Source organism: Winogradskyella ouciana, assembly GCF_009709615.1.
Classification (GTDB): Bacteria; Bacteroidota; Bacteroidia; order Flavobacteriales; family Flavobacteriaceae; genus Winogradskyella; species Winogradskyella ouciana.
The window spans coordinates 1-57671 of the sequence record NZ_WJYA01000002.1; the positions used below are offsets into that span (position 1 = coordinate 1).

Sequence of the window (57671 nt, forward strand, 5' to 3'; positions counted from 1 at the left end):
CAGAGTCTGGCAGGTATCAACAGTGCGACATCGGGAACTTTTGCAATAGCATTGCAAGGCGGTAATGCTACTGAAGAGTCCAGTATTTCAATAGGACCAAATTCATCATCAGAAGCTCAAGAGGGCATCGCTATAGGAAGCTCAAGCACAGTATCGTCATCGGCAACCAATGGTTTGGCATTAGGTTCATCCAACTCGGTCACTGCTGCCAACGGAACGGCTATTGGCTACAATAATACAGCCTCAGGTGATGGAAGCTTCGCCTTTGGTCAGTTTGCGACAGCATCTGGCTCAGGTTCGGTTTCATTTTCTGGCAGCAACGCAGCAGGCAGCCAGAGTTTGGCAGGTATCAACAGTGCGACATCGGGAGATTTTGCAATAGCATTGCAAGGTGGCACAGCTTCTGCATCCTCAAGTGTTGCTATCGGAAATGGTTCTCAATCATCAGGAAATAATAGTGTAGCTATTGGTTTATCAACAATTGCTTCTGGTGATCGTAGTGTTGCCATAGGCAACGATGTAAGAGCCTATTCATTTTCCGAAACGGTTTTTGGATTTAATGAAGAGGTTTATACTCCTGCAAGTATTACAATTAGCGATGAAGATGACAGATTGTTTGTAGTTGCTAATGGAGATGCTACTCCTTCAATTCCAAATAACAATAATGCATTCACAATACTTAAAGATGGAAGAACAGGTATAATGCGTATCCCAACAACCAATATCTTAGAAGTCAACGGAAATGCTTCAAAAACTACAGCAGGTGATTGGTTGGCAAATAGTGATAGACGTTTAAAGAAAAACATCAATACGTTTAGAGAGACGGACGCATTGCAGAAATTATTGCAAATGCGAGGTGTTACTTATGAGTGGGACGATAACCAAACAGGAAACAACAGACCGGAAGGGCAACAATATGGATTTGTAGCTCAGGAATTGAAAGAGGTGTTTCCTGAAAATGTGAGTATGGATAACCAAGGGTTTTATCAAACGGCTTATGGTACTTATGATGCGCTATATGTGCAATCCATAAAAGCTCTAAACTCTAAGATTGAAAATTTAGAACAAGAGAATATGGAACTTAAAGCTAAGCTTGATGAGTTATATGAGATGGTGAAAGCGCAGTATGAACGTGAATAAAACTAGGTGCGCTTAATGAAAACATAAATGTCATATTGAGCCGAAGTCAAAATATTAAAACACTTATAACACGAGGTTTTTGACTGCGCTCAAACTGACACAGGCGGTTACTTTATCGGAATATAAAACTCAGTTTTTAATTTCTCTTCGGCTGCACGTCTGGCATCACTTATATATTTTTCTCTGCAAGGAGCATCTCTTAACTCATAGTCCGTTTGGAGCAACCATTCATTAAACATATAATCATAAACTTTAGCAAAGTGTTTGTAACTCCCTTGGTATAGAAATGTAGCAAACTTACCTCCTTTGAGTGTTTTAACACCAACATCTCCATTGGGTTTAGCATCTTTATGAATAATTAAACATGCATCGTAACGGATTTTGTTAGGTTCCGTAATCTTTGGATCATCGTGAGGCAAGCCATTATGCCGAATACCTTTGGTAAACAATTGCTGTGCTTTTACCTCTGCCCATAGTTTTTCCCATGCCAAGCCATAGTCTAGATCTTGATAAGCGCCATACATAGTATAGTACAAACATTGTTGATCTTCTAGCTCTTGAATTTTTGGTTTTTTAATGTTGAGTTCTGTTTTCATAATGTTCTGTTTTTTGATACTTCGACTGCGCTCAGCACAAGTTATTTCTTTTTTGTTACGATGTTGGCTTGGAGTAATGCCAAAATGATTTTTAAACGCTTTAGATAGGGAAGAGGGAGTTTCAAAACCTACACTATACGCAATGTCTTCAATGGAATTATCCGAATAGCGAATTAGTTTTGCTGCAGCCTCAACACGGGCTCGTGTAATATAAGCACCCAAAGGCTCACCCAACAAAGCACGAGTGATACGATGAAAATGATATTTTGAAAAATGGGACAACTCTGCCAAATGTGCAATATCAATTTTAGAATCTAAATGGTTATGTATATAATCCAATACACAGTTTAGGTTTTCCTGATAACGCTGTTTTGCTTTTGGTCGCTCTGCCATTGGTCTATCGTTTATGGATAACAAAACTAAAGGTATTGTTTGTGTTTTACTTTTCCAATCTTGCGCAATTGTCTATAAAATAAAAACACTTTAGGTGTGAATCATTAGAATAAACTCATTATCAAAAAGTTAGAGTTAATTATATAGTGTGGTTGTCGATTAATTAACCTACCTTTAAAGCAATCAATCAACTTCCTCATGCTAAAGTTCTTTCAATATCGAAGCAGAATTTTGTTCATACAAAATCAGAGGTCTGGTAGACCTTTGATTGAGATAGCCGTTTGCGGACTCACTTAATAGTAAAATAAAAGCTATGATTAAGTTTTTTAGAACTATTAGAAAAGAACTACTTACAAAGAACAAAATAGGGAAGTACTTACTCTATGCCTTAGGTGAAATCATACTTGTAATTGTTGGTATTCTCATTGCTTTAAATCTTAACCAACGTAGCGAACAAAAAAAAGCAGAAGCTAAAATCGATGCCATTTTTGAAGACGTACTTAAAGATTTAGAAACAGATATAAGTAGAAGCACAGCGTATATTGACATCTATCAAAGAAAGGACTCTTTACTAAGCTTAGTGCTAAACACAGACTTAACTTATAAAGACTATGCTAAAGAAGATAGTGATCCTATATGGCGAGCAGCCTTAACAATGGGTTTTTACACCCCATCCGATAATGCTCATAAAGTTTTAATGAGTAACATTGATGCCATTCCAGAAAAATATAGTCAATCCGTTTCTTTTTTGAATGAGTTGCATGGTACCAGAAGGCAATCAGTAGAACGTTTTAATAAACGACTGAACGACCATGTTATTGAATCTAATGATATTCTTGCAGAAAAGCCTTGGTATACCGAACCAGATCATAAAAAAAGTACAGAAGCCATAATGTATAGACTTAATGATTATCGCTATAAAAATAGAGTTAAAAAATATCATGGTATAGTTATTAGAAATCATAGAAGAACAATTTTGTTTTATAGAGCACATGCAGTTAGGTGTTATGAGGAAATAGCATCTGTCTTAAACAAAATGACAGACTCACTTGATTTTATTACTGATGAGGAAGTGCTAAACCGTTATGTTGGTAGCTATGTTAGAAGCACAAACCATGAATCTAAAGCAGAGATAACAATCAACAATGATGGCTTTTTAATAGTAAATAGAGAACATCCATTGCAAGAAGATGGATTAATTCATGTTAGTTCTGAAAGTAAGTTTTCAAGTGCTAATCCTATTGGTGGTGTGTTTATCTTTAATAAAAGTAATTTAGGAGATTATATCACCATGACTATTCACGAAGGTCATATTCCAGTCACCTATACCAAACTAAATCCTTAGAGTTATGATAAAATTCTTTAGGAAAATCCGCCAAAACTTACTGAACAAAAACAAAGTTGGGAAGTATTTACTATATGCTATTGGAGAGGTTTTATTAGTTGTAATTGGCATTTTAATAGCTCTCCAATTAAATAATCAAAAAGAATTAAGAAAGCAAAGAATTGTTGAAATCGATATTTTAGAAGGTATTAGAAAAGACATTTTAAGGGACACCATCGATTTAAATACCAATATTCGTGGAACTAGAAATGGTATAGAAACAGTTAGTTTTTTGATCGACCATATATTAAACAAAAAAGAACTAAATAAAAATTTTGTATCCGAACTACATTACATCACAGTTGCAAAATCGTTCATTATTTTACATGATTCTCATTTTCAAGAAGCTAAACAAAAAGGCCTATCCATTATCTCTAATGAGACCTTAAGAGATGATATTAATAATCTCTATGAGTTTGATTATGAGTTCTTATCCTTATTAGTAAACAATACTGAAAATATTGATTATAGCAACATTTTAAGTCGTGAAATTGGACCCTATTTTGGATATGATGGAACAGATTTGACAGTGACTAGCTTATCTTATAAAAAGTTTTTAGAGCATAGTGATAAAATACTTTATCATATTAATAGTAGTAGAGGAGGTAAATATCAACTTTTATATATACATAGGAAAACATTAGAAGCTGCTTTAAAAGTTGCTGATGATATTAAAATTGAAATTGATGCACTAAAAACAAATTAACAAACGCAGCTAACTAATGCTAAAATCCTTTCGTAAAATCCGTCAAAACTTACTCAACACAAACAAAGTTGGGAAGTACTTGCTCTACGCTGTTGGTGAAATCATTTTGGTTGTCATAGGTATATTAATAGCGCTTTCCATTAACAATAAGAATGAAGAACGTAAAGCTGCAGATTATACAAATCTATTATTTAAAAAGACACTTAAGGAACTTAAATTTAATATAGAAAAGGCAAATGCTAAGGTCGCTTATTTTAGATTTCAGAACTATTGCTACTATAGAATAATTAATAAAAAAGCGACTAAAGATAATTACAAACTTGATGGTTATGCATACTTATTATTTAGTGGCAATGCAGTAGAACTTTCTGATGATACATTTCAAAAATTATTGAATTCCGACGAAAAATTGTCCCAAGAGCAAGATGACTTGCTCTCTAAATTAAAGCTCGTCTACAGTAATTTTAAAGGAGAGGTGGACTTTTTAGATACGGAAATTTATGAATTCATCTTTGATTTGCATAAAAAATACAAAGACGAACAGCCATGGTACCCTAACTTTATTAGTTACCAGTCAATAAGTGACGATATGGTTGACTATTTCCTCACTGATCCTGAATATATAAATGATGCTACATACTTTTATACAATTGGTCCTGCTCAGCAAAATAATGGTGTAAAAAAATTCAGAGAAAGCGCCATAATAACCTACGCTCAATTAAGTCATCATTTAAATATCCCTCCTGATACAGCGATAGTAAAAGATTTGATTGGCTATAGACATAATTTGGGAACATATACTAGTGATAATTCTACGTTGCACATTAAAGAGGAGGGTAATCATTTCATACAAACTGTAATTGAAAATAACGATTCTACTAAGGTTGAAAAATATCCACTATATCTTGATACTAAAACCCTTTTTACGAATAAGCAATACTATGGCAATTTAACCTATGATAATGATAACAAAGTCAAAGGAATGAATTTCTATAGAGGTGGTCGAAAGATAATTTGGAAAAAAATTAAATAAAGTCTTATGGTAAAATTCTTTAGACGAATTAGATACAAGCTCATGGAACAAAACAAAACTTCCAAATACTTTAAATACGCCATAGGCGAAATTGTACTTGTGGTGATTGGGATTTTAATTGCACTCTCCATTAATAATTGGAATGAGAAGCAGAAAGAAAAAAATCAAATTAGAAATATATATGCACGTATTGTTAAAGATTTTGAAAATTCTTCTAAAGAAATTGAACGCGACGTTGTAGTCATGGAAGCTAGGTTTTCTTTAATGGATCGGATTATTAGAGAAGAGGTTAATCGAGACTCCCTATTAACAAACACTGATTATTTTCAAAAATATTTTTTTTCAACAACTGGTTTCCCAGACATTAAGATTATTGACACAGGAGTACGTGTGCTCGAATCTAAAATAGAGCTTAATTACGAGCTTAATAATGAGTTATCTGAAGCCTTGTCATTGTTATATGGTCAACTTCTATTTGAAATCGAAATAGATGAGAAATTTCTAACTAATAAGTTTAGTGAATTAACGAGTCATATCCAATATAAAGGAATACGAGTAGATTATAGGATAAACAATAATAGATCCACCTTTGTAGATATGATTTTTGAAGATGACTTATTTAAGAGTCATTTTTTTGCATATTCTAGATCGCACAGAGCCTATAGTAGATTGTTGAATAAATTTAAAACTCGAGGCACCATTTTAATGGATAAAATTAAAACAGAATACCATATAGAATAGTCAATATCACAACATAATTAAAGCAATGGATAATGATAAAGTTTTTTCGCCGAATTAGATACAATCTCATGGCACAAAGTAAAACATCAAAGTACTTTAAATACGCTGTAGGAGAAATTGTACTTGTGGTGATTGGTATTTTAATTGCGCTCTCAATTAATAATTGGAACGAGGATAGAAAAGCTGCCGAAAAATCCAAAACCTTATTGCAACAGATTCATAAAGAACTAGCTTTTAATATAGGAAAGGCAAATAATGTCATTGAGCAATATAGAAGTAAAGACAAACTAGTTTTTGATGTAGTTAATAGAAATGTTAATTATGAATACTACACAAATAAAGGCATGTCTGCATTTATTATATTGAGTCAAGAAGCTGTTGAAATAGCAGATGATGCCTTTAAAAATTTAATGGATAAACAAGATGATTTTACCAAAGAGCAAGATTCAATTATTTCTAAACTAAAAGAAATTTACGGTACCAACAAAAAACGAGTTGATCTTACGGATGACATTACAACAAATTTAGTTTTAGAGTATTTTAAGAACTATAAGAACGAAAAAAAATGGTATTACAATATGATTATGAACAATCAATTAAATGATGAAGCCATAAACTATTTACTCACAGATTCTACTTACTTAAACCTGGTAGCAAATTTTCAAATTATAAATCTAAATAATCACAAAAGATATACTAATATATTTAGACGAAATGCCTTAGATACTTATGAAGAATTATCAAATTATCTCAAAATAGTAAAGGATACCACGATAATAAAAAACTCGAAAGCTTACGACCATTACTTAGGTACATATACTAATGGTATTCGTACGCATGAGATTATAAGAGCGAATAACAAATTGCTAAGCATAAGTTATAGTAATAGTAATCCCGAAAATCAATTTGTGTTTAATTTTTATCCAGATTCAAAACACACATTTATGATGAGGACTCATCTTTTTGGTGAATTATCATATAACTCAAAAAACGAAGTTATTGGGTTTACTGTATCTAATGGTAGCCAAAGACGGGAATTTAAAAAAATCAAATAAGAGTTATGATAAAATTCTTCCGAAAAATAAGATACAACCTTATGAATCAGGGTAAAGCCACCAAGTACTTTAAATATGCTATTGGCGAAATCATTTTAGTGGTTATCGGAATTTTAATTGCCTTACAGATCAATACCCAGAATGAATATAGAAAAGATAGGGTCTATGAAAACCAGGCGCTTACAGAAATATATACTTCATTAAAACGAGATGCTCAAAATAATGACAACATAATGACCAACGTAAAAAGAAGAGATAACGCCATCAACTATATACTCTCTTTTTTAAACAGCGGAAATATTGAAACGGATTCAATTTTTATGTATAACTTAAATCAATCCTGTTTAGATAATAAAATAAATTATGACAAAGGAGCCTATGAGACTTTAAAATCAAAAGGTCTAGAATACATTAAGAATGATTCTTTACGAAGTTTAATTGTTAAAACTTATGAGCTTTCTTTCCCAAGAACCGAATTCTTTGGAGATGAAAAGAGAAGTGATTTAGTATTTGAAAAGAAAGGTATGTTATTGGAAAAACTATTGGATTTAGACATTGTAGCCCAAGATAAAACCTTTTTTATATTAGAATCAGTAACCTTAAATACAACTGAAAAGAGAACTGCTCTAAAGCGTTTGATGTATCAGCAAATCCAATTATCAAGACGTTATAAAGAACTACTTAACAGGCAATTAATTTATATTAATAGACTATTAATACCATTAGGCAAAGAGCTTCGAAAATCAGAAACTTGAAGAATTTCAATTATTTCATGATAGTTCAATATAAAAATTAGAAAAACTAAAAACATAATTATGAAAGTTTTTACAAAATGTCTCATAGGGTTTTTAATTCTCGCTGTTCTTGGATGTGACAAGGAAATAGAAGAAGGCGTAAAACAAAGCGACTTATCAAAAGATGTTGAGATGATAACCGACTTTGGTACAATTATTTTGCGTTTATCTGATGAAACACCAAAGCATCGCAACAACTTTATAAAATTGGTGAATCAAAAATTTTATGATGGTATTACTTTTCATCGGGTAATAAATGATTATGTCATTCAGGCTGGGAACCCAACGAGTAAAATGTCACAAACCTATAATCCTAAAGGTGATCCAGAATTATCATATACAATTGAGCCTGACTTTGATAACAATCTTTTTCATAAACGTGGTGCTTTGGGCGCGGCGAGAAATCGAGATCTTATGAATCCAACTCGTTTATCCAGTGGTTTTCAGTTTTACATTATCCAAACAGGAAAACAAACGGATAGCACTATAGATAATCACACAGAAAAGATTAATTTTTTAACGGCTAAGAACAGTGTTTTTAATCAACCAGAATTTAAACAAGAATTTGCCAAATATCATAAACTAATCGCATTACCAGACGAAGAAGCAAGCGAAGATGATATTACAGAATTTCTTGCGCTTCGTAAAAAAATAGATTCTTTAACTACTGTAGAACTTGAGAAAATGCAAAAATATAAAGTGCCAGACGCACATAGAGACGTTTACAAAACCATTGGTGGTGTACCGCGTTTAGATCAAAACTACACCGTTTTTGGTGAAGTTGTCCAGGGGATGAATGTTGTTGATAGTATTGCACAGGTTGAAACCAATAAACAGAAGTATCCCATAAATGATATTCGTATAATTTCAGCTAGGATGATTAAAAGAAAATTGTATGACTAAAACACGTTCTTCAGCTTTGTGTATAGTGTAACTTGTCAACGTAAATAGTTTGTAACAAAACATCAACTTCTACGACACATAAGTAAAACACCTGTCTGCCGACAGGTAGAAGTTCAACAGTTTAAAAAAAGAAAAATTATGATACAGTATAAAGGAGCGCTCGTTTTAGGAGCACTAATCGGAGCAGCAGCAGTTGTACTTTTAGCGCCAGAAAAAGGAAGTGTTACCAGAGACAAACTTAAAAAAGAAGGTAAGGAGATTAAAGACCAGTTGGTAGATGATTTTACAGAAGTTAAAGAAGATCTATCTAAAGCCGCTAAGTCTGGTAAGGATAAATTTACGGAAGACCTAAAGGATTTTGCCTCTAAAGCAAGTTATAAAACCGAAGAAGCCATTACCTTTTTAGAAAAGCAATTGGCCATTCTTAAGGAAAAAAATAAAAACCTTCAGCAAACAAGCTAACACTATGTCATTGCCTGCCTGTCTGCTGACAGGCGAGCGAAGACAATTGTTTTTCCATACAAGATTTTTTAAGAACTATAACTTCAGATAAACTCATATCAGTTCTAAAATCACGTATTTAGGTTAAAATTATAGTGTTATAAAACCTAACTTTATAACTTGAAAGCTAACACTATAATTTTACGTATACATTGAAAATTAAACGCATCATCATCGTAACGCTTCTTATCATTGTTACGGTTTTTATATTTCTATTATATTCGTCGGTCGGTAGTACGGACAAGATATACACTAAGGCCATTATCCAAAACATTGAGGATTTAGAAACCACCAACTTTAGGGATTACGATTCCGTGGAATTGGTGCCAAGCGATTTGTATAAAGCCGATGACATTAAAAGATTATTTCAAGGAGAACAATACAGAGCGGCTTGGTCGGCCAAGGTAAAAGTACCCATTGTGTTTTTAGATACCCTAAAAGGTGGCATGACCATCTTAAAAGAAGGTGGAGGCAAACAGACGCATTCCCTAAAACTAAAAGGTGCTGATAGTGTCACCTACACCTTACGTAGCGTCAATAAGGATGCAGAAAAATTAATCCCAGAATTTTTAAAAACATTAAACTTAGAAAATATTGTTGTAGATGGTATCTCTGCACAACATCCTTTTGCCGCAATTTTAGTGGCTGAGTTGGCTGAAAAAGCCAATGTGTTGCATACGAGTCCGCAAATGGTTTTTGTTCCAAAACAACCCAAATTAAAACAATTTAATGAGGATTATGGCAATCGTCTGTATTTATTGGAATATGAAACCGAAAGTGACATCAATTATACTAAGTATAACGATATTGTTGAGATTGTAGAGACTGATGATTTACAGGAAATGAAATTAGAACTCAAGGACAGCCTCCATGTAGATATTCCAGCATTGGTAAGAAGCCGATTGTTTGACATGTTAATTGGCGATTGGGACAGACACACCAAACAATGGGGTTGGGCAGTTCAAAAAAAGGATTCCATCTATAAAGCGATACCGATTGCTGGTGATAGGGACAATGCCTTTTTTCATTTAGAAGGTATTATTCCATTGATATTATCACGAAAAGAAGTGGTAACAGAACTGCGTCCTTTTGATGAGGATATCGATTATATGGAAGGGTATGTGTATCCGTTTGATCGTTATTTTCTGCTGAATACTCCAAAAGATTTCTTTATACAAGAAGCTAATGCATTACAAGAATTGCTTACTGATGCTGCCTTAGAGGAGTCTCTAAACGTTTGGCCTCAACATATAAGGGATTTGGATGCTGATGACATATTGGGAAAAATAAAGAGTCGCAGAAATGATCTAAAGGCATATGCACTTAAATTTCATAACATTATACAAGACCAAGGCAAGGTAACAGAACCTTTAAATGGATCTGATGATATTAGCTTACCCAAAGAATTATTGAGCTGCTTTGAATGTTACCAATAATTTAGATTAGGAGCTGTAGGTTTTCTTTAATGGTGTTCCATTCTTCTTTTAAAATGCCATAACAACAAGTACTACGCCTAAAACCATCATTCATCACAGTATCCTTTCTAAAGATACCTTCAAGTGTTGCACCCAACTTTTCCACAGCTCTACGAGACTTTTTGTTGCGCTCATCAATCCTGAATTCCACTTTTTCGAATTCCAAAGTTTCAAAAGCATATTCTAGCATTAAAAGCTTCATGTTAATATTAAGTCCTGTACCTTGAAAACGGTGTCCTATCCATGTCCAGCCGATATGCAACACTTTGTTCTTCCAGTTGATGAGTCCAAAACGCGTAGAACCAGCATAAGCTTGCTTTTCTTTATCATAAACTAAAAACGGAATTGTGGTTTTATGGTAATAGCCATCCACAGCCACTTGTACATAGTCCCTCAATTTTTCTGGTGAAGAAATATCTGATGGAGAATAGAAAATGAGATCTTTTTCTTGGGCAATGGATTCTAAATGTTTGTAGTTGCTCAGGTCTAAGAGACTAAGTTTTACTCTACTGTTTTCTAGGGTTGGTATATTCATAAATCAAAACTAATATATTCTTATTGACTTGAAATTCCGACAACGTCGGAAGCAACGATTTTCAGAAATAATGAGCCCAAAAGACTATTAAAACTATATTCAAGGATTGAAAGGTAAAATATAAATTGAAAATAAACCATGATATATTGGCGAATGGTGCTTTGCAATTTCCTAACAAATCGTTTTGATTTTTTGATTCGTTTTGTATCAAGACAAAATGAATGAAAGAAAAAGTTCTTAAATACAATAGCACTTCGACTGTTCTTACGCTAAAGCTTTAGAGAAACGCGTGTGTTCACATTTAAACACAATCGAAATTGCTCAATGATATGTTGTATTATAATATAATTAGATTCCTGCCTGCGCAGGAATGACAGACTCAAACCAAATCATTTATATAATCCACATTAACCACATGTTTCCCTTCAAAAGGAAGAATCGTAACACGATCTCCAAAAAGGTTAATAGCTCTAGCAGATTCTTCCTCAATGCGAGCTGTATCCAAATACTCATCTTCAGTACCGTAAATCAATTTTACTTTAGTGTCTTCTTCTAAGTACGCAAAATCTTCCACTTTTAACTCTTTAGGAATACCACCAGAATGCAACACCAGTTGATGACATTGCAACTGTCGTCTAGCCATATAACGCATAGCAACGCTTACACCTTGAGAATAGCCAAAAACAATAAAGTTGACATCTTCAGGGATTTCCTCAGCTTCAAAAATGGCGTCAAAATAACTAATAATATTTTTGGTTCCCGCTTCTGTGTTGTCTCGTGTTAACCAATTAGCGCCAACATGCATTTTCGGCTGAATATAGTATTTGCTTGGAGCTTGTGGAGCGATGATGTAGTTTTCTTTAGCATTTAATTCTTTAAAATATTTGAGAAAATAGCGACTCAAATAACCCATGCCATGACATACAAACCACACGTTGTTAGTACGTTCTGTAAGTTGGTTTAAAGTAGAGTAGGAGTTGCTGGTTTGGTAGGTGATTTCTTTTTCTTCGGAATTCATTATTCTTGGTAGTTTCAGTATTTTTGTAAACGACTTTAAAAATACTGCTTTCTATGCAAATATCTAAAGAAGACTTCTTGGCAAAAGTTAATGCTGCGAGTAAAAACACATTAATGGAAACCCTTGAAATTGAAATAGTGGATTATGGAGATGATTTCCTGGTGGCGAGAATGCCTGTAACACCAAAAGTGCACCAACCCGATGGTGTTTTGCATGGTGGCGCAACAGCAGCATTAGCCGAAAGTGTCGGTAGTTTTGCTTCCCATATTTTTACGGATAGAGAAAAGTACTTTATCAGAGGGTTAGAAATTACGGCCAATCACCTTAAAAGTATCAGTGAAGGCTATGTCTTTGCCAGAGCGACTTTTTTACATAAGGGACGTACAACGCAACTTTTGGATATTAGAGTGACTGACGAGGAAGATAACTTAATATCCATTTGTCGATTGTCAACCATTTCACTGCCAAAAAAGAAATAGTTGATGACGGTAGATTCATTTTTTGAAACTCTAGAAAATCAGTATAAAAATCAGTTACCATTTGCGGTTTATAGCAGACCAATCAATTCAGTTATAAAATGTTGGTTGCAACATGATGATAAGCTGCACAAGACGTCAAATTTTACAGAAAGTGGCTTTGTCTTTGCACCATTTGATTTGAATAATGACAGTATTCTTCTACCTCAGGAACATTGCCAACATTACATACTTGAAGCTTCTCATCTCGACTTACAAACAGAAATCAACATCACTTCTATTGATGCTCAAAGTAAAGACAAACACTTAGCATTAGTTTTAAAAGGTATAGAGACTATTAAAAAAGGTGATTTAGAAAAGGTGGTTTTATCTAGAAGAGTAAAAAAAGCCACGCAAACCAATAATCCTTTAGCCATTTTTAAACGATTGTTCAATACCTATAAAAATGCAATGGTCTATTGCTGGTATCATCCTAAAGTTGGTTTATGGCTTGGTGCCACGCCAGAATTATTGTTTAAGTTAGAAGGTAAGCAATTAACAACCATAGCATTGGCAGGTACACAAGCAGCGCAAACTGGAAAAGAAGTTTCCTGGAATGCTAAGGAAATAGAAGAACAGCAAATCGTAGTAGATTATATTAAGAAACAAATAGAACCATACTCAAACAGAATTAAAGTAACGGAAGCAGAAACGGTTAATGCAGGAAGTTTACTTCATCTAAAATCAAGAGTTACAAGTCGTATTAATGACACAACAGATTTAAAATCTATTATCGAAGCTTTACACCCAACACCTGCTGTTTGTGGTTATCCAAAGGAAGCATCAAAAGAATTTATTCTTCATCATGAAAATTACAATCGTGAGTATTATACAGGGTTTTTGGGTGAGCTGAATTTGAAACATTCCAAAACCAGAAATACCAATAGACGGAATGTTGAGAATAACGCCTATGCCGTTGTTAAAACACAGTCTAACTTCTATGTTAATTTACGCTGTATGCAATTAAAACAAGACGAAGCTTTAATATATGTTGGAGGAGGCATTACCAAGGATTCCGATTCTGAAAATGAATGGGAAGAAACGGTAAATAAGACCAAAACGATCAATAATGTACTGGAATAAAGCCATTGATATTTCTTACCTTTGCAGATAGATGAAGCACTCTAAAATTCCCTTATCCCAGACAGTTGTCACCTTATGCAAAACGCATAATATAAAGCACATTGTTATATCTCCAGGAAGTAGAAATGCACCTTTAACCATTGGGTTTACTCACGATGATTTTTTTGAATGCTATAGCATAGTTGATGAGCGATGTGCCGCTTTTTTCGCATTGGGAATTGCTCAACAACTGCAAGAACCTGTTGCTGTTGTTTGCACTTCGGGAAGTGCTTTACTGAATTATTACCCTGCAGTTTCAGAAGCATATTACAGTCGTATTCCGTTGGTGGTACTTTCTGCTGATAGACCAAAACACCTCATTGGTATTGGTGATGGGCAAACCATAAAGCAGACAAATGTTTATGGTGAGCATAGTTTATACAATGCGAACCTAAAATTAGACTTACTAGGAAAGAAGCGTAGAAATAAAGATGATGAGTTGCCGATTCTTAAAAGTATAGAAAACAAACTCGAGTACTTTTTAGGTCTACAGAAAGATATACAGACCTATAACGAATCCGAAATCCATGATGCTTTAACTGTAGCGAAATTGGAATCTGCTCCAGTACATATCAACATACCTTTTGACGAACCATTGTATGATACTGTTGAGGAGTTAACAATTAAGCCAAAGCCTTTTAATTTAAAAAGCAGAATAGAGAAGATTGATGAGTTTGAAATTGATAGTTTATTGGATCTATGGCACAGTGCTAAACGTAAAATGATTTTGGTAGGTGTGCTTCAACCCAATTCTATTGAAGAACAATGGATTCAGCAGATAGCGGACGATGACAGTATTTTGGTTTTTACAGAAACGACTTCTAATCTAAGTCATCCAGATTTTTTCCCAAGTATAGATAAAATCATTGCACCATTAGAGGCCGAAGAATTTAAAGCATTACAACCAGATATTCTTTTAACCTTTGGAGGTTTGGTCGTTTCAAAAAAGATTAAGGCATTTCTAAGACAGTATAAGCCAGAGCATCACTGGCATGTGGATATGTTAAGGGCTAATGATACTTTTTTTAGCTTGAGTAAACATGTTCAGCTGACTCCAAATACTTTTTTAGAAACATTTTTTTCTAAAGTAACACACCATACAAAGAGCACCTATAAATCGTCTTGGTTATCTGTACGAGAGAAGCGACGAAAACGTCATCAATCCTATTTAAAAACCATTTCCTTTTCAGACTTCAAGGCTTTTGATTCGATATTAAAAAGTATTCCTAAAGATAGTCAGTTACAGGTTGGTAATAGTTCAGCCATTCGATATACCCAGTTATTTCAATTACGAAAAGACATTAGTGTTTTCTGTAATAGAGGTACTAGTGGTATTGATGGTAGTACAAGTACAGCCGTTGGGTCAGCAGTTGTGAGTAACCAACGTGTTACCTTTATAACGGGAGATTTGAGCTTCTTTTATGATAGTAATGCACTGTGGAACAATTACATACCTAACAGTTTTAGAATTATAGTTATAAATAACGGAGGTGGTGGCATCTTTAGAATCTTACCAGGTCATAAAAACACGGAAAATTTTGATACTTATTTTGAAACCAAACATCATTTAACAGCAAATCAACTTTGTGAAATGTATGGTTTTGAATATCATTATGTATCAAATGAAGCGGCATTAAATGAAAGCTTGGATTCTTTTTATTCAGTATCTAGTCAACCTAAATTGTTAGAAGTTTTTACTCCTTCAACTGTTAATGATGAAATTCTTCTAGATTACTTTAAATTCATTAAGTAAACTTAAAGTTAAATCTGCCTAAGATGTGACTTGTCTGTTTTTAATGTGTCTAAAAAATACTTACCTTTAGTGAGACAATTTATTTAAACTAAAACAATTATTACAATGAGTAAAAGAGACGAGTTAATTGCAAAATATGCAGCAGATTTAAAGGAAAAATGTGGTGTAAATCCAGATATGGATTTATTGACCAAAGTAACTGTAGGTTTAGGTCCTTCAATTTATAATGCTGATTCATCTACAGTATCAGGTTCTGATGAGAGTGAGTTGGCAACGGTTAAGAATAACTATTTAATCAAAAAATTAGGCTTAAAGGATAGCGCTGATTTAGATAAAGCTATTGCGTCTGTCATGGATACTTACGGTCAATCTAACAGAAACAAATATAGAGCTGTGGTATATTACTTATTATGTAAGCATTTTAATAAAGCGTCTGTTTACTAATAGATAGATTTTTAAATATAAGAGAAGCGTTATAATTTTAATTATAGCGCTTTTTCTTTGTACTAATATCAATACCTTTGCATCATGATACATTTAGGCGAATACAATACATTAGAAATACTTAGGGATACAGAACCGGGTTTGTTTTTGGGTGATGGTGAGGATGGTGAGGTACTCTTGCCTAATCGTTATGTGCCAGAAGAATTTGAAATAGGCGATAAGATTGAGGTATTTGTGTATTTAGATAATGAAGAGCGACCAGTAGCTACAACCGACAAGCCTTATGTAAAAAAAGGTGATTTTGCTTTATTGCGCTGTAACCAGGTCACTAATTTCGGAGCTTTTTTAGATTGGGGTTTGGTAAAGGAATTGTTCTGCCCATTTAAGGAGCAAGCCTTTAAAATGAAAGCAGGTGGCTGGTATTTGGTACATTGTTATTTAGATGAAGAAACGGAGCGTTTGGTAGCTTCGAGTAAAACCAATCATTTTTTAGACAACAAGGAATTAACGGTTTCCCAATTTGATGAGGTGGATTTAATCGTATCGCACCCTTCAGAAATAGGAATGAATGTCATCGTGAACAAAAAACATCTTGGCCTAGTATTCAACGACGATATTTATAAAGACATTAGTGTTGGTGATCGACTAAAAGGTATAGTGAAGAAAGTACGCCACGATAATAAGCTGGATATTTCCTTAAGCCAAATAGGCTATAGAAATATAGAGCCAAATGCAGAACATATATTAAATGAGTTGCAAGACAACAGTGGCTTTTTGCCATTACATGATAAATCGAGTCCAGAAGACATAAAGGAGCACTTACAAATGAGTAAAAAGAGCTTTAAAAAAGCCATAGGGTCGTTATACAAAGAACGTCAGATTACTATTGAAGCAGATGGAATACGGTTGGTTGATTAAACTAAGCACTTTTTCTTATAACTCTTTTGTGAATGGTGTCTAGACCTTCGTATAAGTTGTTAAAGCAAATGTCTTTCCACTCACAAAAACTACTTTCAATTTCTGCATTCATTCTTGTGGCACTATTATAGCTAACGATACCATACGCAGTTAAGTTTGGTAGAGTAGCTCTAGCATCTTTTATATCTAGTAAAGAAATAGAGTAAGAGTTGACTCTATTTGCTATAATTCCGAAAGGCTTAGAATACCCAAAATGATTCAGAACATCATCAAGTGTTTGTCTCACTGATTTTAGATCTATGTGCGTCCCTTCATTAAATTCTACAACAGCCAAATGGTCAAAAAAGTGCACAGTACCTACATCCGATTGTATTTGTTTATTAATTTGAGATGCAACGTTAGAGTTTGCAATTGTCATTACTATATGTCTTTAATTAACAACTAAATTTTCAGCACTTTAAATAAGCGCCTATTATGTGACACATTAACTTAAAAAAGGTCACTTAAAATATTGAAAACTGTAACACTATAAGAATTGTACTACACAATAATTTTAGTTGTTAAGACAGGATTTCCTCAACCCATGCAATAGCATCAATAATATTCTTGAACGCTTGTCGGTTTGAGGTGAAAAAATGATTTTCAATTTCAAATACTCTTTCAGTTAAAGTATTGTAAGTAACAATAGCATACGCTTTTAAGTTAGGAAAGGCTTTGTTGAAAATTGTAACATCATGTAGGTTTATGGAATAGGAATTATTTCTGTTGGCAATATAGCCAAACGGCTTATCCATAAAGTGATTCCTTATTTCGAGGCCAGCTTCATAGAAGTTAGCATAATTAAGATCTACACCTTCGTTGAAGTTAGTGATAACATAATTGTCAAAGAGGTATAAATCGCCTATTTCAGATTTGTAAACACGATATTTTTTGCTCTTCAGGTTAAGTTCATTAATCATTATTGATTAAGGTTAGGGTTAATAATAAGGGTATGTAAATATATTATTGCACCTTAAAAAATCAAATAAAAATTACCTTTAATTCATTATTATTAATTCCTTACTTTTGTTGTCAAAATATTGAAAAATATGAGTCATATAGATTGGAAAGTTGCCAAGTCTTATGAAGATATAACATATCATAAAAGTAATGGAGTAGCCAGAATTGCTTTTAATCGCCCAGACGTACGAAATGCCTTTCGCCCAAAGACAACTTCAGAACTTTACGACGCATTTTATGATGCCAATGAAGATGTAAATATTGGAGTCGTTTTGTTAAGTGCAGAAGGTCCGTCATCAAAGGATGGTATCTGGAGTTTCTGCTCTGGTGGTGACCAAAAAGCAAGAGGGCACCAAGGTTATGTAGGTGAGGATGGTTATCATCGTTTAAATATATTAGAAGTTCAACGTCTTATCCGTTTTATGCCAAAGGCAGTTATAGCTGTTGTACCAGGTTGGGCCGTTGGTGGAGGTCACAGTTTACATGTGGTATGCGATCTAACCCTTGCCAGTAAAGAACACGCTATTTTTAAACAAACTGACGCAGACGTCACCAGTTTTGATGGTGGCTATGGTTCGGCATACTTAGCCAAAATGGTAGGTCAGAAAAAAGCACGTGAAATATTTTTCCTCGGAAGAAACTATTCAGCCCAAGAAGCTTATGAAATGGGAATGGTCAATGCGGTTATTCCACATGCTGATTTGGAAACGACTGCTTATGAATGGGCACAAGAAATATTAGCTAAATCGCCAACTTCAATTAAGATGCTAAAGTTTGCTATGAACCTTACGGACGACGGCATGGTTGGGCAACAGGTGTTTGCTGGTGAAGCTACAAGGTTAGCCTATATGACAGATGAGGCAAAAGAAGGAAGAGATGCCTTTTTAGAGAAAAGGAAACCCAACTTCGATAAGAAATGGATTCCATAATCTAACACATTTTGAATGAAAGAAATTAAACCATGGCTTTCTGCCATGCGACTAAGAACCTTACCGCTTTCTGTTTCAGGAATTATTGTCGGCACTTGTTTCGCCAGTTACAATGGTCGTTTTAACTGGTGGGTTTTAGTATTGGCTATTTTAACAACCATAAGCCTACAAATACTTTCTAATTTAGCCAATGACTACGGAGATAGTGTTAACGGAGCGGATAATGATGATCGTGTTGGGCCACGTCGCGCTGTACAAAGTGGTAAAATCACTCCAAATGAAATGCTCGATGCCATTAAGTTTAATATTGTAGTGGTCATTATTTTAACGCTGTCCCTAATTTTAGCTGCTTTTGGCCCCACTAATTTTTTGTTTTTATTATTATTTGTTTTTTTGGGTGGTATTTCAGTATATGCCGCATTAAATTACACCATGGGAGATTCACCTTATGGTTACAGGGCATTGGGAGATATTTTTGTGTTTGTTTTCTTTGGACTTGTGAGTACTATGGGCAGTTACTTACTTTACATGCAAACTATAGACCATGTGGTTATACTACCTGCAATTGCCTTGGGTCTGTTGAGTGTTGGTGTTTTAAACCTCAATAATATGCGAGATCTTAATGCAGATGCCAATGTTGGTAAAATTACCTTAGCTGTTAAGTTGGGTATTCACCGTGCCAAGCAATACCATTTTCTTCTCATTATAGGTGCTATGGTCATTACGGTAATATTCTCAATTCTATATTACGTAGCGCCATACAATTTTTTGTATCTACTCGCTTTTATACCATTGATCTTTCACATTAAAAAGATAAAAGCCGCTAAGCAACCTAATGACTTTGACAGTCAATTAAAGGTCTTGGCATTATCCACATTTCTCTTTTCGCTCTTGTTAGGTATTGGTTATATTTTATATTAAATTTAAGGACGTATTACTCCTTAAAATTTAAAACAGATGAAAATTACATTTTACGGTCACGCCTGTTTAGGTTTACAAATTAAAGATGTACATATTCTGGTTGATCCGTTTATTTCAGGCAACGAGAAAGCTTCAGAGATTGATATAGAAAGTCTTAAAGCAGATTATATTCTGGTGACACATGCGCATCAAGATCATATTTTAGATGTTGAAGCCATTGCCAAACGTACAGGAGCTGTTATTGTTTCTAACTACGAAATTGTAACGCATTATCAAAACCTAGATTTAGAAGGACATCCTATGAACCATGGTGGCTCTTGGGATTTTGAATTCGGAAATGTAAAATACGTTAATGCCATACATACGTCGTCGTTTCCAGATGGTAGCTATGGAGGCCAACCTGGTGGTTTTATAATTGAAGGAGAACATAAAAACATTTATATCGCTGGTGATACGGCTTTAACGATGGATATGAAACTCATCCCAATGCAGACCAAACTCGATTTAGCCATTTTGCCAATTGGAGATAATTTTACCATGGGAGTAGAAGACGCTATCATAGCCAGTGATTTTGTACAATGCGATAAAATTTTGGGTTGCCATTTTGACACCTTTGGCTATATTGAAATAGACCACGAAGACGCCAAACGTAAATTCTTTGATAAGGATAAGGATTTGATGTTATTGGATATTGGTGAGAGTTTTGAGCTTTGATCTTGTCAAATATTCTTAATAACTAACTCTTTGATAATCTTTATTTTACTTGAAATTTAATTTTTAAAGTATAACTTCGTTTAACGTTAGGTATAGATTATTAAAAAAGTCAATATCTAATCACAAGCGATAATACAATCAAGATTACTTAAATTCAAAAACTAATGAAATATTTTTTCTTTTTTCTTTTTGTGACAAGTCAAATATTTTCCCATGCGCAACAGCAACAAGATTATATTGCTAATTGGGAATGTGAGACTTCGAAAGAAGAATTGATTGAAAAAAAGTTATATGAAAAAAAATATTATGGTAAATTAATTCAAATTAAGAATGTCGTTACACTCGATAAAAGCTTTAATGTTTATTTTGAAAACTTTGATAATGATTCAATTGTAAACTTTCATATTAATATTGACCATACGATTGAAGGTAACATTACTAATAAAAAAGTAAAGTCGTTTTATTCAAATTCAATGAAGGAAGTCTATGAAATACTAACAGATTTACAACAAGTAATTTATAATAAAGATGACGAATGTTATTTCAGTCTCTACTACTTCGAAATTGATTATATAGATGAAATAAATGAAAAAGTATATAGATATTTATATTGGCTTGAGAAAAAGCAATTGGAGAACTTTCTACTTAATAAAAATAAAAAAAAGCTTTATCAGATATTAAAAGTTCAGACAGATGAATAATATACTACTGCTAACAATGAGTATAATTCATTCCTAGTTAAAGCTTACTTGCGAAAATTCCAACAAAAATTTTCTATCAGTGATTATTTGCTAACTTTTTGCTTCACGCAACGAGCCATATACAAGACGTTTGCTAAACCACTATTTAAAACTGTTCTCTTTAACTGAGGACTGCACACTGCCAACTGATTCCAACCACTCATTCCGCAAATCATCAGAAACCTTACCAGTACCATCATGCTTCCAACCTGGTGGCTTAATTAAGTATTTAATTCTGTTTTTTACAGATTTTCTGCCTGTAAAGGCATCCTTAAACATGCACCACCACTCAATAAAAGCGATTTTAATTGGGTTATAAGTTTTTATATTCTTTACCAAACCGTAGGTTACTTTTTCGTCTTCCAACTCTGGTTGAAAAGTCCCAAAGAGTTTATCCCAAATAATTAAAATACCAGCATGGTTTCTATCTAAGTAAATAGGATTGCTACCATGATGTACTCTGTGATGCGAAGGTGTGTTAAAAATAGCTTCAAACCGCTTAGGCATTTTATTGATGGCTTCGGTGTGGATCCAAAATTGATACAACAAACTAATGGACATTTGCAACAATATCATAGCAGGATGAAAGCCCAACAATGGCAACCATAACCAAAAAATAAAGGTATAAAAACCACCAGACCACGTTTGTCGTAATGCTGTACTTAGATTGTAGTGCTGCGAGGAATGATGCACAACATGCGATGCCCAAAACAAGCGACACTCATGCGAAATACGATGAAACCAATAATACGAGAAATCATCAGCAAAAAACAATAAGGCAAAGGACCACCAAGCTACAGGGATATCAAACAGTCTAAAATTGTCATAAATAAAAAAGAAAACCAATAAGACCAGAGCTTTACTGGCAAAACCAAGCATCACATTACCCAATCCCATAGCAATGGATGAAAACGCATCCTTAGTCTCGTAAGATTTAATATGCTGCTTAGCAGTAACATACAATTCTAGCAGCATGGCCAAAATAAAAAACGGAATGGCGTACAGGATTATGTTCGGAAAATCTGGCATTGATTTTTCTTTAAAAATAGAAAATTTTTAAAACAATCGCTCGTCTAAAAAAAGGGAGTTGCGTATTTTTAACCTTTGATTTTTTGAAATTATTATTTATGAAATTTAAACTATTAATTTTAGTATTCTTTTTAGCCTTAAACAGTACCTTTTCACAAGTTGACGAATCGCAAACCGGAGCATGGTACATGTACTTTTTCAGTCATCAGTTTAAAGATAGTCAATGGGGATTTCAAGGGGATTTTCAATATAGAGATTGGCAAGGTCTCGGTGATATGGAGCAGTTGCTGTTACGTTCTGGGATTACCTTTTCTCCTAAAGATGCTGGAGTAAAATTCACGTTGGGTTATGGTAACGTCACCACAGGTCAATTCGGAGAAAGCGATGAAACCTCTGGAGAGAGCAGAATCTACCAAGAAGCATTGATTCCTCAAAAGTTGGGCAATAGATTTTACTTAACGCATCGTTTTAGATACGAACAGCGATTTGTTGAAAATCAGGATTTTAGAACACGTTATCGTTATAACTTGTTTTTGAATGTGCCTTTAAATTCTAAGGAATTGAGTCCTAAAGCCGTTTATTTGGCATTATATAACGAATTATTTATCAATGGTCAAATGGATATTGGAGACGGAAGGGAAGTGCAGCTATTTGATAGAAACAGAACCTATTTAGGTGTTGGCTATGTGTTGAACCCAAAAATTCGTTTTCAGTTCGGTTGGATGAACCAAAAGACCAATGCTTGGGGAAAAGGGCAATTGCAATTTAGCATGCACCACAATATTTAAAATGATTAAAGCCACCTATCATAAATATATTCTAAACTTTAAAAGGCCAAGTGGCACCTCAAGAGGTGTTATGACTACAAAGGAAACTTGGTTTATTATTCTGGAGGAAAACGGAAAAAGAGGTATAGGTGAGTGCGGTATTTTAAGAGGCTTAAGTATTGACGACAGACCAGACTACCAAGAGCGACTAAAATGGGTTTGTGAAAACATCAATTTAGGTAAAGAAAACTTGGTCAGTGAGCTTGTTGAATTTCCAAGTATTCAATTTGGTTTAGAAACCGCTTTTAAATCTTTGGAAAGCGCAGATGAATTCACCTTATTTCCATCAGCTTTTACGAAAGGGTTTGATAGTATTCCCATTAATGGTTTAGTATGGATGGGCGACGAGAGTTTTATGCGCCAACAAATCAAGGACAAAATTGCATCTGGTTTTGATTGCATTAAACTGAAGATTGGTGCTATTGATTTTCAAACGGAATTAAATATCCTTAAATCCATTAGGAAAGAATTTTCGGTTTCTGATATAGAACTACGTGTGGATGCCAATGGAGCATTTTCAAAAGATGAGGCTTTAGAGAAATTGAAACGTCTTTCAGAATATAAAATTCATTCAATAGAGCAACCCATAAAACCCAAGCAATTTGAAGCCATGGCAAAACTTTGTGAAGTCACGCCTTTACCTATAGCTTTAGACGAAGAGTTGATTGGTGTGTTTGCTAAAGAAGACAAAAATGATTTGCTTCAAACCATAAAACCGCAATATATCATCTTAAAACCGAGTTTGGTTGGTGGTTTTGGCGGAAGTAAGCAATGGGTTAACTTAGCTGAACAACTAAATATTAAATGGTGGATAACAAGCGCTCTTGAAAGTAATGTAGGGTTGAATGCCATTTCCCAATGGACCTATACGCTTAAAAATAGTTTGCCACAAGGTTTAGGCACTGGAAGTTTATTTACCAACAACTTTGATTCGCCATTAACCGTAAAAAATGGTACTTTGCAATACGATAATCAACAACCTTGGAATTTTAATTTATAGCTATGAATTATATACAACAAGCCTACAAAGGCCAGCTTTATTTATGGATGTTCTTTCTAACAACGGTTATTGTTGGAGGTGTTTTCTTTGTTAACTTCATCATCTACTTAACATATGATCAGGCAGATCTAGAGGCGGCTTACGATCTTTTTGCGAACATCCCTTCAAGCTTAAATTTGGCCATAAACTTAGCACCATTTGCTATATTATTAGGGCTATTGTTTCTATTAGTGAAATTTGTGCATCAACGTAGTATATTATCACTAACCACAGCAAGAAATAAAGTAGATTTCGGCAGGGTTTTCTTTTCGTTTATGATGATAGCTGTATTTACTTTAGTAAGCTTTTTCGTAGCGTATTCCATAGATTCCTCCGAGATTGTCTTTCAATTTGATGCCAGCAAGTTTGCCATACTATTTTTGGTAAGTATTATTTTATTCCCTTTTCAGATCGGTTTAGAAGAGTACTTGTTTAGAGGCTACCTAATGCAACATCTTGGTGTGTTGGCTAGGAACAAATGGTTTCCATTGATATTTACCTCAATACTATTTGGTATTGCACATAGTGCCAACCCAGAAGTTGGCGCCATAGGATTCTGGAAAATGATGATTTTCTATATTGGTACAGGATTGTTACTGGGTATAATGACCTTGATGGATGATGGACTGGAACTCGCATTAGGATTTCATTTAGGTAACAATTTATTGGCATCGCTATTGGTAACTGCAGACTGGACGGCATTACAAACGGATGCCATTTTTAGAAGCACCGCAGAACCATCAATGAGTATTATTGGTGAAATATTAGTTCCTGTTTTGGTAGTATATCCAATAATGTTGTTGATTCTATCTAAACGCTACGGATGGAACAATTGGAAAGAGCGTTTATTCGGACAAGTAGTTCCTCCACAAAAAGAAGATTATAAAATTATTAAATAATGACACCTACTTTCAATAAAGTTCATAACCGATTTAAGTTTAATGGAATTCATTTTAACCATGAAGATTTAAATGAAGTTGCCTATAGCGTTATAAAAGAAGGTGATCCTTACGAAAAAGAAATAGGTAATTTTTTAATCGATTGGTTAAACAATGATGATTACTTGGTCGTTATGACTTCAGGTTCCACCGGCCAACCTAAAAAGATAAAGCTACAAAAGCAGGCTATGGTAAACTCTGCCATTGCTACTGGTGATTTTTTTGGATTGCAACCTGGCGATAAAGCATTGCATTGTTTGCCTAGCCATTATATAGCTGGTAAAATGATGTTAGTGAGAGCTATGGTATTGGGATTGGAAATAGACTTTGTAGAGCCAAGTTCAAAACCGATATTTAATTACGAAAAGCACTATGACTTTTGTGCTATGGTGCCGCTTCAGTTAAAGCATACTATAGATTATGTCAACAATATAAAAACCATAATTGTAGGTGGTTCTATGGTAACCAAGCCATTGCTGAAAAAAGTTAAAGAAGCACCTTCAAAGTTTTTCGAAACTTATGGTATGACTGAAACCGTGACGCATGTGGCTGTTAGACAACTGCAATCAAAAGCAGGTGACGGAGAACCATATTTTAAGGCGTTGCCTAATGTTGAATTTACCACAGATGATAGAAGCTGTTTGATTGTTCATGCACCTAACCTGGTTAAAGAGCCATTGGTGACCAATGATATTGTGGATTTACAATCTAAAACCAATTTTAAATTACTGGGACGTTACGATAATGTCATTAATTCGGGCGGAGTAAAACTGTTTCCTGAGCAAATAGAGGAAAAATTGCAACCTATAATCAATGAGCGTTATATTATCGCTGGAGAAGATGACACTGATCTAGGTGAAAAGTTGGTTCTCATTGTTGAAAATTCAAAAGAATCCACAGACCATATTCTTAAGAATATTAAGGAATTAAAAACATTGGATAAGTTTGAAATCCCAAAGAAAATCTATGTCATTGATAAATTTTCTGAAACCACAACAGGAAAAATACAGCGTAAAAAAACCATAAAAGCGGTTTTGAGTAGTTAACTCATTCATACGCATACTTCACTCATTTCCAGTTTTATTTTCTAGGTAAGGTGCATAGTTTTATATCAACTATAAACACCAAACCAATGAAACGACTATTCACATTATTACTTGCTTTGATGATGACATCGGCAAGTTTTGCACAGGAAAAAAACATTGAAACAGAATCAGTTACACTTGATAATCTGATTACATTTATTGTAGAACATTATAGTGTTCAAACCGACTCGACCGAAACAAAGAACATCACATTCCTTATTGAGACTTACGCTGATGATTTTAATACAGAAGATAAGGTAATTCTAAAACAAGCTTTTAAATTGTTGACTAAGCGAGTTACTGAGGACGATCTCATTAGTATTGTTACGTATTCAAGTTTTAGTGGCATTGCACTTACTCAAGTTGAAGCTACTGACATAAAAAAACTACTATATGTTATTGAACATCCAAAGTCTAGCGTGAAAACTTTTGAAGAAGATGGCATTGAGCTCGCTTATGAGTTTGCGAAAGAAAACTTTATTGAAGATTCTGAAAATTCAGTAGTAATGATTCGTATTCCTAATAGAAAAGATGAAGTTGTAAAAACGGATTCTAAGGATTCAAATAAAACAACCAAAAAGAAAAGTAATGCTGTGGTCTTAACAGCTATTGCCTTACTACCAGAACTTATAGCTGTTATTAAAGATTAAAGTAAACTAAAAAACCCAATGCCATCGCATTGGGTTTTCAATTGTATATTTACAACAAATTAGTTTTGTGCAGAAAGGTTTTTCATTTCTTCCTCAACCATTTCATAGAACTGATCGATTTTTGGCATCACAACGATTCTTGTACGTCTGTTTTTTGCTCTGTTTTCGGCAGTATCATTTTCAACTAAAGGTACGTGGTAACTACGACCAGCAGCAACCAATTGTTGTGGGTTCACTTCTAAATCCTCTAATACTCTTACCACAGAAGTAGCACGTTTTACACTTAAGTCCCAGTTATCCATTAAAGGTGGCTTGCTGTAAGGTACATTATCGGTGTGTGCTTCTACCATAGCCTCAAAATTAGGCTTGCTGTTTATTACTTTTGCAACTTTTCCTAAAATTTCCTTAGCACGGTTGGTTACTGTATAACTTCCACTTTGAAATAATAATTTATCTGCGATAGAAATAAACACCACACCTTTTTCTACATTAACTTCAATGTCTGGATCATTAAGACCTACTTCCTTCTTAAGACTTGTAACAATGGCAAGTGTAACACTGTCCTTGCGCGATAACGCATCTTGCAAACGCGTAATTTTAAGGTTACTCTCTCTTAGACTTTCTAAAGATTTTTCTAAGTTTTGTGCTCCTTTACTAGTAAGTTCTGTTAAGTCTTGTGAGCTTTTTATCAAGGCTTCATTGCTCTTTCTCATGTCAGCCAACTGATCTTTCATCGTTTCGACTCTAGCATTAGCTGCAGCAGCATCAGATAGACATTTATTTAATTTAACAGTCGCAGAATTCAATAAATCTTGAGTTTCTTGATGTTTTGCTTCAAGCGCCGCGTACTCTTTCTTCGACACACAAGATGCTAACAACACCATTGAGCAAACACTTAATAACATTAATTTCTTCATAATTTGAATTATAGTTTTAGTTGTTAATTATAACATATCAAAATTATAGAAAAGAGTAGTTGTCTAAACAATGATTAACAAAAATTTTAACAGTTTTATAAACAATTAAAATTTTCGCTTTTTTTTGACAAAATAGGACCAAACAATAGAGTTGGTATTATAGTAGTTGGGTCGTTTTGGAAGTTGTTTGCGTTGCGCAAGGATTCGTCCCAATCCTTTGTAAAATGATGCATGAGCTCTCATTATAGCCCAAAAATACTTCGGTTTAAATTGGAATAAAAACCGAAATGCGGCAATACCATCGAGCTTTAATCTAACGACAGATCTGGTAAAAAGATTAGAATCTGTGTTTTTTACCAATGTAAATAGACTGTTTCTAAAGTTTAAGTAGGTTTTTCTGGGATTGGTATTGCTCAATGTGGCACCACCAACATGATAAACGGTTGAGGTTCCTACATACCTTGCTTTGTGGTTGGTGTTAAAAGCTCTCCAACATAAATCAATTTCTTCCATGTGGGCAAAATAGGATTGGTCAAATCCGTTTAGTTCCTTAAACACGGAATTTTTAATAAAAAGGCACGCTCCAGATGCCCAAAAGATGTCTATAGTATCATTGTATTGGCCGTTATCTTTTTCAATGGTATCAAAAATGCGACCTCTGCAAAAGGGATATCCGTATTTATCTATAAAGCCTCCAGCTGCACCAGCATATTCAAAATAGTCTTTGTTTTTATAGTCTAGGATTTTTGGCTGAATGATTGCAGTTTGAGTGTTCGCGTTAAACTCATCAACAATGGGCTTTAACCAATTTTCAGTGACTTGAATATCGCTGTTTAAAAGGCAGAGTAGAGGTTCTTCAATATATCTCAGGGAATCGTTATAACCTTTGGCATAACCACCGTTTTCTGCATTCTGAATGGTGGTCACTGTTGGGAAATGTTCAGAAACAAAAGAAACGGAACCATCCGTTGAAGCATTATCGGCTACATAGATTTTAGCATCATGAGAATAATTGACAACCGAAGGTAGAAACTGCTTGAGTAATGCTTTACCATTCCAGTTTAAAATTACTACTGCGATGTCTTTTGTTGTGTACATTTATACTGTGGTGTAATCTGGAATATCTTTTAAAAACACATAACGTTCTGCTTGCATATCCATTTCACAATAATAGTGATTAATTCCGTTGGTTACCATGAGATAAGTTGCATCTAGCTGTAAATTATAACGTGCTATTTGGTCAAAAGTGCTTTGGTCTATGGTTATATTGTATGATTTACACTCTACCATAAGGTGAATACTCCCATCAGGATTAAACACCACAATATCGTACCGTTTTTTCAATCCGTTGATGGTTAATTCCTTTTCAACGTTGATTAGAGATTTAGAAAATTTCTTCTCATTGATTAAAAAATGGACACAGTGCTGTCTTACCCATTCTTCGGGTTGAAGGATGATGAATTTTTTCCGAATGACATCAAAAATAGAAACTTTATTTTCTGTACTTTTGAGTCGGTATTCAAACTTAGGAAAGTTGAGGTCTTGCAATGCTTAAGTTGTAATATTTCAATCAAATTTAAGGACATAAAGGCAATATTCAATAGACAAACTCCAAATTCCAATAGTGTATCCTCATTTTTAGGAATTTAGAGTTTTTAATTTTGGAATTTTAGAAAACTTTGGACGAAGTAAAACAACTAGTTGGCGCGATTAAAAAAGGGGACATCAAGCCCATTTATTTTCTCATGGGTGAGGAAGCCTATTATATAGACAAGATTTCGGATTTTATTGAAGATAATGTGCTAGATGAAGCTGAAAAAGGTTTTAACCAAATGGTGCTATATGGCCGTGATGTTTCTATTGATGATATTGTAAGTAACGCCAAGCGTTATCCAATGATGGCGGAAAAACAGGTGGTTATTGTCAAGGAGGCTCAAGACTTAAGTAGAACCATTGAGCAATTGGCAAAATATGCCGAAAATCCACAGCCAACCACAGTTTTGGTCATTAACTACAAGTACAAAAAAATAGATAAACGTAAAGCGTTATATAAGGCATTAAATAAACATGGAAGTGTTGTTTTTGAAAGCAAGAAACTATACGACAATCAAGTACCAGATTGGATAAGGCGTGTACTTAAAGGGCAAGGTTACGATATTTCTCCAAAGGCAGCCCAAATGCTTGTTGAGTTTCTGGGAACTGATTTAAGTAAAGTGAATAATGAGCTCGATAAGTTAAAAATCGTTCTTCCAAAAGGGACTCAAATTACTCCAGAGCATATTGAAGAAAACATTGGGATAAGTAAAGATTTCAACAATTTTGAACTTCGAAAAGCGGTTGGAGAGCGTAATGTGGTAAAAGCACACCAAATCGCAAAATATTTTGCAGATAACCCTAAGGATAATCCTATGGTGGTTACAGTTTCATTATTGTTTAGTTTTTTTTCTCAGTTATTGCACCTTCATGGCATGCACGATAAGTCACCGCGAAGCGTAGCTTCGGCCTTAAGAGTTAATCCGTATTTTGTAAATGAATATTTAACAGCTGCTCGTAATTATCCGATGAAAAAGGTGAGTGCTGTCATTTCGTTACTTCGTGAGTTTGATGTAAAAGGAAAAGGTGTAGGTGCCAATGCTGTGCCGCAAGGTGATTTGCTTAAAGAGTTGTTGGTTAGGATTTTGGATTGATACTTAACGAATCGTATCACTTAAGTTTGAAAGGTCAAAGCCTATTCAACAATCAATCGTTTAGTTACGCTATTACCACTAGAACTTTCTTCGATTTTAATTAAATAGACACCAGAGTTCAAATCAGATATGTCAATTCGTTTCTTGTTGGAAGTTTTTACCAATTGCCCAGTTATAGAATAAATCCTTGTTTCAAGATTATTTTGACTTAAAGTAATTAATCTCTTAGCAGGATTTGGATAAAAAGAAATAGATTCAGTTTCTATATCAGAAGTACTTAAAGTTGAAGTATTAAAACTGTACAAACCAGCATTTAAGGATGAATTTTCCTCAGCTGAAACATAGTACTCATCCGCATTCAGTTGAATGATACCTTCAATCTGTGGCGAATAATTTGCTGGCACGCTTACGGAAGTTTTCGTAACGGTCCCATTAGAAAACAATCCAGAATGAAAACCCTCTAGCTCAATTAAAAATGCTCCGTTTGCATCATAACCAATCAACATTACAGCATTACTCAGAATATTAAATGTTGCACCGGAAATTAGACCTTCTGCGGCTATTGTGTCCACCATAGAAATACTATGCGTGCCTGGTGTTTTGGGCAATTCATGGATGTTGGTGTTGCCATCCACCCAATTTTTTGAAAACACATATAAATTATTGTTATAATGAATTAAGCCTTCAGCATCAAAGTTTGTTGCTAAAGGGCTAGGTGTAAAATCGGTTTGGTTACTGTAGCTGAAATTAATCTCGTCTGCTGTTACTGACGTACTAGCAAAATAATCTACAATCGCTATACGATAGACTTTTAAATTTGTTCGGTTACCTTGGTAGTTTCCAAAATCACCAATGTAAATATATGTGTCATCATGTGTGAGATCTTCCCAGTCTGTGTTTGTGGCATTTGTTATAGTTACGGTTCTAGTCACCATACCAGTTGAGGTGTCCACATCAAACAGTTGGTTGGTTGTTGCAGAATCGTTGTGGGTTATAAGCGTGTTGTTTAAATACAGTAATCCTGAAGTTTCACTAACTGAGGCACTTAAATCGGTTTCTAGAGTGAATTGCTGTGCGCTAACACATAAAATGGAACAAAATAGAATGATATTAAAACATGCTTGCTTTACCATAGGACATTTTGAATAATGTTTAAATGTAGCAATTCTAAAGATTTGGGCATTAAAAATTACATAAGCCACAAGAATTTGGGGTAAAGTGTAAAAGTTAATGGACTTTAAAAATCTAAAACCCTATGATAGTGCAATAACTCATCATCACTGTTGGGCAAGTTTCCTAAACCTTTTAAACTAAAGCCTAAACGTTCCAACAGTTTTCGTGAAGCAGCGTTCTCTTCTAAGGTATAACCGCTTAGTTCGGTTAAGCCATAATTTTGTTGCGCCACATGCATTAATTTATTGGCAGCTTCATAGGCGTAGCCTTTACCTTCATATTGAGGTAGAAAAGCAAAACCTATATCTGGATCTTCCCTGTCTTCTCTATGGTATATGCCACAAGTGCCAAGTTTTACGTTATCATCTTTTCTTAAAATAACATTGTTGCTATAACTATGTTTATTAAACTGTACAAGTACTTTTTCTATAATGTAGTTTTCTGCCTCTTCAATGGTTCTTACTTTTCTGTCGCCAATAAACTGAATCCATTTTGGTGTATTCATTAACTCTAAAATAAAGGGAGCATCTTCTGTTGTTACTGGTCTAATATGGAGTCTTTGTGTATAAAATGAATTTTCTGAAGTCATTAAACATCGAGAAGTTTTTATTCGGTTGGCTGGGAATATGTTATTTTTACATAACAATTTAGCATTCAATATACAGAATTATTACATGAAAATATTATCGAAAGAGCAAATTTACGAAGGTGACAAACTCACTACCGAACGCCAAAACATCTCATCTACAGACTTAATGGAACGTGCAGGGACCCAAATATTCAATTGGATTCATATGCGAATGCAAGGCGCACAAGTGCCTATTCATGTGTTTTGTGGTATTGGTAATAATGGAGGTGATGGTTTGGTTTTGGCTCGTCATTTAATTACACATGGTTATAATGTGGTGACTTATATTGTTAATTGTAGCGATAAACGGTCTAAAGATTTTCTCATCAATTATGACCGTATAAAGGATGTCACCAAGGAATGGCCAATTATGTTGAGTTGTGGCGCAGATTTTTCGGAAATTGTTATCGAAGAAAGAGATATAATCGTTGATGCTGTTTTTGGTATTGGGTTGAATAGACCACCTAACGAATGGGTTCAACAGTTATTTCAATGGTGGAGATCTTCTAAGGCCTATACATTAGCAATAGATATTCCTTCAGGATTATATACAGACAAAGCTGTTGAGGATGAAAATGCCGTAGTTCACGCTGGTTATACCTTAAGTTTTCAATCTCCAAAATTGGTCTTCTTTTTACCAGAGACAGCTAAATATACAGTACAATGGGAAGTTTTGGATATTGGCATTGACCGAGATTATCTCATGCAAACTGAAACGGAAGCAGAACTTATTGCAAAGTTAGAAGTTTTACCGCTTTATAAACCTAGGGATAAATTTTCGCACAAAGGTGATTTTGGTCATGTTATGATTCTCGGTGGAAGCTATGGAAAAATTGGCGCTGTAAATTTGGCCTGTAAAGCTGCACTCAGCTCTGGTGCAGGATTGGTAACGGCTTATGTACCAGAATGTGGTTATCATAGTTTGCAAACAGCATTGCCAGAACTTATGGTGATTACAGATGAACACGTCGACTTTATTAGTAATATTAATTTCAATATTGATCCAACAGTGGTCGGAGTAGGTGTTGGACTCGGAACAGAGGATGAAACAATAGGAGCGTTAGAAAACTTTTTGAAAACAAATAAAGCCCCTTTGGTTATTGATGCTGATGGATTGAATATTCTTTCAAAGAAAAAAGCGCTATTGAAATTATTACCTGAGCAATCCATTTTAACACCACATCCTAAAGAGCTGGAACGTTTGATAGGGAAGTGGTCAGACGATTTTGAAAAACTTAAAAAGGTAAAAGCATTCTCTAAAAAATACAAGGTTATTTTACTGATTAAAGGTGCTCATAGTATCACCGTATTTGGTGATAAACTGTATGTAAATACCACAGGGAATCCAGGTATGGCAACTGGAGGAAGTGGAGATGTACTAACCGGAATAATTTCTGGTTTGATTGCTCAAGGTTATGAGCAGTTGGCTGCAACTATTTTTGGTGTTTATCTTCATGGGAAGTCAGCAGATATTGCTTTGGAGGATTATGGCTACCAAAGTTTAATTGCAAGCCACATTACAGATTATATGGGTAAAGCTTATATCGATTTATTTAAACAACCCGAAGAACCACAGGAAGAGGCACAAGAAGAACAGCAACAAAAAGCGAAAAAACAAAGAGGGAGACCTAAAAAACGATAGATACACTTGCTTATGGAACATAAAAAAAAGCCTTCATTTCGAAGGCTTTTTTTACTTATTCCACTAATTATATTTTCAATTCATTAAACATCTTCACCAATTTAGGATTGGATGGTCTTGGTGCATCCGCACTAACAATATTACCATCAGGATCAATTAAGATAAACCTTGGGATGCCTTCAATGGCATAGTCTTTTACAAATTGTGAGTTCCAGTCGTTATCAGCCATTAATTGCACACCTCCCAGCTCTTTTTCCTTCACCATTTCTACCCAAGTATTATGAGCGGAGGCTTTATCAATAGAAGTACTAACAAATGCAATGTTTTTACCATGAAATTGTTTTTCTACTTCTTTTAGTGAAGGTATTTCCCTAATACAAGGCCCACACCAAGTTGCCCAAACATCTACATACACATACTTTCCTTTTAGGTCTTCTAGAGATGTTGTGCCACCCTTATGATTTTCGTACTCTACAAATTCTGGAGAAGGCATTCCTTTTGCCAGCTTCTTTACTTTGTTATACTTAGCTGTTAATTCTTCTTTATATTTATCATCAGATGACATGGCGATTAAACCATTGTAATAGGCTTCATTATGCTCATTATTTGGCGAAATATCATAACGTAATCTATTGGAAAGATCAGCCTTTAGAGCTGAAAACGTGTTGTTATTGATATCTTCAAAAACTTCAGATGGATTTTTGCTGTCACTTATTTTAGAAGCGTAATGACCTTGTACCAGTCTTTTGTAACTGTCAAGCTTGGCATAATCTTCTTCGTTATTATAATCAACGGATTGCAATAACTTCATAAAACCCTCAGAAGGTTTAAATTCTTCTTTTTTTGCATAGTAAGCATGGTAAGACTTATAGCTTTGAAGGTCTGCAAAATGTTCATAATCAATATTTTTCTTTTCTATAGCTTTGAGGTCATCACTTATGTTTTCTGCACTTTTGAGCAATTCAAGCTTAGTGCTTTTTACTTCATCCATAGTAGCAAGAAAATCTGCTTCTTCCATAGCAAACACCTTTGCAAAATCTAAGTTAGATTTTTCATCAGCTAAAACTTTTTTGGCTAAATAGTTATTATTTTCAGATCCTATACCAGTAAACTTTATGCTTTCATCAAACTCTTTTGTATCTACAGTAACATTAATATCGTCACCTTGTTCTAAGTATAGATAAGCTATTTCCCTTCCGTGATCGAAAGTGTAAGTGCCATTTTCAATTTTTAGAGTATCAGCAAAGGTTCCATCGTCGTTTAGAGCTATTTCTTTTACTTTTTCTCTACCGTTTAGAATAGTGACAACCTTATTAGCATGATTCTCAATTTTACCTGAAAGTAATGCATAATCGATTTTAGGCTCTTCCTTACATGCAAATAGGGAAACAGCAATACAAATGACAAATAATCTTTTCATAATTAATGTTTTGTTGAGTATCAAAAATATAAATTATAAGGAGATATTCAAGAGAATATGATTTATTAACAAATTGTTGTGAAACCAAAAAATATTCTCAATTTTGAAGGATATAACTTAGAATCTATGGATAACTATCATATCATTTCTTCTGAAACAATTGATATTGTTACGATATACAATATTTTTAAAGAAAACAAAAAATTAAAACTCTCTCAGAAGTCAATTGATAAAATAACAGCCTGTAAAGCTTATTTATATGAAAAGCTAGCCAATAATAAAAAGCCAATTTATGGAATAAATACAGGCTTTGGTTCGCTTTATAATGTAAAGATTTCTAATGAAGACTTAACTAAATTACAAGAGAATTTGGTGATGTCTCACGCATGCGGCACTGGTGATCGTGTTCCAGAATCCATTGTTAAAGTGATGCTGCTTTTAAAGATTCAATCATTAAGTTATGGACATAGTGGTGTGCAGTTAAAGACCATTGAGCGGCTTATAGACTTTTTTAATAATGATATATTTCCTTTTGTATTTACACAAGGGTCATTGGGAGCATCAGGTGATTTGGCACCCTTAGCACATTTAGCTTTACCGCTTTTAGGAAAGGGAAGTGTTGTGCATAACGGTGAAAATTTTGAAGCTTCAGAACTTTTAACAAGATTTGGTTGGGAACCTATTAAACTTGAAGCTAAAGAAGGTTTGGCGCTTTTAAATGGCACACAGTTTATGAGTGCTTATGGTGTTTATTTGTTATTGATGTCTCACAAAACATCATATATGGCAGATATCATAGCCTCTATTTCTTTAGATGCTTTTGATGGGAGATTAGATCCTTTTCACGATTTGGTCCATGATGTAAGACCACATCCTGGTCAGAGAAAAGTGGCAAGGAGATTTAGTGAACTTTTGGAAGGGAGTGAACTCATCAATAGAGAAAAAGAACATGTGCAAGACCCTTATTCGTTCCGATGCATTCCTCAGGTACATGGAGCTACAAAGGATACCTTAGACTTTGTTGAGAAGGTAATTTTAACGGAGATAAATGCAGTAACGGATAACCCAAATATTTTTCCTGATGAGGATATGATAATTTCTGGTGGTAATTTTCATGGGCAGCCATTAGCTTTGGCTTTAGATTATTTAAAAATTGCCATGGCTGAAATTGGTAATATTTCTGAACGCCGAATATTTCAATTAGTTTCGGGATTACGAGGTTTGCCAGCATTTTTAGTTGATAATCCAGGATTGAATTCTGGTTTCATGATACCACAATATACAGCGGCTAGTATTGTCAGTGCTAATAAACAATTGGCTTCACCTGCAAGTGTGGATAGTATCGTTTCTAGTAATGGACAAGAAGACCATGTGAGCATGGGAGCCAATGCAGCAACTCAAGCCCACACCTTAATTAAAAATGTAGAGCGCATCATTGCTATTGAGTTGATGAATGCTTCACAAGCTTTAGAATTTAGAAGACCATTAAAAACGTCTCCGTTACTTGAGTCTTTCTTGGAACACTATAGAAAAGTGGTTCCATTTATAAAAGAAGATCAGGTGTTGCATAATGACATTGAAGCTTCAATACGGTTTATTAAAGAGGTTGATATAGAAGTAGAGGAATTGTTTTTAAATAATTATGGTGTGGAAAAACATTGATTTTTTAATCTAGCTTTTCTTTTCAATAAGCTCCTTTGCCCAGCTAAAAGCATCTTCTAATTCGGTAAATATTTCAAAAGGTTTGGTAAAAAACATTTGTTCTATTTGGGCATTAACCTTGGCTTTATAATTACTGGAGACCACGGCAAACCCTATTAGATTGTCAATTTTTGCAGTTTCATAGTAGATTTTTGGATCTACGGAATACGAATTGACTCTATGTGTTATATATACAAAAGGTTTGTCCGCATAGTACGCGTTAGTTACTTCCACCAAAATTTCATTATAATCTGGTGTAATATTTACTCCTTCTTTCATAACAACAACGACATAGTAATCATAAATCGTCATATCACAAAAGTCGAAGGTTAGGGATTCTTTCATGAGTTAAATAATTCAAAGGTTCCCTTAATATATAAAAAAACTCCTCAAATATTGAGGAGTTTTTAGTGTTTATTTTCTAAATGTTTAGGACTCAGTAGTCTTGCTTGAAGATTTAATTTTAATCTTCAATTTATCATTTTTAGAATCCAAATCCATGGTAATGGTATCACCTTCATGGATTTTAGAATTGATAATCTCTTCAGCAAGAGCATCTTCTACATATTTCTGAATAGCTCTGTTTAGTGGTCTTGCACCATATTGCTTATCGAATCCTTTTTCAGCAATGTAGTCTTTCGCTTTAGCTGTTAATTTAAGTTCATAACCTAAATCTTTAATTCTACTTATAAGCTTCACCAATTCAATATCAATGATCTTATCGATATCCTCTTTTTCTAGAGCATTAAAGACAATGACATCATCAATTCTGTTTAAGAATTCTGGCGCAAAGGCTTTTTTAAGTGCATTTTCAATGACTGCTTTGGCATAATCACTTTCTTGAGCTTCTTTAGCAGAAGTACCAAAACCTACACCAGTCCCGAAGTCTTTTAATTTGCGCGCACCAATATTAGAAGTCATAATAATTATGGTGTTTCTAAAATCAATTTTACGACCAAGGCTATCTGTTAAGTATCCATCATCAAGAACCTGTAATAACATGTTGAAGACATCTGGATGTGCTTTTTCAATTTCATCTAAAAGTACTACAGCGTATGGCTTACGTCTAATTTTTTCAGTAAGCTGACCACCTTCTTCATAACCAACGTATCCTGGAGGTGCTCCAATTAAACGTGATATCGCAAACTTCTCCATGTATTCACTCATGTCAATGCGTACTAAGGCGTCATCACTATCAAATAACTCGCGAGCCAATACTTTTGCCAATTGAGTTTTACCAACTCCTGTTTGGCCTAAGAATATAAACGAACCTATTGGTTTATTAGGGTCTTTTAATCCAGCTCTGTTTCTCTGAATTGCTTTAACAACTTTTGCAACAGCAGTATCCTGACCGATTACTTTTCCTTTAATAAGGTCTGGTAATTGAGACAATTTATTAATTTCAGTCTGTGCAATTTTGTTTACAGGAATACCTGTCATCATAGATACGACATCAGCTACATTATCTTCGGTAACCACTTCTCGGTGCTGTTTGGTTTCTTCTTCCCATTTTTCTTGGGCTGAAGCAAGCTCCTTTTCTAATCGTTTTTCATCATCCCTTAGCTTTGCAGCTTCCTCATACTTCTGTTTCTTTACAACACTGTTTTTGGTTTCCTTAACCTCTTCTAGCTTCTTCTCTAACTCTAGAATCTGCTTAGGCACGTCAATATTTGTTATATGAACTCGAGAACCTGCTTCGTCTAAGGCATCAATGGCCTTGTCTGGAAGGAATCGCTCAGTCATATAGCGATTAGTTAATTTTACACAAGCTTCAATTGCGTCATCTGTATAATCAACATTATGGTGTTCCTCGTATTTACCTTTAATATTATTTAGGATTTCAATTGTCTCATCAACAGTTGTTGGTTCAACAATGACTTTCTGAAAACGACGTTCTAAAGCTCCATCTTTTTCGATATACTGTCTGTACTCATCTAAAGTTGTGGCACCAATGCATTGAATCTCTCCTCTTGCAAGAGCAGGTTTAAACATGTTAGAAGCATCTAAACTACCAGTTGCTCCACCAGCACCAACGATGGTATGAATTTCATCAATGAAGAGAATAATGTCATCATTCTTTTCTAGCTCATTCATTACCGCTTTCATTCGCTCTTCAAACTGACCTCTATATTTTGTTCCAGCAACTAAACTAGCCAAGTCCAAAGTTACTACACGCTTATTAAATAAAGTACGCGATACTTTTCGCTTTACAATTCTAAGTGCCAATCCTTCGGCTATAGCAGACTTACCAACACCAGGTTCTCCTATTAAGAGAGGGTTATTTTTCTTACGTCTGCTCAATATCTGAGATACACGCTGTATTTCTTTTTCTCGACCCACAACAGGATCTAGTTTGCCTTCTTCAGCAAGAACGGTTAAGTCTCTTCCAAAGTTATCTAAAACAGGTGTTTTAGACTTCTTGTTTGTTTTGCTAGATTGGCTTCCGCCAAACGGGTTTTGTTTTGCATCCTCTTCTTCTTCATTTGCATCATCATCTGAGAATGATTCTGACTTTGGCTCATCTAGGTAATCATCTTCGCTTGTAATCATAGATTTAAATTCTTCTTTAACGTTGTCATAGTCAACTTTAAGTTTGTTCAACAATTTAGTAGTTGGATCATTTTCATTTCTTAAAATACACAATAATAAATGTGCAGTATTTATAGAGGTACTCTGAAACAGTTTTGCTTCTAAAAAAGTTGTTTTTAAAGCACGCTCAGCTTGCCTTGTTAAGTGCAAGTTTTTCTTTTCGTTAGATGTTGTTGTTATATTAGGATTAGCAGGGCTTAAAATTTCAACTTTTCGTCTCAAATGATTAAGGTCTACATCCAATGAACTTAATATATCTATTGCCTTTCCGTTTCCGTCACGCAGTAATCCCAACATTAAATGTTCGGTACCAATAAAATCGTGACCTAAACGCAGAGCTTCCTCTTTGCTATAAGCTATAACATCTTTAACTCTTGGGGAAAAATTATCATCCATAGTAAATTCCTTTCTGCTTTAAAAATAGTAAAAACATATTATCTAAAGAACAAAAACCATACCTTAAATATTATGTGTAAACGAATAGACTAAAAAAGCATTTTAAATCAAAGCAAATATCAAGATACTTATTAACGAAAAAGATATTAAAAATTGTTAATAAAAACTCCTAAAAACAAGCCTTAAATTCTCTTTAAACACTACCAAATTGGTTATATTAGCACGTTTTGAAAACCTACAAAAAATCTAATTAATTTTATATATGGCAGAAGGAGAAAAACTCATTCCAATTAACATTGAAGATGAAATGAAATCGGCTTACATTGACTACTCAATGTCAGTCATTGTGTCACGCGCGTTACCAGATGTAAGAGATGGTTTAAAGCCAGTACATAGACGTGTACTTTATGGTATGCACGAACTTGGTGTTAGATCAAATACAGCACATAAAAAATCGGCAAGAATTGTTGGTGAAGTTTTAGGTAAATATCACCCACATGGTGATACTTCAGTTTATGATACTATGGTACGTATGGCCCAAGAGTGGAGTTTGCGTTATATGTTAATTGATGGTCAAGGTAACTTTGGTTCGGTTGATGGCGATAGTCCAGCAGCAATGCGTTATACTGAGGCTAGAATGCGCAAGATTTCTGAAGACATGTTGGCAGATATTGACAAGGAAACAGTAGATCATAAATTAAATTTTGATGATACGCTTGAAGAACCAACGGTTTTGCCAACGCGTATTCCTGGTCTTTTGGTTAATGGAGCATCTGGTATTGCAGTTGGTATGGCTACAAACATGCCTCCGCATAACCTTACTGAAGTTGTTAATGGTACTATAGCTTATATAGACAATAACGACATTGAAATTGATGAGTTGATGCAACATATTAAGGCACCAGATTTTCCTACTGGAGGAACAATTTATGGATACGATGGTGTAAAGGAAGCTTTTCATACAGGTCGTGGCCGAATCGTTATGCGTGGTAAAGCCAATATTGAAGAAGTTAATGGACGTGAATGCATTATCGTAAACGAAATTCCTTACCAAGTCAATAAAGCAGATATGATTAAGAAAACTGCAGACTTGGTAAATGATAAAAAGCTCGAAGGCATTTCTACCATAAGAGATGAATCTGATAGAAACGGAATGCGAATCGTTTATGTTTTAAAGCGTGATGCGATTCCTAATATTGTACTTAATAAATTATACAAGTACACCGCATTACAATCGTCCTTTAGTGTTAATAATATAGCTTTAGTAAATGGACGCCCGCAATTATTAAATTTAAAAGAACTAATTCACTACTTCGTTGAACATAGGCATGAGGTTGTTGTTAGACGTACTACTTATGAATTACGTAAAGCTGAAGAACGTGCTCATATTTTAGAGGGCTTAATTATAGCTTCAGACAATATTGATGAGGTTATTAAAATTATTCGTGCATCTTCAAATGCAGATGAAGCTCGAAATAATTTAATTGAACGATTCAAACTTTCCGAAATACAAGCCAAGGCCATTGTTGAGATGCGTTTGCGTCAGTTAACTGGTCTGGAGCAAGACAAATTACGTTCTGAGTACGAAGAAATAATGAAAACCATAATAGATCTTAAAGATATCTTAGACAAGAAAGAGCGTCGAATGGATATCATAAAGGAGGAGCTTGAAGTGGTAAGAGATAAATATGGTGATGACCGTCGTTCGGTTATAGAGTATGCAGGCGGTGATTTGAGTATCGAAGATATGATTCCAGACGAAAAAGTTGTCATTACTATTTCGCATGCAGGTTATATTAAGCGTACATCACTTACGGAATATAAAACCCAAAATAGAGGTGGAGTAGGTCAAAAAGCATCGACTACTCGTAATGAGGATTTCTTAGAACATCTATTTGTAGGTACTAACCATCAATATATGCTGTTCTTCACACAAAAAGGAAAATGTTTCTGGATGCGTGTTTACGAAATTCCTGAAGGAGCTAAAACATCTAAAGGAAGGGCTATTCAGAATCTTATAAATATTGAGCAAGATGATAAAGTGATGGCTTTCATTTGTACACAAGACTTAAAAGACCAAGACTATATCAATAGTCACTATGTCATTATGGCGACAAAGAAAGGTCAGGTTAAGAAAACATCTTTAGAGCAATACTCTAGACCTCGTACTAATGGCATCAATGCGATTACCATTAGAGAAGATGATACGTTATTGGAAGCAAAGCTTACAACAGGTGAGAGTCAGGTAATGTTAGCGCTTAAATCGGGTAAAGCCATTCGTTTTGAAGAAGCCAAGACCAGACCAATGGGAAGAAATGCTTCTGGTGTTAGGGGAATTAGGCTGCAAGACGAAAAAACAGATGAAGTAATAGGTATGATTGCAGTAGATGATATGGATAGCAATATTCTCGTTGTTTCTGAAAATGGCTATGGAAAACGTTCTAGTTTAGATGATTACAGAATTACCAATAGAGGCGGAAAAGGTGTAAAAACTATTTCTATTACAGAAAAAACAGGTAACTTAGTATCTATAAAGAATGTGACAGATGACGATGATTTAATGATTATCAATAAATCTGGTATTGCTATTCGTATGGAAGTCGCTGATTTAAGGGTAATGGGAAGAGCAACACAAGGTGTAAAACTCATTAACTTAAAAGGCAATGACTCTATTGCTGCAGTAGCAAAAGTCATGAAAGATGACGATGAAGATGTTGAAGAGTTAGATTCTGAGTTGTCTGACAATCAGGCACCTAATGAGGATGGCACGGCTATTGATAATAATGAAACTGAAAACTAAAAATTAACAACAAAATTATTTATTACAAGATGAAAAAATTTATGACATTAATGTTGCTTTTGGCTATTACATCTATGTCTTTTGCACAAAAGAGTGAAGTAAAAGCTATTGAAAAAGCAGTAAAAAATTCAAATTTTGCTGATGCTAAATCTGCTGTAGCAGCTGCAGAAGCATTAATTGGAAATATGGATGATAAGACCAAGGCAAAATTTTATTTCCTTAAAGCTCAAGCACTATACGCTAATGGTGCCGGTACCGACGCAAATGTTGACGAGGCAATTGCTACTTTAGATCAACTTAAGGAGTTAGAATCTGGAATGGGCAAACTCAGGTATACTGAAGAGGCTAACGAAATGAAATCCCAGATGTTCAATTCTTTTATAACTAAAGCTAATAATGCTTTTAATAATAAGGATTATAAAACGGCCGCAAAGAGGTTTGAGAAAATTTACAGAGTTTCACCTCAGGACACCATGTACTTATTCAATGCTGCATATTCTGCGGTAGAAGATCAAGATTATGACACAGCCTTAGATTATTTTATTCAGTTAAAAGATTTAGGCTATACTGGTGTTAAAATGAATTACTATGCTACTAATAAAGAGACCGGTGAAGAAGAAATATTTGCTGATAAAGCAGGTAGAGATTTGTCTGTAAAGACACTAAAAACCCATGTTAAGCCTAGAGATGCCCAGTCAGAATCTAGGAGAGCGGACATAGTAAAAAATATAGCCATCATTTATGTTACTAAAGGTGAAAATGAAAAAGCCTTAAGTGCTATCCAAGATGCAAAAGAAGATAACCCTAATGATTATAATTTAATTCTTTCAGAGGGTAATGTTTATCTTCAATTGGGTAATACAGATAAAGCTGCTGAGTTATATAAGGAAGCTTTAAATATGGACCCAGAAAATCCTGAATTAAATTACAATGTAGGTGTATTGGCAATGGAAGCTGAGCAATACGATTATGCAATTGAAGCTTTTAATAAAACCTTAAAGTATAAGCCAAGTTATGCCGATGCAGCTTTAAATTTGTCTGCTATAGAAATCAATAGAGGTAATGCACTGAATGACGAAATGAATTCATTAGGTACGTCATCAGCTGATAACAAACGCTATGAGGAATTGAGATCTCAAAAGAATGAGCACTTTCAAAAAGCTGCAGAACATCTAGAAAATTATGTAGAGAAAAACCCTAATACCAAAAATCTTGATATTCTTGGTCAATTGAAGAATATATATAGCGCATTAGGTGAAACTGAAAAGTTTAAGGAGATGAGAGCAAAAGTTGAAGAAATTGAAGCTGGTTCTGGTGGGAATTAATCTTTGAAACTATAAAATTAAAAAGCGACTATTACCAAAATAGTCGCTTTTTTATACAATCTTTTTAATGACTCTTAGCCTATGTGTATGTGAGTTTTTGTCAACATTATAGATACCGCTATGATCTAAACGATCTATTCGCACTTTACCGTGTGCATGAATAATGTAATTGTTTTCCATAATAATACCTACATGGATGATATCACCTTCGGCATTATCAAAAAACGCTAGATCGCCAGGCTCACTCTCTTCAATAAAACTTAAAGCCATACCTTGAGCTGCTTGTTGAGAAGCATCTCTCAATAATTTATACCCATTTAGCTTATAAACCATTTGTGTAAAACCAGAACAATCAATTCCGAAGGGTGTTTTTCCTCCCCATAAATACGGAGCATTCAAATACAAAAAAGATGTTTGGATTATGTTGGTCTTTTCATTTTTTGATGTCAACCTATTACCATCAAATTTGTGCTTAAGAAGCTCTAAGCTATTTAAATCTGACCCAAGTGGAATTGGGTAGAGATTATTTGATGCATCGGAAACAAATTCTACTAAATCTTTCGATAAATTTATATCTGCTTCTAATAATAATTTGTACTGAGATTCTTCAATCTCTAGATACTGTTTATTATCTATCCACCCTTCGTATTTGTCATAGGCAAAACGAATACGGCTCCATTTCTTTCGTTGCTCAAGCACTTTAAACTGATCACCATACAGAGCCTGCGTTACCATTTCACTAGTATCGCTAGGTTCTAATCGTATGGGTACAATTCCTAAATTGCAAATGCCGTATTGCATAGAAAAGTTTTAAGCACGCTCTAAGACCATTGCAGATGCACCACCACCACCATTACAGATAGCAGCTGCACCAATTTTGGCATTATTTTGATGCAATACATTAATTAGGGTAACAAGGATTCTTGCACCAGAACATCCTAAAGGATGACCCAATGAAACTGCACCACCATTAACGTTTACGTTTTCGTCGGATAATCCTAAAATTTTCATGTTTGCTAAACCAACAACTGAGAAAGCTTCATTAAATTCAAAATAATCAACATCTTTAAACTCAATATTTGCTTTAGCTAACGCTTTTGGTAATGCCTTGGCAGGCGCAGTAGTAAACCATTTAGGTTCTTGTGCTGCATCCGCATAACTTTTTATAGTTGCAATTGGTTTTAATCCTAATTCATTAGCCTTTTCCCTGCTCATCAGTACCATTGCTGCCGCACCATCATTAATAGTGGATGCATTTGCAGCGGTAACCGTACCTTCTTTGGTAAAAGCAGGACGTAAAGTAGGAATCTTTTCCATCTTTACGTTGGTGTATTCTTCGTCTCGATTAACTATTATAGGCTCACCGCGACGCTGTGGCACTTCAACAGGAACGATTTCATCATCAAACTTACCAGCATCCCAAGCTGCCTTAGAGCGCTCATAAGATTGGATTGCGTATGCATCTTGATCTTCTCTGCTAAACTTATATTCCGTGGCACAAGCATCCGCACAAACTCCCATGGCATGTTTTTCATAGGCATCTACCAATCCGTCTTTTTGCATACCATCTTCAAGTGTTGCAGGTCCAAATTTAGTAGCACTTCTTGCATGGTAGTAGTGTGGTATTGCACTCATGTTTTCCATTCCACCAGCTACAACAATTTCCGCATCTCCAAGTTGAATAGCTTGGGCAGCTTGAGTAATGGCTTTCATACCAGAAGCGCAAACTTTATTAATAGTAGTACAAGGCACTGTATCTGGAATACCTGCATAAATTGCGGCTTGTCTTGCTGGGGCTTGTCCTGTACCTGCTTGTACAACATTTCCCATCAATACTTCATCAACCAATTCAGGTTTTAAACTAATTTTATCTAAAGCTCCTTTAATTGCAGTAGCGCCTAATCTTGGTGCCGGAACACTAGATAAGCTTCCTAAAAAACTTCCTATTGGTGTTCTTACAGCAGATACAATAACTACATCCTTGTTCATTATATTTATGTTTTATTTAGTTGCTGCGAAATTAATCAATTTTTGAGAGATTTTAGAATGTAATTAGGATTATAGCAGCCTAAAATTTTATTATTTCTTACTTTTGATTGTGTATGAAGGAACTTCTCAACAAATGGTACAAAAATCATGCATTAGTATATAAAATACTATTGTTTCTGTCCACTACATTATTCATAGTCTATCTGTTTCCTAAGACAGGGAAGTTTAGATTTTCTTTTGAAAAAGGAAAGCCTTGGCAGTCCGAAAACTTATATGCCCCTTTTAATTTTGCGATAAAAAAAGCACAGGAGGAGATTGAGAGCGAAAGATTGGAGGTAGAAAACAACGCTTCAGTATATTTTGATTTAAATACTGAGGTTAAGGATTTAGTGCTGTCAGAATATTTAAAAAAATTCAATCAAACATTTAAAGACACATTAGATTTAAACACCAATGAATCTAGTCTATATAAGAAAGGAAGATCTTTTGTTGATTTGCTGTATTCTAACGGCATTTTAGATACGGACTATAATTACCCCAACACTAAGCCAGTGGTTTTAGTATCTTCAAACACAATTGAAAAGCAACTACAGTATGAAGATTTAATTGAAATTGGACAATTGCGACAACGTCTTGATGATCATTTTTCAGAATCACCATCTGCAGATCGTAATAAAATCATCTCTCTCTTTTTTGATATTATAAAACCGAATATTACACTAAACGAGAGTTTAACCCAAAACGCCTTAGAGGAAGAACTTTCTCAAATTTCCCAAACCCGAGGTAGTATAGATAAAGATCAGCTCATTATTTCAAAAGGTCAAGTCGTTGAGGATGAAGAGTATATAGTATTAAATTCCTTAAAATCTGAGTATGAATCCCAAGTTTGGAATACCGCAAATTATAACTGGGTGCTTGTCGCATACACCTTATTGGTGGCATTAGCGCTTTTGATGTTATTATTATTCTTAAGAAAGTACCGTATGGAGGTGTTTTTGAACAACACAAAAGTCACCTTTATATTTTTCAATGTAGTTATAATGATTCTGTTAACTACGTTGGTAATTAGCTATAATTCTCAGTATATCTATGTTGTACCACTTTGTATTTTACCATTGGTGTTAAAGGCATTTTTTGATGCTAGGTTAGGGCTTTTTGCACATGTGCTTACCGTATTGCTTTTAGGATTTATAGTACCTAATAGTTATGAGTATATGTTCTTACAGATAATCGCGGGAATTGTAACTATACTTACCGTTTCAGAATTATATAAGCGCGCTAATTTATTTATTTCAGTAGGTCAAATAACACTTATTTATATAATAGCATATTTTGCATTTTTTGTAATTCAAGAAGGGCAGGTAACAAGCTTAAAATGGGAAACTTTCGGCCTGTTTATATTATGTGGTTTGGCAACATTATTTGTACAACCTTTAATATACATTTATGAAAAGGTATTTGGACTGGTTTCTGACGTGTCCTTACTTGAACTTTCAGACACAAACACAAAATTATTAAAGGAGCTTTCTAATAAAGCACCTGGAACTTTTCATCATTCTTTAAACGTGGCCAATTTAGCTGAAGCTTCTGCAAATGAGATTGGAGCAAATGCTATGCTTGTAAGGGTAGGCGCTTTGTATCATGATATTGGTAAGATGAAAAATCCAACTTATTTTACTGAAAATCAGAGTACAGGCATAAATCCACATGATGAATTATCGAATCGCGAAAGTGCCAGAGTTATAGTAAATCATGTTATAAAAGGTATAGAGATTGCCAAAAAGCACAATTTACCAGATCGTGTGATTGATTTTATAAGAACACATCATGGTACAAGTATGGTGTATTATTTTTATATGAAGGAAAAAGCAGAAAATGAAGATTTAAAATTAGAGGATTATTCTTACCCTGGACCAAAGCCTTTTAGTAAAGAAACGGCTATTTTAATGATGTGCGACAGTGTTGAAGCCGCTTCAAAAAGCCTCAAAGAACCTACAACTACAAAAATTAATGACTTTGTAGAGAGTATTATAGACAAGCAAATGGAAAATGGTCAGTTTCTAAATGCCAACATTACATTTAAGGAAATTCAGTCCATTAAAAAAGTACTAAAGCATAAGTTGGCAAACATATACCACCTTAGAATTGAATACCCTGAGTAATAAAACAAAAAAGCCTAACTATTTCTAGTAAGGCTTAATGTGATCGCGACAGGATTCGAACCTGTGACCGTCTGCTTAGAAGGCAGATGCTCTATCCAGCTGAGCTATGATCTTTTCTAGCCTTTGTGATTCCAGTGAAGCAATGTGCTCCGTTTTGTGCATCACTTTAACCTGATTAATAATATTATTATAAAGTTAGTAATTTTCTCTTATTGATGATTTAAAGCTAGGCAAGCGAAAAAGCATGTGTAGCTTAATTATAATGTTTTACAATGTAAAGCTTATGATTAAGTTACTCATGCTGGCTGAGAAATAGCTCTTTATGATTTTGATAAAAATTGTAAAGTGCTATTTGTGCTTGGGCGAGCGGATATTTTACATAATGCAGTTATAGTACAGAAACTAAATGAATGCTACTATAACTACGCGTTATGTAACATAGCTTTGGGTTTTTATAAATTAACAAGTAGGGGGTATCCAAATCCCATATTAACAAACTGGGGTTTCTGTTGGAAGTAGTTATTTGTCTATATTGCTTTTAAATTTTTAAAAAAAATAAAAAAATGTACTATGTTCTTACCGAAAACTTAAGCTTTGAGATTGCTTCAGAAGATCTTCCTGAAAAGTTAGATTTTGAAAATGCTCTCAATCTAATTTCAGAAACTGATGATAGGTGGCGACTTCCAAATATTGAAGAACTAAACTTAATGTTTAAGCTTCACAGTAAAGCAGTAGGCAATTTCAAGTATGATACTTACATAAGCTCAGAAGGCATAAATAATTATAATTACAAATCAAAATCTTTCATAGATGGTAGTATTCGCAACGGTAGTAGTTATAAAAAGCCACCCTTTAAGAACAGGGTGAGATTGATTAGAAACATATAATTTAATAATCTCGAAGAGCTATAATGCTATATTATTTCTATAATCAAAAGGGCTTGAAAGCTTTAAAATATGCCCAAAAACGAGGTTTTAGACTACACCTATTTTTTCTGATGTATGAAAATTTCAGAAAATAACTTTAAAATTAATCTTTCAACTAATTATTAATCTTAAAAATTAGTTCTAACCTTCATCAGCATCCGACCTAATTACAAAGGTCAGGGATGCGTGTGTTTATAATATAATAAGTTATTTTCTAGGCTACAGTTGCATTACCATTAATAAGGTCAATGATTTTAACAATTTTTATTACATCTGCATCATTTTCAAAAACACCCGTAAGTCCTTGATCATTAAGGTCTGTAAATGGTGGCTCAAAGAGCATTTGCTTATCTATTGTGCCATTTTTAGTAAGGTAAGACATTATCGTTCTTACAAAAGTGATTTGATCTGCTCTTAAATTACCTGTCATTTTTATCTATTTCATAACAATAAAATTTCAAATGTTAAAATTGGCTCAAGTCCTATAGAGGCTGGTTATTCAGCCCTTTTTAACTTGTAGAAAAGAACTATTGGTTGTACATTTGTATTGTACTCTCTTCGAGATTGAAGAGACCAGCTGTGGAAAGAATCTGAAGAAAAGGATAACAAGCAGTTTAGAAGTTGGATTATTAATTGCGACCTTGAAATAACAGGTAAACATAGCGAGGCGGTTTTCTCCAATAGGTACACAAAGATTTTAGCGAAATCAGTAGCTTGGAACATAACACAAAAGTAAAAAGTGTCCTGAATGAACAGGAAGTGTCGGTATCCAGGGTGGGTGTAAATAGATTTATAATCTATGACGTACAGTACTGTATAAGTTGAGGTTTGAAAACAGAAGAGTAAGTCTAATGACCTACTACTTCTGCTAAACCAAACAAAATTTGGTAAGGGGTTTTCTATGTTCTTTTCTAAAGAGCATACCTTAAAAATTCCATAAAGCATCGATATTCTAAGAAATATAACTCAAGGGAAAATTACTATCGATATCTTGAATTATTTAAGAAATCACTGCAATATGCAATTCATCAATTTTATTTGTATCAAATGCATCTAAATAAATAGCTGTGGTTTTATTACCGTATTCATGACCTAAAGCTTCTGCAATTAATTCATTAGAATATCCTAATCGCTTTGCTATAGTTGCAAAACTATGCCTAGCAGTGTAAGTAGTAATTGTACTATCACTTTGTAACTCCAGAGAAAGACGTTTTAGATATTTGTTAGTAGTTTTAATCCATTGCTTTATGACTTTTTTAGCTTCTAAGCTGTCCTCTTGTAAAGTTTCATTAATAATAGGTAGTAAATAACTGCTGTTTTCATACTGTAAGCTTTTAATGATAGCTTCAGCAGGCTTAAAGAGCCTTATACTGTAGTTCTTGTGAGTTTTTCTACGATTATAAAGTATTCTACCATTATTTATATTAGATGCCTTTAAGTAAGCCATATCTGTAAACGAAATTCCACGTAAATAGAAACTTAGCATAAAGTATTTTAATGATTTGCTTGCTGTAGAATCTTCATCTAACTCAATAGATTGTAATCGTTTTATATCTTCTCTGGAAATAGCTCTTTTAGCTGTTTGCTCAGACTTAATAGTAATGTCATAGAATGGATAATGAGACCTATCCACAAGTTTGTGCTTTATAGCTTTGTTGTAGATTGCCCTTATTGTTCTAAAATAGTTAGAAATACTATTTTGTTTGAGACCTTTGAGTTTTAGATGATTTTCGAACTTTTGTAGTAGTACATAATCAATCTCAGTGAACGTAATATCCTTTTTACAAAAATCTAGAAATCTGTTCATAGCAGTTCGATAAACCAGAGCATTTCCAGTATTTTTTGTTGTGAGCATTTCATCAATCAACTGTTGGGTGAAGGTTTTAAATGAACTAGTTTGAGTTTCTGTTTTGCCTTTTATAAGTAGCCTTAACTTTTCGATAGTTACCTCATCATCCAAGGCTAAAATTGCTTTCTCTAATGCTAAGTAGTCATTAAGTAGTTTTAGATTGATACTTTTCGCATTTGGACAGGAATTAATAACACGAGAATTAGTGCTATTCCAGTGCTTCTTTAATACAGAAATACCTGCATTAATTGTGTGAACCTTTTTAAGGTGTCTGATTTTGTAAATAATGTTGTAAGTATCATTAGACTTCGCTCTTCGTGTATCGAGCTTAATTTTTACTGTTGCCATAATTAGGAAGTATTATGGTCAAAGTGTGCGCTGTTTTGTGCACTTTTAGCGTCAGAAAATAGTCAAATTATCTGATTCTCTGGAATAGATGAAACTAGTATAAACAAAAATAACCTCCTGAAAATCAGAAGGTTATAATGTGATCGCGACAGGATTCGAACCTGTGACCGTCTGCTTAGAAGGCAGATGCTCTATCCAGCTGAGCTACGCGACCCTTCTTCAAGGATTAACTACGTTGATCCTGAAAATAGGTTATTGTAAAAAGCGTTGCTTTTTACAAAAGCTTCAAACAATTTTTTATGAAAATAAATTTTCAACAAAATCTTACTTAAGCTTTTTGTCGGGGTGGCAGGATTCGAACCTGCGACCTCCGCGTCCCAAACGCGGCGCGATAACCGGGCTACGCTACACCCCGAAAAATTGGTTATCAATTCAATATTGCGGAGAGACCGGGATTCGAACCCGGGCAACACTTACGCGTTGACAGATTAGCAATCTGCTCCATTACCACTCTGGCACCTCTCCAAAATTAAAAGAACATTTCTTAAAATTACACAAACAACAAATAAAATTTCTTTTACCTGTTAAGCGGGTGCAAATGTAACTTTTCATATTAAAGAACGCAACAAATTTTTTGAATTTTTTGTCAAATTTCTAATGACTTTGATAACGACAATTATATACTTAAATTTATCTCATTATGTCTAAATATAAAAATGACAGGGCCTTCACTGACTATGTGCACAAGCATATGGCTACTAACATAATTTATAAACCATTGCAATGGACTGAAGTTCAGCTTAGAAAAGATTATGCCAAATATATAGATATGATGGACGGTATCGACTATGTGTTTAGATGCGGAAATGAAATTAAAACAATTCAAGAACGCTTTAGGGATAAAAAATATAAAGGGTTTTCTGATTTTACAATCCGATATAGAAGGGATGAAAATAAAATTGAAGACCGTCATGAGTCTGAGTACTATAAGATAAAAGCACATTATTTCACCTACGGCATCATAGATAGCACTAAAGCAGAAATTAATAAGTCAACAACTTTTCTTAAATATGCAATTATCGACTTAAAAAAAGTCTATCAGAAGCTGGACGCTAGAGACATTTTTATTTCAGATAATGGTAAAAACAAATGTAAAATAGTTGATGGTAACCGTATTGAATGCCCTGTAAAATATAACACAGATGGCTCGTCATCATTTTTTCCAATTGATATTTCTTATTTGGTTAAACTTTGGGGCGATGACATTATTATTTCTCAAAAGGGGTTTTTATAACAGTTAAAATTTAACTCTATTTTGTCAATAGAATATGTCATTTTTCAATAGCTTCGTATTGCTATGCCAAAAGAAAATCCACTCATTAAATTTACGAAAAAAGGCATCTATTGTCCGCAAGGAAAATTCTATTTAGATCCATGGTTTCCTGTGGATTATGCTATAATTTCCCATGGTCACGCAGACCATGCACGTTGGGGAATGAAACGCTATTTATGTCAGAATGATTCTAAAGCCATTCTTCAGCACCGAATAGGCGCAGATATTAAAATCGAAAGTTTAGGTTATGAAGACCCAATAACTATTAATGGCGTAAAAGTGAGTTTTCATCCTGCTGGTCATGTGATAGGTTCGGCACAAATTCGGTTGGAATATAAAGGCTATGTGGTCGTGTTTACTGGTGATTATAAAACGCAGCCTGACTTCATTTCAGCACCATACGAACCTGTAAAATGCCACACATTTATTACCGAAAGCACCTTCGGTTTACCGATATACAACTGGAAATCAGAGAAAGAATTACAAGATGACTTGCAAAACTGGGTCAGAACCAATCAAGCCAACAACAGAACCTCAGTATTTCTAGGATATTCCTTAGGAAAAGCACAACGTTTAATGTCCTTACTAGATGGCTGCGACGAAATTTACGTGCATCGCGCTATTAAAAACTTAAACGAAGCTATTGAAGGGTCAGGAATTTACTTACCAGAAACAAAATTGTGGTCAGCAGATTTAGACAAGAAAACACTTCAAAATAGAATCATCATCGCACCACCAGCATTATTGGGCTCTCGGATGTTGAAACGTGTTCCTAATGCGGCAACGGCAATATGTTCAGGTTGGATGCAAATTCGTGGTAATCGTCGTTGGCAAGCTGTTGATGCAGGATTTGCAGTTAGTGACCATGCAGACTGGAATGGTTTGATTTCAGCTGTTAAAGCTACAGAAGCCCAACAAGTTTATGTTACACACGGTTCTCAAGCCATATTTTCAAAATACCTAAATGAAATTGGAATAAAAGCTGATGAGCTAAAAACCGAATATGGCAATGAGCAAATGGCACAAGCCGAAAAGGAAACTGAAAAGGCTGAAACCGAATGAAGCAGTTTTCCAATCTCATATCAGCCATAGAAATCACCAATAAAACCAATGCAAAAATAGATGCATTGGTCAATTATTTTGAGACCGCACCAGACAAAGATAAATTGTGGCTAATCGCACTATTCACAGGAAAACGTCCACCACGACCTGTAAAAACAGCATTTATGAAACAATGGTGCATGGAAATTACAGAACTGCCAGAGTGGTTGTTTCTGGAAAGCTACAGCACAGTTGGTGATTTGGGCGAGACCATTGCGCTTTTATTGCCGCAACCAACACATCAACTCGATTTGACTTTGAACGAATGGATGAAAGAACTCAAAGCTTTAAAGCCAAAAAGTGACGAAGAAAAAAAGCGCTTCGTATTAGAAGCTTGGTCAGGATTACAACAACAGGAACGTCTTATTTTCAACAAGCTAATTGGTGGTAGTTTCAGGATCGGTGTTTCCAAAAAAACATTGGTAAATGCTATGGCAAAACTCACAGGGATTGATGCCAATCAACTGATGCACAGTATTATTGGAAATTGGGATATTGATTCCATTTCATTTGAAGAATTAATAAAAGGTACTCACATCAACTACGATAATTCTAAACCTTATCCATTCTGTTTAGCTTATGCTTTAGAAAAGGAATTACCAGAATTAGGTGAACCTAACGATTGGATTGTTGAGCAAAAATGGGACGGTATACGAGGACAAATCGTAAAACGAAATAACGAAATTTTCATTTGGTCTCGTGGTGAGGAATTAGTGACTCAGCAATTTCCTGAATTGGTCGAAGTGATTTCTAATTTTAGCGATGATTTTGTAATCGATGGTGAAATATTGGCCATGAAAGATAATGCAGTACTGCTATTCAACGATTTGCAAAAACGCTTGAATCGTAAAAATGTCACCAAAAAACTTTTGGAAGAAGTTCCTATTGGTTTTTATGCTTACGATATTATGGAATTTAATGGCGATGATATCAGGGAGACACCTTTTGCCAAAAGACGAAAAATATTGGAAACAATTTTTAATTCGATAGCATTGCCTGCACAACTTAAATTATCGTTTATTGTTGATTTCGAAAAATGGGATGAACTTCACGCGATTAGAGAAAATTCAAGAGCTATAAACAGTGAAGGTTTAATGCTAAAACAGAAAGCCTCTCCATACCACACAGGCCGAAAAAAAGGGGATTGGTGGAAATGGAAGGTTGACCCATTGACCATTGATGCCGTAATGATTTATGCACAAAAGGGTAGTGGTCGCCGTAGTTCAAAATATACGGATTACACGTTTGCCGTAAAAAAAGATGATGCTTTAGTGACGGTTGCAAAAGCGTATTCAGGTTTAACCGATAAAGAAATTACAGAAATTTCACGTTGGGTCAATAAAAATGCCATTGAAAAATTTGGACCAGTGCGTACTGTTAAACCAGAATTGGTGTTTGAAATCGCATTTGAAGGTATTGCGCTCAGCAATCGTCATAAATCTGGTGTAGCTTTGAGATTTCCAAGAATTTCACGTTGGCGAAAAGATAAACCCGTGGAAGAAATTGACACTATTGAAAATGTGAAACAACTCATTACAGCACCTTGAGCAAATTCAACGAGAGCATAGGATTACAGATTATCCACAAATGGATGGCGGAGAAAGCCCAAGCGCCTTTTCCATTTCAAACGCAAACTTGGCAGCGTTATGCCAATGGCTACAGCGGAATGGTAGTGGCACCAACGGGTTTTGGGAAAACATTTTCAGTTTTTTTAGCTGTAGTTATCGATTACTTAAATCATCCAGATAAATATCAAAAAGGATTGAAACTACTATGGATAAGCCCTTTGCGTTCGTTGGCAAAAGACTTGGCAAAAGCGATCACGGAAGCCGTTGATGAGATTGGTTTGGATTGGTCAGTTCAGGTGCGAAATGGTGACACACCAACGAATATTCGAAGAAAACAGGAACGCTTAATGCCAGACGTACTGCTCACCACACCCGAAACCATGCATTTGCTGTTCTCACAAAAGAAGAATTCGAGATGGTTTAAAAATGTAAATTGCGTGGCTATTGATGAGTGGCACGAACTTTTAGGAAACAAACGAGGTGTGCTTACTGAGTTGGCATTGTCACAACTACGAAGCTATTCAACGAAAGTTCAAATTTGGGGAATTACAGCGACGATAGGTAATCTTGAGGAAGCGAAAAGTGTACTTCTCCCTTACCCTAATCTAAAAGTCACTCAAATAAAAGCCAAGCAGAATAAGAAAATTGATATTGTTTCGGTCTTACCAGACGAGATTGAAGTGCTACCTTGGGCAGGGCATCTCGGTGCCAAAATGGTGGATAAGATTTTACCAATTATTGCAAACAACACTACAACCTTAATATTCACAAATACCCGCGGCCAATCAGAATTGTGGTATCAATTGCTGCTTAATGCCAATCCGGAATTGGCTGGATTACTCGCCATTCATCATGGATCAATCGATAAAAAATTACGAAATTGGATTGAAGATAGCATTTCCAGCGGTTATTTAAAAGCTGTAGTCTGTACGTCTTCTCTCGATTTGGGTGTGGACTTTAAGCCAGTAGATTGTGTTATTCAAATTGGTTCAGCTAAAGGAATAGCGCGTTTTATGCAACGTGCTGGTCGCAGTGGTCATTCGCCATATGAGCGTTCCAAGATTTATTTTATTCCGACCCATTCGTTAGAATTGGTGGAAGTTTCAGCATTAAAGGAAGCCGTAAAACAAAATCAAATCGAAACCCGCGATCCAATGGTAATGACGTTTGATGTGTTGATTCAGTTTATGGTAACCAACGCTGTGGGTATGGGATTTGATTCTGAAAAGCTATTTATTCGAATAAAAGAAACGCATGCATTTAGTTACATCACTAAAGATGAATGGCAATGGTGCTTACAGTTTATCACTAAAGGCGGAAAAACTTTAAGTTCTTATGAGGAATTTCATAAAGTAATTAAAGATGAAGATGGTCTTTACAGAGTAAAAAGCCGACGCATTAGCATGCTACATCGAATGAATATTGGTGCTATTGTGAGTGAAGTGATGTTAATGGTCAAATTCTTTTCTGGTGGTTATATTGGTATGATTGAAGAGTTCTTTATTTCGAAACTAAAGCCTGGTGATAATTTTATTTTGGCAGGCCGAGTTCTGGAATTAGCACAAATTAAAGATATGACTGTTTTGGTACGTCGCAGTAAAGCCAAAAAAGCCGTGACGCCAAGTTGGTTGGGTGGTCGCTTGCCGTTGACGTCTCACTTGAGCCATTTTATGCGGTTAAAATTATCTGACGCGCTTGAACCTGGACGATTAGAAAAAGAATTACGTTTTTTAAATCCTTTGATTTCCAGACAGGATGCTCATTCACACATACCAAAAAGTGATGAATTTTTAGTCGAAATGATTGAAACAAGAGACGGTCATCATTTGTTTATGTATCCGTTTGAAGGCAGATTGATTCACGAGGTGTTTTCAGCATTGATGGCATACAGGATCAGTAAATTAAAGCCACTAACCTTTACAATTGCGATGAATGATTATGGTTTTGAATTATTGAGTGACCAATCGATTCCTGTTAATGAAGACAATATCTCAAAATTACTAAGCAAGGAAAATCTAATGGATGATGTGATTGCGAGTATTAACGCGTCAGAAATGGCATCTCGAAAATTTAGGGATATAGCAGTAATAGCTGGTTTGGTAGTGCAATCGCAACCAGGTGCTCGAAAGAACAATAAAAGTTTACAATCTTCTTCTGGACTGATTTTTAGGGTTTTGGAAGATTATGAACCTGAAAATTTGTTATTAAAACAAGCCTATA

The 57671-nt window shown here is 34.6% G+C and carries 53 protein-coding genes and 4 tRNA genes (1 of these 57 running past the window's edge); 35 read left to right on the top strand and 22 right to left on the bottom strand.

Annotated elements, in window-relative coordinates; all coding sequences use genetic code 11:
* Window positions 1-1140: tail fiber domain-containing protein (locus F1003_RS00770; protein ID WP_202913868.1), on the top strand; the 1140-nt coding region annotated here is incomplete at its 5' end.
* A gap of 107 nt (window positions 1141-1247) precedes the next feature.
* Here F1003_RS00770 and F1003_RS00775 read toward each other — a convergent pair.
* Window positions 1248-2153, bottom strand: a complete 906-nt coding sequence (locus F1003_RS00775) for an AraC family transcriptional regulator (RefSeq protein WP_306461420.1) — start codon at window positions 2151-2153, stop codon at window positions 1248-1250.
* A gap of 289 nt (window positions 2154-2442) precedes the next feature.
* On the opposite strand from F1003_RS00775, the gene F1003_RS00780 reads away from it, so the two are divergent.
* From F1003_RS00780 to F1003_RS00820, 9 genes are all read left to right on the top strand, one after another.
* Window positions 2443-3474, top strand: a complete 1032-nt coding sequence (locus F1003_RS00780) for a hypothetical protein (RefSeq protein WP_155087299.1) — start codon at window positions 2443-2445, stop codon at window positions 3472-3474.
* Between the two features lie 4 nt (window positions 3475-3478).
* The gene (locus F1003_RS00785; RefSeq protein ID WP_155087300.1) at window positions 3479-4219 is read left to right on the top strand and encodes a DUF6090 family protein; all 741 of its coding nucleotides are present in this window, start codon (window positions 3479-3481) and stop codon (window positions 4217-4219) included.
* A 16-nt stretch (window positions 4220-4235) separates the two neighbouring features.
* The gene (locus tag F1003_RS00790) at window positions 4236-5252 is read left to right on the top strand and encodes a hypothetical protein (RefSeq protein WP_155087301.1); all 1017 of its coding nucleotides are present in this window, start codon (window positions 4236-4238) and stop codon (window positions 5250-5252) included.
* Between the two features lie 6 nt (window positions 5253-5258).
* Complete coding sequence (locus F1003_RS00795) at window positions 5259-5993, top strand: DUF6090 family protein (RefSeq protein ID WP_155087302.1); 735 nt, start codon at window positions 5259-5261, stop codon at window positions 5991-5993.
* A 68-nt stretch (window positions 5994-6061) separates the two neighbouring features.
* Window positions 6062-7048 (top strand): DUF6090 family protein, encoded by a 987-nt coding sequence (locus F1003_RS00800; protein ID WP_155087303.1) that lies wholly within the window; start codon window positions 6062-6064, stop codon window positions 7046-7048.
* A 5-nt stretch (window positions 7049-7053) separates the two neighbouring features.
* Window positions 7054-7803 carry a DUF6090 family protein gene (locus F1003_RS00805; RefSeq protein ID WP_155087304.1) on the top strand — a complete coding sequence of 250 codons (750 nt, stop codon included), beginning with the start codon at window positions 7054-7056 and terminating at the stop codon, window positions 7801-7803.
* A gap of 60 nt (window positions 7804-7863) precedes the next feature.
* Window positions 7864-8745: a peptidylprolyl isomerase gene (locus F1003_RS00810; RefSeq protein WP_155087305.1), complete on the top strand. Its 882-nt coding sequence runs from the start codon at window positions 7864-7866 to the stop codon at window positions 8743-8745.
* A gap of 138 nt (window positions 8746-8883) precedes the next feature.
* Window positions 8884-9207, top strand: a complete 324-nt coding sequence (locus F1003_RS00815) for a YtxH domain-containing protein (protein WP_155087306.1) — start codon at window positions 8884-8886, stop codon at window positions 9205-9207.
* 191 nt (window positions 9208-9398) lie between these two features.
* Window positions 9399-10682 carry a hypothetical protein gene (locus tag F1003_RS00820; protein WP_155087307.1) on the top strand — a complete coding sequence of 428 codons (1284 nt, stop codon included), beginning with the start codon at window positions 9399-9401 and terminating at the stop codon, window positions 10680-10682.
* Window position 10683: 1 nt separating this feature from the next.
* Here F1003_RS00820 and F1003_RS00825 read toward each other — a convergent pair whose 3' ends face one another.
* The gene (locus F1003_RS00825; RefSeq protein WP_155087308.1) at window positions 10684-11256 is read right to left on the bottom strand and encodes a GNAT family N-acetyltransferase; all 573 of its coding nucleotides are present in this window, start codon (window positions 11254-11256) and stop codon (window positions 10684-10686) included.
* A gap of 379 nt (window positions 11257-11635) precedes the next feature.
* Entirely contained in the window at window positions 11636-12274 is a 639-nt protein-coding gene (locus F1003_RS00830) for an alpha/beta hydrolase (protein ID WP_155087309.1), read from the bottom strand.
* A gap of 53 nt (window positions 12275-12327) precedes the next feature.
* On the opposite strand from F1003_RS00830, the gene F1003_RS00835 reads away from it, so the two are divergent.
* From F1003_RS00835 to F1003_RS00855, 5 genes are all read left to right on the top strand, one after another.
* Window positions 12328-12753, top strand: a complete 426-nt coding sequence (locus tag F1003_RS00835) for a PaaI family thioesterase (RefSeq protein ID WP_155087310.1) — start codon at window positions 12328-12330, stop codon at window positions 12751-12753.
* 3 nt (window positions 12754-12756) lie between these two features.
* The gene (locus tag F1003_RS00840) at window positions 12757-13872 is read left to right on the top strand and encodes a chorismate-binding protein (protein WP_155087311.1); all 1116 of its coding nucleotides are present in this window, start codon (window positions 12757-12759) and stop codon (window positions 13870-13872) included.
* Window positions 13873-13903: 31 nt separating this feature from the next.
* Window positions 13904-15664, top strand: a complete 1761-nt coding sequence (menD, locus tag F1003_RS00845) for a 2-succinyl-5-enolpyruvyl-6-hydroxy-3-cyclohexene-1-carboxylate synthase (RefSeq protein ID WP_155087312.1) — start codon at window positions 13904-13906, stop codon at window positions 15662-15664.
* Window positions 15665-15769: 105 nt separating this feature from the next.
* A complete protein-coding gene (locus tag F1003_RS00850) occupies window positions 15770-16108 on the top strand; it encodes a DUF2853 family protein (protein ID WP_155087313.1) in 339 nt (112 codons plus the stop codon).
* Window positions 16109-16192: 84 nt separating this feature from the next.
* Entirely contained in the window at window positions 16193-17026 is an 834-nt protein-coding gene (locus F1003_RS00855; protein WP_155087314.1) for a CvfB family protein, read from the top strand.
* Window position 17027: 1 nt separating this feature from the next.
* Here F1003_RS00855 and F1003_RS00860 read toward each other — a convergent pair whose 3' ends face one another.
* Both F1003_RS00860 and F1003_RS00865 read right to left on the bottom strand, forming a co-directional pair.
* The gene (locus tag F1003_RS00860) at window positions 17028-17444 is read right to left on the bottom strand and encodes a hypothetical protein (RefSeq protein ID WP_155087315.1); all 417 of its coding nucleotides are present in this window, start codon (window positions 17442-17444) and stop codon (window positions 17028-17030) included.
* Between the two features lie 142 nt (window positions 17445-17586).
* On the bottom strand, window positions 17587-17985 hold the full coding sequence (locus F1003_RS00865) for a hypothetical protein (RefSeq protein WP_155087316.1): 399 nt from the start codon (window positions 17983-17985) through the stop codon (window positions 17587-17589).
* A gap of 129 nt (window positions 17986-18114) precedes the next feature.
* Here F1003_RS00865 and F1003_RS00870 point away from each other — a divergent pair, with 129 nt between their 5' ends.
* The 4 genes from F1003_RS00870 (at window position 18115) to F1003_RS00885 (ending at window position 21290) form a co-directional block, all read left to right on the top strand.
* Window positions 18115-18954, top strand: a complete 840-nt coding sequence (locus F1003_RS00870) for a 1,4-dihydroxy-2-naphthoyl-CoA synthase (RefSeq protein ID WP_155087317.1) — start codon at window positions 18115-18117, stop codon at window positions 18952-18954.
* 15 nt (window positions 18955-18969) lie between these two features.
* Window positions 18970-19875, top strand: a complete 906-nt coding sequence (gene menA / locus F1003_RS00875) for a 1,4-dihydroxy-2-naphthoate octaprenyltransferase (RefSeq protein WP_155087318.1) — start codon at window positions 18970-18972, stop codon at window positions 19873-19875.
* 36 nt (window positions 19876-19911) lie between these two features.
* Window positions 19912-20589, top strand: coding sequence for a metal-dependent hydrolase (locus F1003_RS00880; protein ID WP_155087319.1), 678 nt, complete (start codon window positions 19912-19914; stop codon window positions 20587-20589).
* Between the two features lie 164 nt (window positions 20590-20753).
* Window positions 20754-21290 (top strand): hypothetical protein, encoded by a 537-nt coding sequence (locus F1003_RS00885; protein ID WP_155087320.1) that lies wholly within the window; start codon window positions 20754-20756, stop codon window positions 21288-21290.
* A gap of 141 nt (window positions 21291-21431) precedes the next feature.
* Here the strand turns inward: F1003_RS00885 and F1003_RS00890 are convergent, their stop codons facing one another.
* The gene (locus F1003_RS00890) at window positions 21432-22358 is read right to left on the bottom strand and encodes a sterol desaturase family protein (RefSeq protein WP_155087321.1); all 927 of its coding nucleotides are present in this window, start codon (window positions 22356-22358) and stop codon (window positions 21432-21434) included.
* A gap of 98 nt (window positions 22359-22456) precedes the next feature.
* Between F1003_RS00890 and F1003_RS00895 the strand changes: the two genes are divergently transcribed.
* From F1003_RS00895 to F1003_RS00915, 5 genes are all read left to right on the top strand, one after another.
* A complete protein-coding gene (locus F1003_RS00895) occupies window positions 22457-23146 on the top strand; it encodes a DUF2490 domain-containing protein (RefSeq protein WP_155087322.1) in 690 nt (229 codons plus the stop codon).
* A 4-nt stretch (window positions 23147-23150) separates the two neighbouring features.
* A complete protein-coding gene (locus F1003_RS00900; RefSeq protein ID WP_162306881.1) occupies window positions 23151-24185 on the top strand; it encodes an o-succinylbenzoate synthase in 1035 nt (344 codons plus the stop codon).
* A gap of 2 nt (window positions 24186-24187) precedes the next feature.
* Window positions 24188-25123: a CPBP family intramembrane glutamic endopeptidase gene (locus F1003_RS00905; RefSeq protein ID WP_155087324.1), complete on the top strand. Its 936-nt coding sequence runs from the start codon at window positions 24188-24190 to the stop codon at window positions 25121-25123.
* Window positions 25123-26208 (top strand): AMP-binding protein, encoded by a 1086-nt coding sequence (locus F1003_RS00910; protein WP_155087325.1) that lies wholly within the window; start codon window positions 25123-25125, stop codon window positions 26206-26208. Before F1003_RS00905 ends, F1003_RS00910 begins: the two co-directional genes overlap by 1 nt.
* 86 nt (window positions 26209-26294) lie before the next feature.
* The gene (locus F1003_RS00915) at window positions 26295-26897 is read left to right on the top strand and encodes a vWA domain-containing protein (protein ID WP_155087326.1); all 603 of its coding nucleotides are present in this window, start codon (window positions 26295-26297) and stop codon (window positions 26895-26897) included.
* A gap of 59 nt (window positions 26898-26956) precedes the next feature.
* Here F1003_RS00915 and F1003_RS00920 read toward each other — a convergent pair whose 3' ends face one another.
* The 3 genes from F1003_RS00920 to F1003_RS00930 form a co-directional block, all read right to left on the bottom strand.
* Window positions 26957-27814 (bottom strand): OmpA/MotB family protein, encoded by an 858-nt coding sequence (locus F1003_RS00920; protein WP_155087327.1) that lies wholly within the window; start codon window positions 27812-27814, stop codon window positions 26957-26959.
* 105 nt (window positions 27815-27919) lie between these two features.
* Window positions 27920-28912, bottom strand: coding sequence for a glycosyltransferase family 2 protein (locus F1003_RS00925; RefSeq protein ID WP_155087328.1), 993 nt, complete (start codon window positions 28910-28912; stop codon window positions 27920-27922).
* The gene (locus F1003_RS00930) at window positions 28913-29362 is read right to left on the bottom strand and encodes a type I restriction enzyme HsdR N-terminal domain-containing protein (RefSeq protein ID WP_155087329.1); all 450 of its coding nucleotides are present in this window, start codon (window positions 29360-29362) and stop codon (window positions 28913-28915) included.
* A 131-nt stretch (window positions 29363-29493) separates the two neighbouring features.
* Between F1003_RS00930 and holA the strand changes: the two genes are divergently transcribed.
* Window positions 29494-30501 carry a DNA polymerase III subunit delta gene (gene holA, locus F1003_RS00940; protein ID WP_155087330.1) on the top strand — a complete coding sequence of 336 codons (1008 nt, stop codon included), beginning with the start codon at window positions 29494-29496 and terminating at the stop codon, window positions 30499-30501.
* A 41-nt stretch (window positions 30502-30542) separates the two neighbouring features.
* On the opposite strand, the gene F1003_RS00945 is transcribed toward holA, so the two are convergent.
* Window positions 30543-31634: a T9SS type A sorting domain-containing protein gene (locus F1003_RS00945; protein WP_162306874.1), complete on the bottom strand. Its 1092-nt coding sequence runs from the start codon at window positions 31632-31634 to the stop codon at window positions 30543-30545.
* A 104-nt stretch (window positions 31635-31738) separates the two neighbouring features.
* Window positions 31739-32263, bottom strand: coding sequence for a GNAT family N-acetyltransferase (locus F1003_RS00950; RefSeq protein ID WP_155087332.1), 525 nt, complete (start codon window positions 32261-32263; stop codon window positions 31739-31741).
* A gap of 85 nt (window positions 32264-32348) precedes the next feature.
* Between F1003_RS00950 and F1003_RS00955 the strand changes: the two genes are divergently transcribed.
* On the top strand, window positions 32349-33944 hold the full coding sequence (locus F1003_RS00955; RefSeq protein WP_155087333.1) for an NAD(P)H-hydrate dehydratase: 1596 nt from the start codon (window positions 32349-32351) through the stop codon (window positions 33942-33944).
* 67 nt (window positions 33945-34011) lie between these two features.
* Here F1003_RS00955 and F1003_RS00960 read toward each other — a convergent pair whose 3' ends face one another.
* Window positions 34012-35364 carry a TlpA disulfide reductase family protein gene (locus F1003_RS00960; RefSeq protein ID WP_155087334.1) on the bottom strand — a complete coding sequence of 451 codons (1353 nt, stop codon included), beginning with the start codon at window positions 35362-35364 and terminating at the stop codon, window positions 34012-34014.
* A 126-nt stretch (window positions 35365-35490) separates the two neighbouring features.
* Between F1003_RS00960 and hutH the strand changes: the two genes are divergently transcribed.
* Complete coding sequence (gene hutH, locus F1003_RS00965; RefSeq protein WP_155087686.1) at window positions 35491-37026, top strand: histidine ammonia-lyase; 1536 nt, start codon at window positions 35491-35493, stop codon at window positions 37024-37026.
* 9 nt (window positions 37027-37035) lie between these two features.
* On the opposite strand, the gene F1003_RS00970 is transcribed toward hutH, so the two are convergent.
* The gene (locus tag F1003_RS00970; RefSeq protein WP_155087335.1) at window positions 37036-37410 is read right to left on the bottom strand and encodes a hypothetical protein; all 375 of its coding nucleotides are present in this window, start codon (window positions 37408-37410) and stop codon (window positions 37036-37038) included.
* 84 nt (window positions 37411-37494) lie between these two features.
* Entirely contained in the window at window positions 37495-40050 is a 2556-nt protein-coding gene (locus tag F1003_RS00975) for an ATP-dependent Clp protease ATP-binding subunit (RefSeq protein WP_155087336.1), read from the bottom strand.
* Window positions 40051-40312: 262 nt separating this feature from the next.
* Between F1003_RS00975 and gyrA the strand changes: the two genes are divergently transcribed.
* On the top strand, window positions 40313-42850 hold the full coding sequence (gene gyrA, locus F1003_RS00980) for a DNA gyrase subunit A (protein ID WP_155087337.1): 2538 nt from the start codon (window positions 40313-40315) through the stop codon (window positions 42848-42850).
* A gap of 29 nt (window positions 42851-42879) precedes the next feature.
* Window positions 42880-44175 carry a tetratricopeptide repeat protein gene (locus F1003_RS00985; RefSeq protein ID WP_155087338.1) on the top strand — a complete coding sequence of 432 codons (1296 nt, stop codon included), beginning with the start codon at window positions 42880-42882 and terminating at the stop codon, window positions 44173-44175.
* A 51-nt stretch (window positions 44176-44226) separates the two neighbouring features.
* Here F1003_RS00985 and F1003_RS00990 read toward each other — a convergent pair whose 3' ends face one another.
* Both F1003_RS00990 and F1003_RS00995 read right to left on the bottom strand, forming a co-directional pair.
* Complete coding sequence (locus F1003_RS00990; protein WP_155087339.1) at window positions 44227-44976, bottom strand: C40 family peptidase; 750 nt, start codon at window positions 44974-44976, stop codon at window positions 44227-44229.
* A 9-nt stretch (window positions 44977-44985) separates the two neighbouring features.
* Entirely contained in the window at window positions 44986-46164 is a 1179-nt protein-coding gene (locus F1003_RS00995) for an acetyl-CoA C-acyltransferase (RefSeq protein WP_155087340.1), read from the bottom strand.
* Between the two features lie 113 nt (window positions 46165-46277).
* Between F1003_RS00995 and F1003_RS01000 the strand changes: the two genes are divergently transcribed.
* A complete protein-coding gene (locus F1003_RS01000) occupies window positions 46278-48326 on the top strand; it encodes an HD family phosphohydrolase (protein WP_155087341.1) in 2049 nt (682 codons plus the stop codon).
* Window positions 48327-48366: 40 nt separating this feature from the next.
* On the opposite strand, the gene F1003_RS01005 is transcribed toward F1003_RS01000, so the two are convergent.
* A tRNA-Arg gene (locus F1003_RS01005) sits at window positions 48367-48438 on the bottom strand.
* A 451-nt stretch (window positions 48439-48889) separates the two neighbouring features.
* Between F1003_RS01005 and F1003_RS01010 the strand changes: the two genes are divergently transcribed.
* A complete protein-coding gene (locus tag F1003_RS01010) occupies window positions 48890-49213 on the top strand; it encodes a hypothetical protein (protein WP_155087342.1) in 324 nt (107 codons plus the stop codon).
* 253 nt (window positions 49214-49466) lie between these two features.
* Here F1003_RS01010 and F1003_RS01015 read toward each other — a convergent pair whose 3' ends face one another.
* From F1003_RS01015 to F1003_RS01035, 5 genes are all read right to left on the bottom strand, one after another.
* On the bottom strand, window positions 49467-49682 hold the full coding sequence (locus tag F1003_RS01015) for a type I restriction-modification enzyme R subunit C-terminal domain-containing protein (RefSeq protein ID WP_155087343.1): 216 nt from the start codon (window positions 49680-49682) through the stop codon (window positions 49467-49469).
* A gap of 570 nt (window positions 49683-50252) precedes the next feature.
* Window positions 50253-51449: a site-specific integrase gene (locus tag F1003_RS01020; protein ID WP_155087344.1), complete on the bottom strand. Its 1197-nt coding sequence runs from the start codon at window positions 51447-51449 to the stop codon at window positions 50253-50255.
* Between the two features lie 140 nt (window positions 51450-51589).
* Window positions 51590-51663: transfer RNA gene (locus F1003_RS01025), tRNA-Arg, on the bottom strand.
* Window positions 51664-51789: 126 nt separating this feature from the next.
* Window positions 51790-51864: transfer RNA gene (locus F1003_RS01030), tRNA-Pro, on the bottom strand.
* Between the two features lie 26 nt (window positions 51865-51890).
* Window positions 51891-51974, bottom strand: a tRNA-Ser gene (locus F1003_RS01035).
* 175 nt (window positions 51975-52149) lie between these two features.
* Between F1003_RS01035 and F1003_RS01040 the strand changes: the two genes are divergently transcribed.
* The 4 genes from F1003_RS01040 to F1003_RS01055 form a co-directional block, all read left to right on the top strand.
* Complete coding sequence (locus F1003_RS01040; protein ID WP_155087345.1) at window positions 52150-52743, top strand: hypothetical protein; 594 nt, start codon at window positions 52150-52152, stop codon at window positions 52741-52743.
* A gap of 63 nt (window positions 52744-52806) precedes the next feature.
* Entirely contained in the window at window positions 52807-53844 is a 1038-nt protein-coding gene (locus F1003_RS01045; protein ID WP_155087346.1) for a ligase-associated DNA damage response exonuclease, read from the top strand.
* Window positions 53841-55430, top strand: coding sequence for an ATP-dependent DNA ligase (locus F1003_RS01050; protein ID WP_155087347.1), 1590 nt, complete (start codon window positions 53841-53843; stop codon window positions 55428-55430). Before F1003_RS01045 ends, F1003_RS01050 begins: the two co-directional genes overlap by 4 nt.
* Window positions 55427-57671, top strand: the 5' portion of a protein-coding gene (locus F1003_RS01055; protein ID WP_235898259.1) for a ligase-associated DNA damage response DEXH box helicase. It continues 209 nt past the right edge of the window; only the first 2245 of its 2454 coding nucleotides appear in the window; its start codon is at window positions 55427-55429; its stop codon lies off the right edge, out of view. Before F1003_RS01050 ends, F1003_RS01055 begins: the two co-directional genes overlap by 4 nt.

Bases quoted from the DNA above. Each gene is read 5' to 3' on its own strand.
- F1003_RS00805 (WP_155087304.1), top strand. From the start codon at position 7,054: ATGATAAAATTCTTCCGAAAAATAAGATACAACCTTATGAATCAGGGT.
- F1003_RS00870 (WP_155087317.1), top strand. From the start codon at position 18,115: ATGAGTCATATAGATTGGAAAGTTGCCAAGTCTTATGAAGATATAACA.
- F1003_RS00890 (WP_155087321.1), bottom strand. From the start codon at position 22,358: ATGCCAGATTTTCCGAACATAATCCTGTACGCCATTCCGTTTTTTATT.
- F1003_RS00830 (WP_155087309.1), bottom strand. From the start codon at position 12,274: ATGAATTCCGAAGAAAAAGAAATCACCTACCAAACCAGCAACTCCTAC.
- F1003_RS00925 (WP_155087328.1), bottom strand. From the start codon at position 28,912: ATGTACACAACAAAAGACATCGCAGTAGTAATTTTAAACTGGAATGGT.
- F1003_RS00835 (WP_155087310.1), top strand. From the start codon at position 12,328: ATGCAAATATCTAAAGAAGACTTCTTGGCAAAAGTTAATGCTGCGAGT.
- F1003_RS00865 (WP_155087316.1), bottom strand. From the start codon at position 17,985: ATGATTAATGAACTTAACCTGAAGAGCAAAAAATATCGTGTTTACAAA.
- gyrA (WP_155087337.1), top strand. From the start codon at position 40,313: ATGGCAGAAGGAGAAAAACTCATTCCAATTAACATTGAAGATGAAATG.
- F1003_RS00795 (WP_155087302.1), top strand. From the start codon at position 5,259: ATGGTAAAATTCTTTAGACGAATTAGATACAAGCTCATGGAACAAAAC.
- menD (WP_155087312.1), top strand. From the start codon at position 13,904: ATGAAGCACTCTAAAATTCCCTTATCCCAGACAGTTGTCACCTTATGC.
- F1003_RS00905 (WP_155087324.1), top strand. From the start codon at position 24,188: ATGAATTATATACAACAAGCCTACAAAGGCCAGCTTTATTTATGGATG.
- F1003_RS00895 (WP_155087322.1), top strand. From the start codon at position 22,457: ATGAAATTTAAACTATTAATTTTAGTATTCTTTTTAGCCTTAAACAGT.
- hutH (WP_155087686.1), top strand. From the start codon at position 35,491: ATGGATAACTATCATATCATTTCTTCTGAAACAATTGATATTGTTACG.
- F1003_RS00780 (WP_155087299.1), top strand. From the start codon at position 2,443: ATGATTAAGTTTTTTAGAACTATTAGAAAAGAACTACTTACAAAGAAC.
- F1003_RS00945 (WP_162306874.1), bottom strand. From the start codon at position 31,634: ATGGTAAAGCAAGCATGTTTTAATATCATTCTATTTTGTTCCATTTTA.
- F1003_RS01010 (WP_155087342.1), top strand. From the start codon at position 48,890: ATGTACTATGTTCTTACCGAAAACTTAAGCTTTGAGATTGCTTCAGAA.
- F1003_RS00955 (WP_155087333.1), top strand. From the start codon at position 32,349: ATGAAAATATTATCGAAAGAGCAAATTTACGAAGGTGACAAACTCACT.
- F1003_RS00785 (WP_155087300.1), top strand. From the start codon at position 3,479: ATGATAAAATTCTTTAGGAAAATCCGCCAAAACTTACTGAACAAAAAC.
- F1003_RS00840 (WP_155087311.1), top strand. From the start codon at position 12,757: ATGACGGTAGATTCATTTTTTGAAACTCTAGAAAATCAGTATAAAAAT.
- F1003_RS00855 (WP_155087314.1), top strand. From the start codon at position 16,193: ATGATACATTTAGGCGAATACAATACATTAGAAATACTTAGGGATACA.
- F1003_RS01015 (WP_155087343.1), bottom strand. From the start codon at position 49,682: ATGACAGGTAATTTAAGAGCAGATCAAATCACTTTTGTAAGAACGATA.
- F1003_RS00800 (WP_155087303.1), top strand. From the start codon at position 6,062: ATGGCACAAAGTAAAACATCAAAGTACTTTAAATACGCTGTAGGAGAA.
- F1003_RS00850 (WP_155087313.1), top strand. From the start codon at position 15,770: ATGAGTAAAAGAGACGAGTTAATTGCAAAATATGCAGCAGATTTAAAG.
- F1003_RS00990 (WP_155087339.1), bottom strand. From the start codon at position 44,976: ATGCAATACGGCATTTGCAATTTAGGAATTGTACCCATACGATTAGAA.
- menA (WP_155087318.1), top strand. From the start codon at position 18,970: ATGAAAGAAATTAAACCATGGCTTTCTGCCATGCGACTAAGAACCTTA.
- F1003_RS00885 (WP_155087320.1), top strand. From the start codon at position 20,754: ATGAAATATTTTTTCTTTTTTCTTTTTGTGACAAGTCAAATATTTTCC.
- F1003_RS00825 (WP_155087308.1), bottom strand. From the start codon at position 11,256: ATGAATATACCAACCCTAGAAAACAGTAGAGTAAAACTTAGTCTCTTA.
- F1003_RS00915 (WP_155087326.1), top strand. From the start codon at position 26,295: ATGAAACGACTATTCACATTATTACTTGCTTTGATGATGACATCGGCA.
- F1003_RS00995 (WP_155087340.1), bottom strand. From the start codon at position 46,164: ATGAACAAGGATGTAGTTATTGTATCTGCTGTAAGAACACCAATAGGA.
- F1003_RS00810 (WP_155087305.1), top strand. From the start codon at position 7,864: ATGAAAGTTTTTACAAAATGTCTCATAGGGTTTTTAATTCTCGCTGTT.
- F1003_RS00815 (WP_155087306.1), top strand. From the start codon at position 8,884: ATGATACAGTATAAAGGAGCGCTCGTTTTAGGAGCACTAATCGGAGCA.
- F1003_RS00910 (WP_155087325.1), top strand. From the start codon at position 25,123: ATGACACCTACTTTCAATAAAGTTCATAACCGATTTAAGTTTAATGGA.
- F1003_RS00970 (WP_155087335.1), bottom strand. From the start codon at position 37,410: ATGAAAGAATCCCTAACCTTCGACTTTTGTGATATGACGATTTATGAT.
- F1003_RS01045 (WP_155087346.1), top strand. From the start codon at position 52,807: ATGCCAAAAGAAAATCCACTCATTAAATTTACGAAAAAAGGCATCTAT.
- F1003_RS00975 (WP_155087336.1), bottom strand. From the start codon at position 40,050: ATGGATGATAATTTTTCCCCAAGAGTTAAAGATGTTATAGCTTATAGC.
- F1003_RS01040 (WP_155087345.1), top strand. From the start codon at position 52,150: ATGTCTAAATATAAAAATGACAGGGCCTTCACTGACTATGTGCACAAG.
- F1003_RS01000 (WP_155087341.1), top strand. From the start codon at position 46,278: ATGAAGGAACTTCTCAACAAATGGTACAAAAATCATGCATTAGTATAT.
- F1003_RS00920 (WP_155087327.1), bottom strand. From the start codon at position 27,814: ATGAAGAAATTAATGTTATTAAGTGTTTGCTCAATGGTGTTGTTAGCA.
- F1003_RS01020 (WP_155087344.1), bottom strand. From the start codon at position 51,449: ATGGCAACAGTAAAAATTAAGCTCGATACACGAAGAGCGAAGTCTAAT.
- F1003_RS00790 (WP_155087301.1), top strand. From the start codon at position 4,236: ATGCTAAAATCCTTTCGTAAAATCCGTCAAAACTTACTCAACACAAAC.
- F1003_RS00950 (WP_155087332.1), bottom strand. From the start codon at position 32,263: ATGACTTCAGAAAATTCATTTTATACACAAAGACTCCATATTAGACCA.
- F1003_RS00880 (WP_155087319.1), top strand. From the start codon at position 19,912: ATGAAAATTACATTTTACGGTCACGCCTGTTTAGGTTTACAAATTAAA.
- F1003_RS00985 (WP_155087338.1), top strand. From the start codon at position 42,880: ATGAAAAAATTTATGACATTAATGTTGCTTTTGGCTATTACATCTATG.
- F1003_RS00960 (WP_155087334.1), bottom strand. From the start codon at position 35,364: ATGAAAAGATTATTTGTCATTTGTATTGCTGTTTCCCTATTTGCATGT.
- F1003_RS01050 (WP_155087347.1), top strand. From the start codon at position 53,841: ATGAAGCAGTTTTCCAATCTCATATCAGCCATAGAAATCACCAATAAA.
- F1003_RS00860 (WP_155087315.1), bottom strand. From the start codon at position 17,444: ATGACAATTGCAAACTCTAACGTTGCATCTCAAATTAATAAACAAATA.